58 protein-coding genes and 1 pseudogene (2 of these 59 running past the window's edge) are annotated in these 57671 nt (G+C 44.0%); 30 read left to right on the top strand and 29 right to left on the bottom strand.

Translation table 11 applies throughout. The annotated features are described in order from the left end of the window. A protein-coding gene (locus tag CWO13_RS15235) for a sigma-54 interaction domain-containing protein (protein WP_107898725.1) crosses the window boundary here: on the bottom strand, positions 1-1094 show its 5' portion. The gene continues 250 nt to the left of window position 1, outside the view; 1094 of the gene's 1344 nt are visible here — the first part of the coding sequence; its start codon is at positions 1092-1094; its stop codon lies beyond the left edge, outside the window. A 286-nt stretch (positions 1095-1380) separates the two neighbouring features. Here CWO13_RS15235 and CWO13_RS15230 point away from each other — a divergent pair, with 286 nt between their 5' ends. The 6 genes from CWO13_RS15230 to CWO13_RS15205 all read left to right on the top strand — a co-directional run bounded on the left by CWO13_RS15230 (position 1381) and on the right by CWO13_RS15205 (position 6204). Then, the gene (locus CWO13_RS15230; RefSeq protein WP_108083157.1) at positions 1381-1938 is read left to right on the top strand and encodes a DUF1439 domain-containing protein; all 558 of its coding nucleotides are present in this window, start codon (positions 1381-1383) and stop codon (positions 1936-1938) included. A 226-nt stretch (positions 1939-2164) separates the two neighbouring features. Beyond that, on the top strand, positions 2165-3727 hold the full coding sequence (locus CWO13_RS15225) for a glutamate synthase-related protein (RefSeq protein WP_107898726.1): 1563 nt from the start codon (positions 2165-2167) through the stop codon (positions 3725-3727). A 242-nt stretch (positions 3728-3969) separates the two neighbouring features. Continuing rightward, positions 3970-4491 (top strand): NADPH-dependent FMN reductase, encoded by a 522-nt coding sequence (locus CWO13_RS15220; protein WP_108083148.1) that lies wholly within the window; start codon positions 3970-3972, stop codon positions 4489-4491. Positions 4492-4678: 187 nt separating this feature from the next. Continuing rightward, the gene (gene soxR, locus CWO13_RS15215; protein ID WP_055320106.1) at positions 4679-5119 is read left to right on the top strand and encodes a redox-sensitive transcriptional activator SoxR; all 441 of its coding nucleotides are present in this window, start codon (positions 4679-4681) and stop codon (positions 5117-5119) included. Between the two features lie 148 nt (positions 5120-5267). Beyond that, a complete protein-coding gene (locus CWO13_RS15210) occupies positions 5268-5648 on the top strand; it encodes a VOC family protein (protein WP_048658227.1) in 381 nt (126 codons plus the stop codon). 136 nt (positions 5649-5784) lie between these two features. Continuing rightward, positions 5785-6204, top strand: a complete 420-nt coding sequence (locus CWO13_RS15205) for a globin (RefSeq protein WP_048658228.1) — start codon at positions 5785-5787, stop codon at positions 6202-6204. 95 nt (positions 6205-6299) lie between these two features. On the opposite strand, the gene CWO13_RS15200 is transcribed toward CWO13_RS15205, so the two are convergent. Beyond that, the gene (locus tag CWO13_RS15200) at positions 6300-7070 is read right to left on the bottom strand and encodes a DUF481 domain-containing protein (protein WP_108083147.1); all 771 of its coding nucleotides are present in this window, start codon (positions 7068-7070) and stop codon (positions 6300-6302) included. A gap of 139 nt (positions 7071-7209) precedes the next feature. On the opposite strand from CWO13_RS15200, the gene CWO13_RS15195 reads away from it, so the two are divergent. Both CWO13_RS15195 and CWO13_RS15190 read left to right on the top strand, forming a co-directional pair. Continuing rightward, positions 7210-7599: a DUF4345 domain-containing protein gene (locus CWO13_RS15195; RefSeq protein ID WP_102432868.1), complete on the top strand. Its 390-nt coding sequence runs from the start codon at positions 7210-7212 to the stop codon at positions 7597-7599. Positions 7600-7608: 9 nt separating this feature from the next. Next, positions 7609-9111, top strand: a complete 1503-nt coding sequence (locus CWO13_RS15190) for an arylsulfatase (protein ID WP_108083146.1) — start codon at positions 7609-7611, stop codon at positions 9109-9111. Between the two features lie 113 nt (positions 9112-9224). On the opposite strand, the gene CWO13_RS15185 is transcribed toward CWO13_RS15190, so the two are convergent. Continuing rightward, positions 9225-9710, bottom strand: coding sequence for an Lrp/AsnC family transcriptional regulator (locus tag CWO13_RS15185; RefSeq protein ID WP_102320540.1), 486 nt, complete (start codon positions 9708-9710; stop codon positions 9225-9227). A gap of 122 nt (positions 9711-9832) precedes the next feature. On the opposite strand from CWO13_RS15185, the gene CWO13_RS15180 reads away from it, so the two are divergent. Then, on the top strand, positions 9833-10432 hold the full coding sequence (locus CWO13_RS15180) for a LysE family translocator (protein WP_102277316.1): 600 nt from the start codon (positions 9833-9835) through the stop codon (positions 10430-10432). A 145-nt stretch (positions 10433-10577) separates the two neighbouring features. Here CWO13_RS15180 and ahpF read toward each other — a convergent pair whose 3' ends face one another. Both ahpF and ahpC read right to left on the bottom strand, forming a co-directional pair. Then, positions 10578-12170 (bottom strand): alkyl hydroperoxide reductase subunit F, encoded by a 1593-nt coding sequence (gene ahpF / locus CWO13_RS15175; RefSeq protein ID WP_108083145.1) that lies wholly within the window; start codon positions 12168-12170, stop codon positions 10578-10580. Between the two features lie 212 nt (positions 12171-12382). Next, positions 12383-12940, bottom strand: coding sequence for an alkyl hydroperoxide reductase subunit C (gene ahpC, locus CWO13_RS15170; protein ID WP_017629768.1), 558 nt, complete (start codon positions 12938-12940; stop codon positions 12383-12385). A gap of 470 nt (positions 12941-13410) precedes the next feature. Between ahpC and CWO13_RS15165 the strand changes: the two genes are divergently transcribed. Together CWO13_RS15165 and CWO13_RS15160 are read left to right on the top strand one after the other, a co-directional pair. Continuing rightward, complete coding sequence (locus CWO13_RS15165) at positions 13411-13902, top strand: VOC family protein (protein ID WP_108083144.1); 492 nt, start codon at positions 13411-13413, stop codon at positions 13900-13902. Positions 13903-14213: 311 nt separating this feature from the next. Further along, the gene (locus CWO13_RS15160) at positions 14214-14666 is read left to right on the top strand and encodes a septal ring lytic transglycosylase RlpA family protein (RefSeq protein ID WP_108083143.1); all 453 of its coding nucleotides are present in this window, start codon (positions 14214-14216) and stop codon (positions 14664-14666) included. A 212-nt stretch (positions 14667-14878) separates the two neighbouring features. On the opposite strand, the gene CWO13_RS15155 is transcribed toward CWO13_RS15160, so the two are convergent. The 10 genes from CWO13_RS15155 to CWO13_RS15110 all read right to left on the bottom strand — a co-directional run bounded on the left by CWO13_RS15155 (position 14879) and on the right by CWO13_RS15110 (position 25271). Continuing rightward, a complete protein-coding gene (locus tag CWO13_RS15155) occupies positions 14879-15955 on the bottom strand; it encodes an HlyD family secretion protein (protein ID WP_107898730.1) in 1077 nt (358 codons plus the stop codon). Beyond that, complete coding sequence (locus tag CWO13_RS15150; RefSeq protein WP_136975654.1) at positions 15952-16401, bottom strand: magnesium transporter; 450 nt, start codon at positions 16399-16401, stop codon at positions 15952-15954. Before CWO13_RS15150 ends, CWO13_RS15155 begins: the two co-directional genes overlap by 4 nt. A gap of 49 nt (positions 16402-16450) precedes the next feature. Next, entirely contained in the window at positions 16451-17092 is a 642-nt protein-coding gene (locus tag CWO13_RS15145) for a hypothetical protein (RefSeq protein WP_108083142.1), read from the bottom strand. Positions 17093-17100: 8 nt separating this feature from the next. Then, positions 17101-18651: an amidase gene (locus tag CWO13_RS15140; protein ID WP_108083141.1), complete on the bottom strand. Its 1551-nt coding sequence runs from the start codon at positions 18649-18651 to the stop codon at positions 17101-17103. A 143-nt stretch (positions 18652-18794) separates the two neighbouring features. Then, positions 18795-19799, bottom strand: coding sequence for a helix-turn-helix domain-containing protein (locus CWO13_RS15135; RefSeq protein ID WP_181359921.1), 1005 nt, complete (start codon positions 19797-19799; stop codon positions 18795-18797). Positions 19800-19920: 121 nt separating this feature from the next. Beyond that, positions 19921-20940, bottom strand: a complete 1020-nt coding sequence (locus tag CWO13_RS15130) for a helix-turn-helix domain-containing protein (RefSeq protein ID WP_108083139.1) — start codon at positions 20938-20940, stop codon at positions 19921-19923. Positions 20941-21044: 104 nt separating this feature from the next. After that, the gene (locus CWO13_RS15125) at positions 21045-22043 is read right to left on the bottom strand and encodes a DUF2860 family protein (protein WP_108083138.1); all 999 of its coding nucleotides are present in this window, start codon (positions 22041-22043) and stop codon (positions 21045-21047) included. Positions 22044-22137: 94 nt separating this feature from the next. Then, positions 22138-22428, bottom strand: a complete 291-nt coding sequence (locus tag CWO13_RS15120; RefSeq protein WP_258186385.1) for a hypothetical protein — start codon at positions 22426-22428, stop codon at positions 22138-22140. 188 nt (positions 22429-22616) lie between these two features. Further along, complete coding sequence (locus tag CWO13_RS15115; protein WP_108083137.1) at positions 22617-23849, bottom strand: lipase family alpha/beta hydrolase; 1233 nt, start codon at positions 23847-23849, stop codon at positions 22617-22619. 159 nt (positions 23850-24008) lie between these two features. Further along, the gene (locus CWO13_RS15110) at positions 24009-25271 is read right to left on the bottom strand and encodes a metal-dependent hydrolase family protein (RefSeq protein WP_108083136.1); all 1263 of its coding nucleotides are present in this window, start codon (positions 25269-25271) and stop codon (positions 24009-24011) included. Positions 25272-25573: 302 nt separating this feature from the next. On the opposite strand from CWO13_RS15110, the gene CWO13_RS15105 reads away from it, so the two are divergent. From CWO13_RS15105 to CWO13_RS15095, 3 genes are all read left to right on the top strand, one after another. Continuing rightward, entirely contained in the window at positions 25574-26053 is a 480-nt protein-coding gene (locus CWO13_RS15105; RefSeq protein ID WP_108020329.1) for a hypothetical protein, read from the top strand. 441 nt (positions 26054-26494) lie between these two features. After that, a complete protein-coding gene (locus CWO13_RS15100; RefSeq protein WP_108083135.1) occupies positions 26495-27976 on the top strand; it encodes a serine protease in 1482 nt (493 codons plus the stop codon). A 368-nt stretch (positions 27977-28344) separates the two neighbouring features. After that, the gene (locus CWO13_RS15095) at positions 28345-29001 is read left to right on the top strand and encodes a hypothetical protein (protein WP_108083134.1); all 657 of its coding nucleotides are present in this window, start codon (positions 28345-28347) and stop codon (positions 28999-29001) included. A 235-nt stretch (positions 29002-29236) separates the two neighbouring features. On the opposite strand, the gene CWO13_RS15090 is transcribed toward CWO13_RS15095, so the two are convergent. Further along, positions 29237-29932 (bottom strand): outer membrane beta-barrel protein, encoded by a 696-nt coding sequence (locus CWO13_RS15090; RefSeq protein WP_108083133.1) that lies wholly within the window; start codon positions 29930-29932, stop codon positions 29237-29239. Between the two features lie 143 nt (positions 29933-30075). After that, positions 30076-31719, bottom strand: coding sequence for an amidohydrolase (locus tag CWO13_RS15085; protein ID WP_258186386.1), 1644 nt, complete (start codon positions 31717-31719; stop codon positions 30076-30078). Positions 31720-31981: 262 nt separating this feature from the next. Here CWO13_RS15085 and CWO13_RS15080 point away from each other — a divergent pair, with 262 nt between their 5' ends. Continuing rightward, a complete protein-coding gene (locus tag CWO13_RS15080) occupies positions 31982-32500 on the top strand; it encodes a lipocalin family protein (RefSeq protein ID WP_048669028.1) in 519 nt (172 codons plus the stop codon). 90 nt (positions 32501-32590) lie between these two features. Here CWO13_RS15080 and CWO13_RS15075 read toward each other — a convergent pair whose 3' ends face one another. Both CWO13_RS15075 and CWO13_RS15070 read right to left on the bottom strand, forming a co-directional pair. After that, positions 32591-32965, bottom strand: coding sequence for a hypothetical protein (locus CWO13_RS15075; RefSeq protein WP_102432627.1), 375 nt, complete (start codon positions 32963-32965; stop codon positions 32591-32593). Between the two features lie 48 nt (positions 32966-33013). Beyond that, positions 33014-33319, bottom strand: coding sequence for a monooxygenase (locus CWO13_RS15070; protein WP_055320113.1), 306 nt, complete (start codon positions 33317-33319; stop codon positions 33014-33016). A 180-nt stretch (positions 33320-33499) separates the two neighbouring features. Between CWO13_RS15070 and CWO13_RS15065 the strand changes: the two genes are divergently transcribed. After that, the gene (locus CWO13_RS15065; RefSeq protein WP_108020333.1) at positions 33500-34396 is read left to right on the top strand and encodes a LysR family transcriptional regulator; all 897 of its coding nucleotides are present in this window, start codon (positions 33500-33502) and stop codon (positions 34394-34396) included. A 49-nt stretch (positions 34397-34445) separates the two neighbouring features. Here the strand turns inward: CWO13_RS15065 and CWO13_RS15060 are convergent, their stop codons facing one another. After that, positions 34446-35060: a TetR/AcrR family transcriptional regulator gene (locus CWO13_RS15060; RefSeq protein WP_102432624.1), complete on the bottom strand. Its 615-nt coding sequence runs from the start codon at positions 35058-35060 to the stop codon at positions 34446-34448. Positions 35061-35260: 200 nt separating this feature from the next. Here CWO13_RS15060 and CWO13_RS15055 point away from each other — a divergent pair, with 200 nt between their 5' ends. From CWO13_RS15055 to cyoE, 7 genes are all read left to right on the top strand, one after another. Next, on the top strand, positions 35261-36376 hold the full coding sequence (locus tag CWO13_RS15055; protein WP_107898745.1) for an efflux RND transporter periplasmic adaptor subunit: 1116 nt from the start codon (positions 35261-35263) through the stop codon (positions 36374-36376). Positions 36377-36384: 8 nt separating this feature from the next. Further along, entirely contained in the window at positions 36385-39483 is a 3099-nt protein-coding gene (locus CWO13_RS15050) for an efflux RND transporter permease subunit (RefSeq protein ID WP_108020334.1), read from the top strand. A 729-nt stretch (positions 39484-40212) separates the two neighbouring features. Beyond that, complete coding sequence (cyoA, locus tag CWO13_RS15040; RefSeq protein WP_080585195.1) at positions 40213-41109, top strand: ubiquinol oxidase subunit II; 897 nt, start codon at positions 40213-40215, stop codon at positions 41107-41109. A gap of 5 nt (positions 41110-41114) precedes the next feature. Beyond that, positions 41115-43193 carry a cytochrome o ubiquinol oxidase subunit I gene (gene cyoB, locus CWO13_RS15035; RefSeq protein ID WP_048669033.1) on the top strand — a complete coding sequence of 693 codons (2079 nt, stop codon included), beginning with the start codon at positions 41115-41117 and terminating at the stop codon, positions 43191-43193. After that, the gene (gene cyoC / locus CWO13_RS15030) at positions 43183-43800 is read left to right on the top strand and encodes a cytochrome o ubiquinol oxidase subunit III (RefSeq protein WP_010439790.1); all 618 of its coding nucleotides are present in this window, start codon (positions 43183-43185) and stop codon (positions 43798-43800) included. The genes cyoB and cyoC overlap by 11 nt, the downstream gene beginning before the upstream one ends. Further along, the gene (gene cyoD, locus CWO13_RS15025; protein ID WP_010439794.1) at positions 43800-44111 is read left to right on the top strand and encodes a cytochrome o ubiquinol oxidase subunit IV; all 312 of its coding nucleotides are present in this window, start codon (positions 43800-43802) and stop codon (positions 44109-44111) included. The genes cyoC and cyoD overlap by 1 nt, the downstream gene beginning before the upstream one ends. 8 nt (positions 44112-44119) lie before the next feature. After that, a complete protein-coding gene (gene cyoE / locus CWO13_RS15020; protein ID WP_102432621.1) occupies positions 44120-44989 on the top strand; it encodes a heme o synthase in 870 nt (289 codons plus the stop codon). 107 nt (positions 44990-45096) lie between these two features. On the opposite strand, the gene CWO13_RS15015 is transcribed toward cyoE, so the two are convergent. Together CWO13_RS15015 and CWO13_RS15010 are read right to left on the bottom strand one after the other, a co-directional pair. Continuing rightward, positions 45097-46086: an efflux RND transporter periplasmic adaptor subunit gene (locus CWO13_RS15015; protein ID WP_012604427.1), complete on the bottom strand. Its 990-nt coding sequence runs from the start codon at positions 46084-46086 to the stop codon at positions 45097-45099. Further along, complete coding sequence (locus CWO13_RS15010) at positions 46086-46697, bottom strand: magnesium transporter (protein WP_102480741.1); 612 nt, start codon at positions 46695-46697, stop codon at positions 46086-46088. Before CWO13_RS15010 ends, CWO13_RS15015 begins: the two co-directional genes overlap by 1 nt. A 1016-nt stretch (positions 46698-47713) precedes the next feature. Here CWO13_RS15010 and CWO13_RS15005 point away from each other — a divergent pair. The 4 genes from CWO13_RS15005 to CWO13_RS14990 all read left to right on the top strand — a co-directional run bounded on the left by CWO13_RS15005 (position 47714) and on the right by CWO13_RS14990 (position 51332). After that, positions 47714-48649, top strand: coding sequence for a LysR family transcriptional regulator (locus CWO13_RS15005; RefSeq protein ID WP_102432619.1), 936 nt, complete (start codon positions 47714-47716; stop codon positions 48647-48649). Between the two features lie 216 nt (positions 48650-48865). Next, positions 48866-49243, top strand: coding sequence for a lactoylglutathione lyase (gene gloA, locus CWO13_RS15000; protein WP_107898747.1), 378 nt, complete (start codon positions 48866-48868; stop codon positions 49241-49243). 14 nt (positions 49244-49257) lie between these two features. Next, entirely contained in the window at positions 49258-50355 is a 1098-nt protein-coding gene (locus tag CWO13_RS14995) for an alkene reductase (protein WP_107898748.1), read from the top strand. Positions 50356-50465: 110 nt separating this feature from the next. Then, positions 50466-51332, top strand: a complete 867-nt coding sequence (locus CWO13_RS14990; protein ID WP_057621756.1) for a DMT family transporter — start codon at positions 50466-50468, stop codon at positions 51330-51332. Positions 51333-51396: 64 nt separating this feature from the next. Here CWO13_RS14990 and CWO13_RS14985 read toward each other — a convergent pair whose 3' ends face one another. Further along, positions 51397-51825, bottom strand: a complete 429-nt coding sequence (locus tag CWO13_RS14985) for a MarR family winged helix-turn-helix transcriptional regulator (RefSeq protein ID WP_048658261.1) — start codon at positions 51823-51825, stop codon at positions 51397-51399. 17 nt (positions 51826-51842) lie between these two features. Beyond that, positions 51843-52484, bottom strand: coding sequence for a cytochrome b/b6 domain-containing protein (locus CWO13_RS14980; protein WP_107898749.1), 642 nt, complete (start codon positions 52482-52484; stop codon positions 51843-51845). A 152-nt stretch (positions 52485-52636) separates the two neighbouring features. Here CWO13_RS14980 and CWO13_RS14975 point away from each other — a divergent pair, with 152 nt between their 5' ends. Next, entirely contained in the window at positions 52637-53059 is a 423-nt protein-coding gene (locus CWO13_RS14975; protein ID WP_107898750.1) for a c-type cytochrome, read from the top strand. Positions 53060-53189: 130 nt separating this feature from the next. Here CWO13_RS14975 and CWO13_RS14970 read toward each other — a convergent pair whose 3' ends face one another. The 3 genes and pseudogenes from CWO13_RS14970 to CWO13_RS14960 form a co-directional block, all read right to left on the bottom strand. Next, positions 53190-53684, bottom strand: a complete 495-nt coding sequence (locus tag CWO13_RS14970; RefSeq protein WP_048658268.1) for a peptidylprolyl isomerase — start codon at positions 53682-53684, stop codon at positions 53190-53192. A gap of 202 nt (positions 53685-53886) precedes the next feature. Continuing rightward, positions 53887-54483: pseudogene (locus CWO13_RS14965) on the bottom strand (thiol:disulfide interchange protein DsbA/DsbL); the annotation flags it as partial. A gap of 93 nt (positions 54484-54576) precedes the next feature. After that, positions 54577-54951 carry a hypothetical protein gene (locus tag CWO13_RS14960; RefSeq protein WP_102432614.1) on the bottom strand — a complete coding sequence of 125 codons (375 nt, stop codon included), beginning with the start codon at positions 54949-54951 and terminating at the stop codon, positions 54577-54579. A 287-nt stretch (positions 54952-55238) separates the two neighbouring features. On the opposite strand from CWO13_RS14960, the gene CWO13_RS14955 reads away from it, so the two are divergent. Then, complete coding sequence (locus CWO13_RS14955; RefSeq protein ID WP_258185093.1) at positions 55239-56225, top strand: glycosyl transferase family protein; 987 nt, start codon at positions 55239-55241, stop codon at positions 56223-56225. A 99-nt stretch (positions 56226-56324) separates the two neighbouring features. Here CWO13_RS14955 and CWO13_RS14950 read toward each other — a convergent pair whose 3' ends face one another. Both CWO13_RS14950 and CWO13_RS14945 read right to left on the bottom strand, forming a co-directional pair. Further along, positions 56325-56609, bottom strand: coding sequence for a hypothetical protein (locus tag CWO13_RS14950; RefSeq protein ID WP_107898752.1), 285 nt, complete (start codon positions 56607-56609; stop codon positions 56325-56327). A gap of 190 nt (positions 56610-56799) precedes the next feature. Continuing rightward, positions 56800-57033 (bottom strand): hypothetical protein, encoded by a 234-nt coding sequence (locus CWO13_RS14945; RefSeq protein WP_107898753.1) that lies wholly within the window; start codon positions 57031-57033, stop codon positions 56800-56802. 304 nt (positions 57034-57337) lie between these two features. On the opposite strand from CWO13_RS14945, the gene CWO13_RS14940 reads away from it, so the two are divergent. Next, positions 57338-57671: the 5' portion of a CBS domain-containing protein gene (locus CWO13_RS14940; protein ID WP_048658272.1), read on the top strand. It continues 83 nt past the right edge of the window; 334 of the gene's 417 nt are visible here — the first part of the coding sequence; the start codon lies at positions 57338-57340; the stop codon falls past the right edge of the window.

The raw sequence follows: 57671 nt of genomic DNA, 5'->3' as shown, positions 1-57671 counted from the left end.
ACATTGCCCGGCCAATGGTACTGTTTCATTTGCTCAAGGGTGTCACTAGGCAGTTTGATTTTGGATGCGTAATTGTGTTTTAGTTCAAATCGAATCAAATCTTCAATGTCTTCCTTGTGATCATTGAGTGGCACTAGATCCAATGGAAGTACATTGATCCGATGAAAGAGATCCTTTCGAAATTTACCCGCCGCGACGGCTTGTTCGATATTGACGTTGGTGGCGAAAATTACACGGCAATCTACAGTTAGTTGGTTGTTACTGCCTAATCGCTCTATCAAGTTATTTTCTAGAAAGTGGAGCAGGTAAGTTTGCAGCGACAGCTCAAGATCGCCGATCTCATCGAGAAATAGTGTGCCACCATTCGCTCTTTCTACATGTCCGACGTAGCGCTTGTTTGCTCCCGTGAACGAGCCCTTTTCAAAGCCAAACAACTCGGAGTGAACCAGTGACTGTGGTATTGCGCCACAATTTACAGCGATAAACGGTTTCTGACAGCGGGCTGAGGCCTCATGTATTAAACGTGCACAGAGGCTTTTTCCTGTACCTGTTTCCCCTTGAATCAGTACTGGGAAATCGTTGTTAGCGATCTTAGTTATTTTCTTTTTAAGTTGTTGGATGGTGCTGGATTTCCCCACCAATTGATATTCATGGCATGAAGCAGGCTTAGGTTTGTTCTGTTTGGTGTCTACCATGCCATACGCATGCCCTAAATTTCGACAAAGCCACTCTGTATCAATTGGTAGGTGGTAATAATCCCAATAGGTTTGCTTAATGAGCGATAAGTTTCGGCTTGGTGGTTGTTTGAAGATAGCGATTGCTTTTAAACTTGGAAAGCGTGCCTTCAACGTTGATATTTGCTCACATTGCTTATCGACCGAGGATGATGTTAGACAAGAAACCACAATTGGTGCGCAGCAGTGGCTGTGGGAATTGAGCAAGTGAATGGCTTGTTCGGTCGTTTCTGCAATTTGAGCTTCCCAGTTATGGAGGCGCAATTCATCTACCCACTGATTATGGTGCAGGCATGTGGTGTTACATAGCAGAATCACAGAACGAGTTTTAGGCTCAGGTGATACTCTTTTTGATGGCATTGTGCTCACTCTTCATGTTTCGACTCCATGATGAAACCTACAGTAAGCCCCCTAAATATCCCATAAGCTTAGGAGCAAAACTCAATTAATTCGAGTACACAAATCTGATGGCGTTTGGCTGACAAGTGTCATTATCTAAAGCGGGAAAGCTAATCTGGTGCTTTACTTATTGATATTTATGCTTATTAATAAAGGTATTCACGAATATCGTGTTTTTACTGTTTTGTTTATTGATGATGACACAGTAAACTCCGCGCTAATCACTAACGATAAAGAGCTGATATTGATGATAATTAACGTAGCAAAAAAGTTCATTTTGGCAGCTTCTGCGCTGGTGCTAGGCGGTTGTGTTAGCTATAGCGTTACTGAACAAGAAATGACGAACTACCTGCAAGATTCGGTGATGTTAGAGCAAGAAGTCGGTGTGCAAAACGTTATGTATGCACAAGTCGCGGTTGATGACTTAGCGGTACAAATTGGCCGAGCTGATGCCGAGCGCGTGTCTGTTCTGGCGAATACTAATGCACAAGTTCAGGTGTTTAATGTGCCGAACATGATGTTGGATCTTGATATCGAGTTCAGTGCGATTCCTGAATATGACAAAGAGAGTGGCGAGATTTATTTGAAATCACTGCGTTTAGAGCGCTTTGAAGAAAAAGACAAACAACTTTCTCCTGAGATCGCCAAACTACTTAAGCCTGCCGTTTCTATGATTGGTTTTGCCTTATCTCAGTCGCCAGTTTACAAACTCGACAGCAATAAGGTTCAAGAGTCATTGATTAAGTCTTCGGAACCTAATCTTGTGATTAAAGACAACAAGCTGGTCATCGAGTTATTCGATTAACCTTTCACGTTTAGCTTAGACTAAGATTTAAAACACAATGGCTGCCAGTTTGGTGGCCATTTTTGTTTGTGTTGAACAGTCAATGCTTCTGTTTTTTGGCTGTATATTAAGCTTGTTTTCTCAGGCCCATTTATTGAATTCGCTGCGTATCTCATCTTTACTTTACTCTTGTGAGCAAGTCATCGCTTCAGTCATCAAATCATAAGAAAGAAAAGGTGAACGAACTATGAAGAATCCAGTGATAGCGGATAACAAACCCGTTAAGGTCGAGCTAACCGAAGGGGAGGAGTATTACTTCTGTACCTGTGGGAAATCGAAAAACCAACCGTTTTGTGACGGTTCCCATGCCGGTTCGGGGTTCAAACCGAAAAGCTTTGTTGCCGAAGAGAGCGGAGATGCCTACCTGTGTCGCTGTAAGTATTCTAGCAACCTTCCTTTTTGTGATGGTGCCCATAAACAGTTTACGGCTGAGCAAGTGGGTCAAGAAGGCCCTGATGTGCATATCCAAGCGGCAACGCCCGATCTCTCACCTGCACCTTCTGCAACTAAAGAAGAGCCCACGGTTGAGTTCATTCATCAATTGGCACGAGATGGCTTATCCAAAGTAGGTCACCATGGGCCAATGACCTCAATGGGCGTCCCAAGATATCTATTACCTCACTGGGATGATATTCAAGTGATGGTCGCGCAAATGGCCACCAAGCCTTTGCTAGAAAATGTGCCAGTTGGTACTGAACTGATTATTGGTCCCAAAGCGAAGAAGCCGCTTAAATTGGACATCTCTTTGTTTGTGTCTGATATGAGTTTTGGCTCGCTATCTGAAGAAGCAAAAGTCTCCTTAGCGAAAGGTGCTGAACTTGCAGGAACAGGCATCTGCTCTGGAGAAGGCGGTATGCTACCCGAAGAGCAAGCGGCGAACTCTCGCTACTTTTATGAGTTAGCCAGTGCTCAGTTTGGTTACGATGAAGCTAAGCTCAAAAACGTTCAAGCCTTCCACTTTAAAGGCGGGCAGGGGGCGAAAACCGGAACGGGCGGGCACTTACCGGGCGCGAAGAACATAGGTAAGATTGCAGAAGTACGTGGCATTGAAGCGGGTACGGCAGCGATTTCTCCGCCCACCTTTGTTGACCTTAAAACAGTCGAGGATTTCAAAAAGTTCGCTGACCGAGTTAGAGAGGTGACAGGCGGTATCCCAATAGGCTTTAAGCTAAGTGCTAACCATATCGAGGAAGACATTCAGTTCTCATTAGATGCCAGTGCCGATTACATCATCTTGGATGGGCGTGGCGGCGGTACAGGGGCGGCGCCAGAAATGTTCCGAGACCATATCAGTGTGCCAACTATTCCAGCGCTTGCTCGTGCCAGAGCCTATCTAGACAAGCAAGGTGTCAGTGACAGAGTCACATTGATCATCACGGGCGGTTTGCGCGTACCGATGGACTTTGTGAAAGCAATGGCGCTTGGGGCTGATGGTGTCGCCATCTCGAACAGTGCCATGCAGTCGATAGGTTGTGTAGCGGCGAGAATGTGTAACACCAATAATTGCCCAGCGGGTATTGCGACTCAAAAAGCCGATTTACGCCAGCGTTTAAATGTGGAGAAGGCATCGAATCAGCTTAAAAACTTCTTCGAGGCGTCGACAGAATTAATGCAAGTGATGGCGAGAGCGTGTGGGCATGATCACTTGAATCAATTTAACCCTCACGATTTAGCAACATGGAATCGCGAAATGGCAGAGCTATCGGGAGTTGCCTATTCTGGTGTCAGTCCACTAAACCAACTTAAGTAAACAGCACTTCGATAAGGCACACCTACTGCTCTTTTGGGTGTGCTTATTTCCTCAACCCCAAAGTTGCCCTTTTGTAATGCATTGCTTTATAAGCGTTTTTAAAATATTTCCTATTTTTTAAAAATATCGCTTTACCTCAAGTTAACTTGAGGTTTTATTATCATTCCCAATCTAAATACACAGACAATCGCCTCTGAAACCATGAATGTGGAAAGGTGATACAAATGAATTAGGAACCAACAATGAAAGTATTAGCGATTGGCGCGACTAACAGTACAACATCAATTAACCAACAACTTGCAGCTTACACAGCAGGTTTAGTCGAAGGCGCGCAAGTCGAGGTGCTCGACCTCAATGATTTCGAGATGCCAATTTACAGTGAAGACAGAGAAAAAGAGTCCGGCGTTCATCAACATGCGCAGCGCTTTTTTACCAAGATTGGTGAAGCTGATGCTGTGGTCATCTCTTTTGCTGAATACAACGGTTCATACACCGCAGCCTTTAAGAATGTGTTTGATTGGACATCACGCATCGACATGAAAGTTTATCAAGGCAAACCTGTTGTTATGCTCTCCACATCACCAGGCCCTGGTGGTGCAAGTTCTGTGTTGTCGTCAGCGGTAAATTCTGCACCTTACTTTGATGCTGATGTGAAAGGCTCTATGTCGGTGCCAAGCTTCTACGATAACTTCGATATGGAAGCGGGAGAGATGACTAACGTAGAGATGATCGATAACCTTAAGATGATAATGAAAAAGATCTAGGTGCATATTGGTCATAAGACTCAAACACCCTTCCTTGATGGCTGTTTTTGCGTTTTAAGCCCTGCTGTTGTTATATGAAAACTCAAAGCTAACTCAAGAACCTCAACTTAAACTTAAGATTAACTTTAGCTATACTGCTCTGTGGGCTTGAATAGCTAAATAACATGAACAGGGAAAGTGATAGAGCATGAAAAACATCGTGTATTTAACGATTGGTCAACTCTCGGAGCGCAGTGGTGTTGCTCCTTCTGCACTGCGTTTCTATGAGACTAAAGGGTTAATTGCCTCTATTCGAACGAATGGAAACCAACGCCGTTATCAGTCAGCGATGTTGCGTCGAATTGCTCTTATTCAAGTTGCGCAGTCGATAGGCTTTACTCTTGAAGAGATCACGGAAGAGTTATCGACGCTGCCGATGAACCACACAGCAACCAAGCGAGATTGGGAGCGAGTAGCGAAGAAGTGGCAAGGGCAACTCGATAGCAAGATGGCACAAATACGTTCGCTACAAGAGAATCTAACAGGTTGTATTGGCTGTGGTTGTTTGAGTATGCAAAAGTGCCATTTATTAAACCCAGAAGATATTCTTCATGACCAAGGGCAGGGTGCTCAGCGTATTGTTGATTAGCCTCCATTTCGTCTGAACATCGAACTCAATTCTATATGTGTTATCACTTGATAGAGCAGTGGTGGCAGGGGTAGGGGTATCTCGTCTAGACAAAGCGGAATTAAGGGTCTAGTTTAGGTGGTTCTTTCAATAAAAGAAGAGGTTAGTTATGTTCAGCCATGTTTTTCTCGGTACCGAAGATATTGAACGCGCGAAGTGTTTTTATGACCCCATCATGAAAGTACTTGGTTATAACGAAGGCTCAGTTGATCCCAAAGGGCGCTGTGTTTACGTTAGCCAAACGGGCGTGTTGGGCTTAACGAAGCCGATTGATGGCCTGCCTGCAACGCACGGTAATGGTATGACGATAGGCTTTCTAGCTTCTTCTCCAGAGGTGGTAGATGAGTGGCATCGGGTTGGCGTCGAAAATGGCGGTACCAGTATTGAAAACGGCCCCGGAGCGAGAGGTTCTGACGAGCGTCGCTTGTACATGGCTTATTTGCGAGATCCTGATGGAAACAAGATCTGTGCAACTCACTTTATGCCATAGTTTACCTTATGTCATCGTTCATTTTATGCCACAGTGGCGTATACTTAGATCATGTTGATGGTTCGGAGTTGGCGAAGTCGCGGCTCTGAACTTGTTAGCTTTCTGAATACTCAAAATTTTGCAAAGGTTCAGCTAAATGACATCGAACGAACTGTTTTATGAAAGCTTTGAGCGCTGCCGGATCGACCAAGAATTTCTCGAAACGTTTTTGGCGGATTTTTGCGAGCATAATCCAAGGTTTTCAGAGCGTTTCGAAAAGATAGGGTTAGAGCAACAAACCAAGATGCTTAAAGCCTCGATCATTCTTATCTACAACTCTGCTGGTCTGCCGAGCGTGCGTAACTCAGTAAAGAAATTGGGTAAAAGGCATAAAGACTTAGGGCTGGATATTTCCGAAACTGAGCTCAACGAGTGGTTCAATTCGTTACTCAATACGGTTAAAAAATACGACCCTCACTATGATGAAAGCGTCGAACAAGCTTGGACAGAAACTCTCGAAGCAGGCTTAACTATCATGAAGAAAGAGTGTGTTGTGCCAGGTTCTGTGAATCAATAGTTAAGTCACCAGCAGCTTTTCTTGAAAGGTAGATTTCGTTTGAGAGGTAAGTCATGAATCAGGCTTACCTCAATTCTCAATTTTTTGACTCATCATTAAAAATGAGCAGCCCAACCAATCAGGAATCCTTGCGATGCGGTATCGTATTCAAAGGTTCCTTTGTTTTCGTAATCAACCCAGGTCGATTTATAGGCAATATTTAAGTCAGACCAACTGTTTATCTGGTATCGTACGCCAGTTAATAGGGAAGAGGTAAAGTCGGTGTCGCTACCAAGCCCTGCATCCATGGTTGCGTGAAACTTCCAATCCTTATTGATCTGCGTAATCCATCTCACACCTACTTGGTAGTCAACCCATTCTTCATCAAGTGATCGGTCGACACTTAACCTACCACCTGAACCGTAAAGCTTGGTATCAATGTCGTTATCCCACCAACGAAGCCCAAACAGATAATCAATCGTGCCAAAATCGTATTGGTAGCGCTTAAAACCCTTCACATCTAAAACACCTTGTCGGATATCAAGGTTGCCTCTTAATAACTCTGCGTTGGATCCTAATACCGAGTTTGTTTTTCCGCTTAGTTTCATGAAGCTGTAGTCAATGTAATAGCCCCATTGATTGTCATAGACACCCTCTAAACGCACCATTACGGTCATATCAAGATGATCCATGATGAATGAAGGATCAACATCAACATCTGCTGACAAATTACCAATGGTGCTATCTCCACGAATATTGAGTGCGAGCGCGTAGATTTCGAAGCTATGTTGCCACTTTTTTGTATTCATCGGTGTACTTGCTTCTTGCGCATTTACAGTTGAACTAACAGCCAGTGCTGATGCGATTAGATAGCGCCATTTAGTCATATTGATATCCTTATCCTCAATGTGAAATCGCACTGTTATGAATGTATGTTTTGACCATTCATTTACCATATATGCAACTTGTATATCGCTGATTGTAGACTATGTTTTTTGAAAAGAGCTAAGTTAAGAGAGTTAGGGGATGAAGCCACAGAGTATTTTCTTGTTCGTCGCGGTTTTAGGTTTAACACCGATTGCACTGTCTTATGGTTATGCACCAGTTGTCTCTCTTGATTACCTTTTTGGGATCGACGCGAGCCCCATCAATGTGACTCATATCTTTCGTGCAGTGATGGGGCTTTATTTGGCTCTGGCGTTGTTTTGGGTGTTTGGCGCACTGTTCAAAAAGTATCGACTGCCAGCGCTCTATAGTTTGGTGGTTTTCATGTTGGGTTTAGCTGCCGGACGAGTCATCAGTTTGGTGGTGGATGGCATGCCGCATTGGCTACTTTTTGTCTATCTGATCTTGGAACTGGGCTTTGGCTTAGTCGGTTTAAAAATGATTCATAACGAGCAATCTGAAACAGCATAAGGACATTCTATGAAAAGGATTTTCCATCTTCTTATTCTGAGTGTGTTGAGTAGCTTTTCGCTATCAGCATGGTCAGCTCAAGAGCAGCCAAATATCTTTGTTATCTTCACTGATGATGTGGGGATCTCAAACCTAAGTGCCTATCACAACGGCGTGATGAGCAGTGAAACACCGAATATCGACAGCATTGCCGAGAAGGGCATGTTACTCACCGATTACTACGCTCAACCATCGTGTACCGCGGGTCGTTCTGCCTTCTTAACTGGGCAACTACCAGTGAGAACGGGCATGCACTCTGTTGGATTGCCGGGTGGGCCTGTGGGTTTGAGTGCGGATACCCCAACGCTTCCAGAAATGCTCAAGAGCATGGGCTATGTGACGGGGCAGTTTGGTAAAAACCATTTAGGCGACCGAGATGAATTCCTTCCGACAATGCACGGTTTTGATGAGTATTGGGGCTGGTTGTATCACTTGAATGCGATGGAATACACCGAAGACCCTGATTGGCCAAAAGACGGTTCGTTAGACGCATTTGCACCTCGTAACGTGATCTATTCAAGAGCGGATGGTAAGGGCGGACAAACCATCGAGGATGATGGCGCGCTGTCGATTGAGCGCATGCGCACACTGGATGACGAAGTCAATAAACACGCGATCAACTTCATCGAAAGGGCGGTTGAAGCGGATAAACCGTTCTTCACTTGGTACTGTCCATCACGTGGTCACGTTTGGACGCACCTTTCTGAAGAATATGAGGCCATGCTTGGCCAGAACGGGTGGGGACTGCAAGAAGTGGTCATGAAAGATCTCGATGATCACGTTGGTGAGATGCTTGCCAAAATGGAAGAGCTCGGCATTGCAGATAACACCATCATCATTTTCACGGCCGATAATGGCCCAGAAATCATGACATGGCCAGATGGTGGTATGACACCATTCCATGGCGAAAAAGGCACAACATGGGAAGGTGGTGTTCGTGCTCCTGCATTGGTGAGTTGGCCGGGAAAAATCCCAGCTGGCAGTGTCGGTAATGGCATCTTTTATGGTATGGATTGGTTGCCAACATTGATTACAGCGGCGGGTGGTCCAACAGACCTGAAAGAGAAAATGCTGAAAGGTCACGATGGCTTTAAAGCGCATCTCGATGGTTACAACCAAGTCGATATGTTGACGGAAAAAGGCGAGTCGAACCGTAAAGAGATTTACTATTACGAGCGAGATAAGCTACAAGCCGTTCGAGTAGGAGATTGGAAGGCACACTTCGTGGTTCAGAATCACGGTTGGAGTGGCCCGAAAGAAGAACTTAACGCACCACTATTGTTCAACCTGCGTCGTGATCCTTACGAGCGAGCAGCTGAAGAGTCTGGAATGTACTTGAAATGGATGGGACAGAAAATGTGGGCATTTGGCCCTGCTCAAGCCGCTATTCAGCAACACTTAGCAACCTTCGAAGAGTGGCCGCCAGTCACACCAGAATCTCCGGCTGAGAAAACCGGTGGTGTGGGGAATTAACGTATGCTCATTTCCTAGAACCTAAATAAACAAAGCCCAGCCCCTAAGTTTTAGAAATCTAGGGAGCTGGGCTTTTGTTTTGCTGAAAGAACAGGGCAGTCAGGAGAAGTGAACTAGTCCTCAAGAGGAAGCTGATAGCTGTTTTTTAGTTCTTTCACTGAGATGTTGGATTGAATCGCACTCACGCCTTTTACTCGTCTTATTGAGCTAATACGCTCAAAGTACTCTTCCAAATCTTTTGCTAACACTTGCACCATATAGTCGGCACCGCCAGCAATGCAGTGACACATCGGAATCCAATCGGTAACGGCGACAAACTCTTCGAACGGTTCTGTGTTTTCAACTTCGTGGTTACCCAAGGTCACAAGAGTAAAGCCTGCTACATGAAAACCCAGCTTTTTGCGGTTTAGCTTCGCTGCGTAACCATCGATATAACCCGTCTCTTCCATGCGTTTCCAACGGCGCCAGCATGGGGTTTCGCTGAGGTTGACCTTCTCTGCGAGCTTGCTGTTGCTCATGCGTCCGTCTTGTTGGATATGTTCTAAGATGGCGATATCTGTGTCATCTAACACTTCTTTGGTGGATTCTTTCTGTTTCATGGCTTTTTTGGAAAAGTCTTGCTCAAATTTGGATTAATATTAGCCTATATAGCAATTTAATTCCTAGTCGAATCTGTAAACTCTCTCCCTATAAATACTTTACTTATTAGGAGTGAGAGGAAATGAGCTCTCAATTAATGCTGGCGTTCTTGCTATTTTCAACATCAATTGCAATTACACCTGGGGCTGGCAATATCGCATTACTTGGGATTTCAAGTCGTTATGGGTTTGCTGCAACTTTACCTTTTATCTCTGGAAACGCTGTTGGCATCATCATCGTACTGGCGGGTTCCAGTGTCGGTTTGGTGAGCCTATTTACCCTTTACCCAGAGCTATACAACATTTTGAAATACGTGGGTGCGGCCTATTTGCTGTTCATGGCGTGGTCGATTGCGAATATGCAAATCGAAGAAAGCACCACCGACAATCGCTCGGGCTTTATGTCAGGCGTGCTGGTGCAGGTGCTAAACCCTAAAGGTTGGATTGCTTCATTAACTGTGTTTTCACAGTTCATCACCCCGAACGCGGACTACCTGATTCAAGTGGTGACCATTATCGCGGGTATGGTGATCACGGGTGTACCGTGCATGTTGGTGTGGGCGTATTGCGGCACCATGCTTAAAAAATTGCTTCAATCACCAAAACAGATGATGTTTGTGAACCGTTGCTTGGGTGGAAGTCTCGCGCTTGTTGTTGCTTTCATGCTTTATCAACCGGCATAGTTCAGAAAGAAAAAAACCACTCCTAAATCCATAGGAGTGGTGTCTAAATGTCGACTAAGTCGTTAACAGTAAAGAATTAAGTTAACAAATATTTAAGGAACTTGAGTTAAAAGCTTTTATGCCTAGAAGCTTTTAAGTTTTAAGATTAAGCGGTTTCAGCCTCTTTAACTGGAGCTGAGTTACGGATTAGGTGGTCAAATGCACCTAAACTTGCTTTGGCACCTTCACCCATCGCGATGATGATCTGTTTGTAAGGTACGGTTGTTACGTCACCCGCTGCAAATACACCTTTCATTGATGTTGCACCATGAGCGTTAATCTCAATCTCACCGCGTGGTGATAGTTCTACCTTCGTTCCCTTCAACCATTCGCTGTTTGGCATTAGGCCGATTTGAACAAAGATACCCGCGAGTTCAATCTGTTTCAGCTCATCGGTGTTGCGGTCTTTGTATTCCAGACCGGTTACGCGGTTGCCATCACCCAACACTTGTGTCGTTTGAGCCATCTTAATGATTTCGATGTTTGGCGTTGCGTTCGCTTTGTCGATAAGTACTTGGTCAGCGCGTAGCGTGTCTGCAAATTCAAGTACGGTTACGTGTTCCACGATACCTGCTAGGTCAATAGCGGCTTCAATACCTGAGTTACCGCCACCGATAACCGCTGTTTTCTTACCTTTGAACAATGGGCCGTCACAGTGTGGGCAGTAAGCAACGCCTTTGTTGCGGTACTCTTGCTCGCCTGGAACGTTCATTTCACGCCAGCGTGCACCCGTACTTGTGATGACAGTGCGAGCTCGCAGTGTTGCGCCGCTCTCTAGCTCAACGTGGATGTAGCCATCTTCCGTGTCTTCTGCAGCAATGATGTTGGCAGCGCGCTGCTCAGTCATTACTTCAACACCGTACTCTTTTACGTGCTCTTCCAGGCTAGCCACTAGCTTAGGACCCGTTGTCGCTTTCACTGAGATAAAGTTCTCAATCGCCATTGTATCCATTACTTGACCACCGAATCGGTCAGCAACCACACCTGTGCGAATGCCTTTACGTGCCGCATAAATTGCTGCTGAAGAACCTGCAGGGCCGCCGCCTACAACCAATACATCAAAGGGTGCTTGTTGGTTTAGATTAGCCGCTTTCTTTTCCGCTGCACCTGAATCAACCTTGTTCAGGATCTCTGCCAGTGACATACGGCCTTGACCAAATAGCTCACCGTTAATAAACACACTTGGTACTGCCATGATGTCGCGAGACTTCACTTCCTCTTGGAATGCTGCGCCATCAATCATTGTTGTCTTAACCAGAGGGTTAATCGCCGACATCATGTTGAATGCCTGAACCACTTCTGGACAGTTTTGGCACGATAGTGAGATGAAGATTTCTACATTCAGCTCTTGGTCTAGTTCTTTTATTTGCTCGATTACGTCAGCTTCAAGCTTGATTGGATGACCACCACTGTGAAGCAGTGCTAGAACCAATGATGTGAACTCGTGACCCATTGGTAAACCCGCGAAACCGATCGCGGTGCCTTTCTCTTGGTTCACGACCTGCATGATAGGGCGGCGAGTGCTTGCGCTATCATCTCGAGTCACCTCAATTTTATCTGTGAGAGAGGCGATATCATTCGCTAGGTCTTGAAGTTTGTTTGCGGTATCGCTGTCATCAAGGCTCAGCACTAACTGAACATTGGTTTTTAGGTTTTCTAGGTATGCTTTTAGCTGCTGCTTCATTGCTTGATCTAACATAATCGTGCCTGCTCTTAAATTCTGTGTCTTGGTATTGACCAATACCTTCTTGCTGAAAAAGGAAAATAAAAAAGGGGCGCAAGTCGGCAAATATTGTGGTGTTGATGCTTTGAAAGGGTGGCGCGCAACTGCCCTTTAGGAGGGAGGCCGAAGCGCGCCTGTAGAACCGTTTTATTTGTTCTTTTTAGCTATTCTTGTTAGCTAGGCTTAGATTAAATCTTACCTACTAGGTCTAGAGATGGTGCTAGTGTCTCTTCGCCTTCTTTCCATTTTGCTGGGCAAACTTCACCTGGGTTAGCGGCTACGTATTGTGCTGCTTTAACTTTGCGTAGTAGGTCTTCAGCGTCACGGCCGATACCTTCAGCAGTAATTTCCATTGCTTGGATAACGCCTTCTGGGTCGATTAGGAACGTAGCACGGTCTGCTAGGCCTTGACCTTCACGCATAACGTTGAAGTTGTTTGTGATGTTGCCAGTTTGGTCACCTACCATGAAGTATTCGATAGTGCCGATTTTGTCAGAAGTATCGTGCCATGCTTTGTGAGAGAAGTGCGTGTCAGTTGATACTGAGTAAACTTCTACGCCGCGAGATTGAAGCTCTGCGTATTTTTCTTGTAGGTCAACTAGCTCAGTTGGACATACAAACGTGAAGTCTGCTGGGTAGAAGAAGAATACAGCCCACTTGCCTTTAACGTCTTGCTCAGTGATTTCTACGAATTCGCCGTTTTTGAATGCTGTTGCGTTGAATGGTTTGATTTCTGTGTTGATCATGTTGGACTCTCTTTCTAATTTGTAGTGTTTAACGCTATCCCGCGTCGATGGAGATATATTGCATTGGCACCGAAAATTAGTGAAATCGGACATTTCTATAGATTCAATAGGCAAATCCTATCTTTGATAGAAGAAAGCTATCGATAAAAGCTATCAACAAAAATCATTAACAAAAGCTATCAAACATCAGCATCACCCATTTGAGGAGCTATGCTCTTTAGGCTGTCCTCTACATTTGGCTTATCTCTATTAGCGTGAACGGCTATTTATAGCGTGAACATCGAGGTAGACAGTGTTTCTTTAAGTGAGCTGAGATCTCCTGTTAATTTTTGTATAACAAAAAATTATTATTAATATAATTTATGATAATTTCAGTTAATCACAGTCTCTCCCTATACTCTCTTCATCGAAACGAAATACCGAAGCTAGTCTTCGAAAAGCACAGAATAAAAAACGAATTGGAGAAAGTTATGAAAATGAATCACGTAGGCATCATGGTAGGCGACATGGACCAAGCAGTAGAGTTTTACACTAAAGCTCTAGGTCTAAGAATTGTAATGAACAACACTAAGGTTATGGAAGAGCGCGAATCAGCAATCGGCCGCATGTGTATCGCAGTATTTGGCGAAGGCTTCAAAGGCTTCAACATTGCACATTTAGTAACTTCAGACGGTATCGGTGTTGAGCTATTCGAAATGGTTGACCGTGAAGAACGTCACGAAGTGGATTTCTCTCGCCTGGGCATTTTCCACTTCTGTCTGCAGCTTCCAAAAGAGCAGTTTCATTCAGCTATTAAGCGCGTAGAGGAGTTTGGCGGTAAGGTACGTATGGATATTCACCGTTACCACCCAGAAGACGAATTAAAACAAGCACAAATGGTTTACTTAGAAGACCCGTTTGGCAACCTATTCGAATTCTACTCGCACACATACGAAGATACATACGCGACTGATTACGAGTAATCGCGCTATCTACCTACCATAAGGTAGAAAAACCGAAGCACACCCCTAAAGAGGATTGGTAGAGATACCAATCCTTTTTTTCGTATTTGGATGTTTGGTTGAGTGATTTATCTACATGAAATGATTAAGAAAGATACAGATTAAAGTCGTTGTTAAAGTTGACGCTTTGAAGATAAAACCTTTCATGAATATGACGGAATAAAGCGTTGTTCATGAAAACATTGTGCCATCATACCGAATGGTAGCCTTGGCTGAGCCGTGACTATACTCAGCATTATATTGCTAACCAATAACAACGAAAATAGAGAAAAATGCACAGATTAGCTCACCCAAATTACATGAAAAAATCACATATTATCTTTACTGCTCTTATTCTTATGATATTAGCTGGATGCACCTCAACGTCGGCTGTCGGCAGTTCCAAAACAAAGGAATATGCCAAGTCCCATGCTCTTGCTGGTAAAGCTTCTTGGTATGGCGATAAATTCCATGGAAGGCTCACAGCAAGTGGTGAGACGTATAATATGAATGCGAATACTGCGGCTCATAAAACCTTGCCCTTCGGCACTATCGTGAGAGTGACCAATACAGACAATAACAAGTCTGTTGATGTGAAAATTAACGATCGAGGCCCTTATGTAAAAGGCCGAGTGATCGACCTGTCGCACAAGGCATTTGCAAAAATCGGCAACGTTAAACAAGGCACCGTGCCTGTTAAAATCGAGATTGTTGATGACAGCAATACCTTTAGGTACAAACACTAACCTTCTTCTAGCCTCCCCCTTAACCAATATCATCGACTTCTTATTGATTGCCAAAAGGGGAGGTGCTGAATACCGAAGTCTAAAGTGTAACTGGACATTGAGAGGTCAATACGGTTAGGTCTGATAGCAGTACTCGTTTGCTATATGGTGGAGATAGGTGTGGAAAAAGAGTAGCTGTTGCTACTCTTTTATTTTTATGTATTACGAGGCTTTTATAAAGCCATCAAATATGACTTCATTGCGGTAAGGCGCATGGTTGCACCACCAATCATATCGATAAATCCTACGGAAGCAGGTTTCTTGGCACTAATCCAAGCCTGACCGGATGAACCAATCGGGATGTCGTAACCACCGTTCATGTTTTCATCAAACTCAATCAACACGGTACGTCCATGAGCACTCATGTTATTCCCAATGTGCTGACGTACATGCTGGTCACCTGGCATCAAACTTACTTGAGCTTCACCCGTACCAGTACGAATGCTGTGTACACGGCCTCGGAAGGTTTTTCCTGGGAACGCATCCACATAGAATTCGGAAAACTGACCGGGTTCAATATAGTTGTAGGTTTGATCGGCAATACGCATCTCAACAAATTTACGAGAGGTATCGTACAAGTGAATACCACCAAAAATGGTACCTGCCGAAATGTTTACAACACTGACTTGGCCGTCGAATGGAGCGCGCACCTCTTTACGTTCATCTTGCCACTGTGCTGTTTTTAACCTTGCTTCAACGCCAACGATTTGAGATCGAACAGCATGAATAGCCGCATCAACAGCTGCAGATGCTGCTCTTGCCGTGTTGAGTTGAGCTTTTACATCATCAAGGTTTTGTTCCGCTGCAAAGTTTCCCATTTTACTTAGACGTCTATAGTTTGACTCGATGTTTTTGATAGTGTGCACATCCGCCGTTTTTTGCGCTTTATGAGCCGTGATTTGAGCCAGCAATGCCTGTTTTTCAGCATTGAGAGCTTCAATGGAGCTTTGTGTATCCACGTTCACTTGCGTATAAAGCAGTTGTCCTTTTGTGACTTTCTGGTTGTGGTCAACAAACACCTCGTTAACTTGCATCCCCATAAACGGAGCTAATGTAGCGTGGGGAGCTTTTACTGTCGTTGAATTAGTCATATCAACAGGTGACCAGATGCGGTGGCCGAAAAATAACACCATGAGAATACCAAATCCGATCCCGACCATCTTTACGGCGTTACGAAGATTCCATGTGACAATGCCCATCTTGACCAAAATCCAACAGATCAAAATATACGGTATTAGCATCTCTTTCATGATTGAGTTTCCTCTTTAACCTTCTTAGATAATCGAATGATTGATTCGCCTAATGCAGACCAATTTGTAAACGCGATAATGATGGCTAAAATCCACCATGTATTATCAATAAACAGACCCAGCATGGTGAGGGCTGAAACGAGGGTTACATGCGCCGCCATGGTCTTTTCCGCTTTGTGGACAGCAATCTCATGAAGTTCCCACGCCAATTTAAGCAGATAAACCACCATTAATAATGTCAGTACAGAAGCAAAACCAATAAACCACTCCGCGTCCATTAGCGCGATAGGGACAGGGTAACCACCGCTGTAAAAGTACTCTTCAGGAATGTCTTTACCATTAATTTCTGCGCCGAGCTGGAAAAACCAACCCAGACCAACACAAGCAGAAACGAACAAGAGTTTTTTGAATAAAGCTGTTAAAAAGGATCGAATTTTCTTAAACATACCAATCTCGAATGTTGAGATTAGGCAACACATAATGGCTGCCTAACCGTTAAATACTGAGGTTTACACCAACAACCCACGCGTAGTAATCACGATCCTGTTGAGTTCTGATCTCAACGAATGGTGAAAACGTTTCCGCTTGTTTGGTCACTCTCCATTGAAAATCGTTGCGATTTTCGTTAGAAAAGTAGATGTGTTGTAGGTAGGTATCAAATCCATTGAAGGCATAGCCAATGATATTATCTAAACGCGTCGTGCTACTTAGTGCATCAAAGTCCGCGTGGTGATAACGAGTTCGGTGGCTAAGGTAAAGTCCGTTTTCAAAGCCATATTGCAAAGCGATAGACGGACGATTCTCAAGAGATTCACCTAGTCCAAATAAGTTCTGGTAACCAAAACTTATTGCCGCCTGCTGCCCTATTGCAATACGCTGGATAGCTCCAAACTGAGTCACTTGAAAGGGAGGTGTGTTTTGATCTACCTCGCCAACATTAGCGCTGTCGATCTCACCCATTAGCGTCAAACGACCAAGCGTATTTTGACGGTAATGGTAGCCTTCAAGAGAAGTGGTGACATTTGATCCATTGGCTTTGATATCGCCAAATTTAGCGTAGCCGCTAAATAACCAGCTGTTGGCAACCGCAGCATGACTCATTAGACACAGAGTGACTGAAAGAACGTACTTTCTCATTTTATTTCCTAAACAAAGTGTGGTGCTGTTTTGTATGCCCATGGACTCGCATTTTCGAGTTCATAAGCGAGACCAAATAGCGTTCGGTCGTTGCCACGAGCTGTGCTGAACATGCTACCAATCGGGAGGCCTGTACGAGTCCAATAAAGAGGAACTGATATCGATGGGTTGTCAGCCATGTTAGCGATCGGTGTATACGATAGAGCACGGTTGCTTTGTTCTTTGAAAATACCGAAATCGCTGTTCAGGTTTGGATTCGTTAGTGTGTGGTCATGGGATTTGTCCGGTGTTACTGGCGTTAGCCATACATCGATAGACTTATAGAATTGATCGTTCATTTGCGCATCCAGTGCCTGTTGGTAAGCAAAACCTTGCTCAACGAACTTGCTGTTTTTGCTCGCATGATGTTCAAATTCACGGATCCAACCAACCGTTTGCCAACCAAGAATTTTAGAATCTTCGAGTTTTTGTTTCGTTTGTGCTTCAACCATTTTACCCAGTTGCCCCAAACGACTACCAAATACAGCTGTGAAGTTGTGCATGAACTCAGGACCACGTACAGGGTTGGTTACTTCAATCACTTCATGACCAAGATTAAGCAGTATCTTGATGGTGTTTGTCATCGCGTTTTGAGTTTCTGTGTCTGGCATATCGCCAAACATGTTTTTCATTGAAACGCCGATGCGGAGCTTTTTCTCGATAGGTTGAGTTACATAGCCGAGCGGCACACGGCGGTGCTTGTTATTACTACGAACATGGTTCTCGGTTAAGCTTGCTGCTAAAGCCGTATCGCGAACTGAACGCGACATAAATGAGGAGTGAGTGAGTACGAAATCATCGGTACCAACAGCACCCGAAATAAGTAAGTTGCGACTTGGTTTGTAGCCGAAAATGCCACACATTGACGCAGGAATACGACAAGAACCGCCACCATCGGTACCATGAACAATGGGCGTATAACCCGCCGCTACAGCTGCGCCAGAACCACCAGATGATCCGCCAGAGCTACGTTCGAGATTCCAAGGGTTACGAGTAGTGCCAAAGAGGATGCTTTCTGTTGATGCAGAACTGGTAAATTCAGGTGAGTGAGTCATGCCCAGAACGTTAAATCCCGCCGTTTCACACGCAACGACAAAATCAGATGATTGCTGAGGGATGTTATTCTGGAGCAATAGCGAACCATTGGTCGATGGCATTCCAGCAACGTCGACACAATCTTTAACTAGTAACGGAACACCCGCAAAAGGAGCATTTTTATTGATGTTATTTGCGTTTTTCAACGCGGCATCAAAACGCTCATTGACTACAGCGTTAATTGTACCGTTAGTTAGCTTAATTTTTTCGATGGCTTCTTGGGCTAGCTCTTTGGGGGTCGCTTGCCCAGTTCGGACGAGGTTCGCCATAGCTATACCATCGAGTGGGGAGCGTTTTGGTGAAGCACTTGTCCGCTTAGTTGTACTGGTTGAAATGGAAGCGGCCATTGCAGTGGGAATTGTTGTACTAATCGCTACAGCTGAACCGGCCATGCCGATGTTCTTTATAAAATCACGTCTTTTCATAAAATATTCCTCAAAAATCTAGTGAGGATTATATGAATTTACATGTTGTCAGCTTTGCTCTCTGAAGCCATAAAGTTGTTATTATCCGCCAACTATCTCTAGTGTGAATATGCTCGAATGGCATTCATCATTCATGACTATTTCTAATTGTGATGTTGCTTGAGGGCCTGTTTGGGAGAGATTCCTGTCCAACGTTTGAATGCGTGTGAAAATGCACTGAGATCTGAAAATCCAAGTTGGTAGGCGATTTCTGTTAAATTGTCTTTGTTGCTATCAAACTCTTTTAGAACAAATTCGAGGCGAACTTGTTTGAGTACTTCAGAAAAAGAGGTATCGAGCTGCTTCAATTTACGACTGTATGAACGAGACGACATATTAAGATATTGGGCCACAGCCTCTTGGTTTGAATCCGTTAATCCTATTCCGTACAGTGCCTTGTGTGTGAGTGCGATAATGTTGGTACTTACGTTTAATTGAAGCTCTTCATAGGCTCGTTTTTTTGTTGCTTCATGAAGGGAAGCGTTGGCGAACTTTAATGGTTTATATAGGTTTTCTTTCTTAATAGATAGGCGACGCATGCTGTGGCCATAATCCATTTCGCAACCGGTGATCTGTTTGAATTGCTCTAAGTATTCCTCTCCAATATGCCAGGCTAACATCTTGAAATGGACAGAGAGTGTTGGGTCACCACTGCATACTCGTATGAATTTTAGGAGAGCTGCGCCATAAACGATTACAAGTTCCAGATGTAAATCTTGCTCTGACTGCTCTATTAGCCACATTTCGCCTTCACCAAAGGCAGTCTCACGATAAACGGTACTAATAGTCCCACCAAATAGAACCTGAAATTCAGACATGAGTTTCATTAACGTACGTAAGTCAGGTGCTGAAGCTAGCATGACCCCCACCGTGCCAAAACTTAAGGGGTTGAGGCTCTCCACTGCTAGGAACAAAGAAGCGTAATCTTTACGGTATTCAACAATCCGTCTTAGAGACTGTTTAAACTCACTATAATCGACAGAAGAGGAGCATTTCCACTGTTGGTATTGTTGTGGGTCGGGGAAAATACGATCTAAGGGGATGTCATTAGCTTTTACAAAATCATCGATCATTTCAAACCAGGCTGAGTTGATCTCCATACCTTTCATTGTTGGGCCTACCATATATTGAATGCCTTGACCTTATGTTCCTTGTTGGACTGTACCTTAGTATTGGTTGCTACTATAGGTATCTTCGTCGTCAATAAGACAGTGTATGAGTGAGTTCTTTTCATCCTCTAAGCTCTGTTGGAGAGTGACCAGTCCAATTCTTGAATGCTCGGCTGAATGCGCTTGAGTCTGAGAAGCCAAGCTCGTGAGCCACATAGGTAATATTACTGTTGTTTTGATTTAGCAACGTCATGCTCAGCTCAAGTCGATATTTATCGAACAAACGACGAAAACTCACCCCTTGTTGTTTAAGTTTACGATTCAGGGTTCGAGGGCTGATGTGAAGGTTACTCGCCACGCTATCTAGGTTGGTGTCTTTTACCGCGAGCACTTTGAACGTTTCATTCACTTTGTATATTAAGTTGGTTTTTAACGCTTTCTCCATCTGTTGGTCGGCGATTCGTACTAACTCTGCATGAAAGTCGGCTTGGAATTGACGAGGTTTTGCCTGAACAAGATCGTTAGGGAGCAGTATATATCGGGCGGGGAAGCCTTCCTTCATTTCTACATTAAATACGCGCTCATATATGCTTAAAAACTCATCACCGATGGTGTTCTTGTGGATGTGAATGGCAACTTTCTGTTTTGGTATATTCAGGTACTTTCGAACGAGCTTGAGGATGATACTGAAATAGAGCCCTAAGCTGATGTGTGTCATTAGGGTGGTTTCGTCGATGTACTCTGGGGTTACTGTCCAAAGTTCTATGTCACCACACTCTGTTTCGCGACTGAATATTTTCAGTAGTGGATGTATGTGAGTAGAGTATCGACTCAGAAGCTGGCAAAAGCTGGCAAGGTTTGGTGCAGTGAGCATAGCCATTACCGGAGCGCCCATCTCAAGCTCATCGAAGTAGCGAGCGGAATCATCAAATAATTCGATCAGTTCATGATCAAAGCGTTGGTAGATATTTGTGATGGCGGTTTGAAGCTGATACGCCGAGATCGATTCGGCGGAGCAAAGTTGTTTATAGACCTCTGCCCCCGACCAGATATCTCTGCTGTCTCCAATTCTTGCTTTAATAGCAGAATCTAAAGTTTTAAACCAAAATATGGGCAATTGTGTGCTAAAACTTTCCACCATAACTCCCTGTTATTTCGTGTGATTGAAGAGTGCTCTTCTCGGTAATATATCCAAATTAAAGGATTTGTTTATGGGTTACAAGTAATGAAAATCTCTGTTCAGCCTTAGAATTTATAATCAACACCTACGGAAACCACGTATTGTGATGATTGGTAATACTCAATATTCGAATTCGTTGTTTTAGCACCGAGTAGTGATACTAGAGACCAGTTTTTTGTATCAAAGATATTGGCATACTCATAAGCGATGAATGCTCCAAAGTCTTTATCTTCGCGAGTTTTATTAAAAATTGGATTCTCTTTATCATAGCTACGCTTTGCTGCATTAAGTGTTAAAGCTAGACCATGATTTCCATACATTTTCGCTAGGTTAATTTCCGCGCCAAGGCTCAAGAACGATAGTGCGTCTCCCTCTGAGTCTGATGAGACAACATTCATCGAGGGTGTGAAAAGGCCAGAACCATCTTTTAAGAAGTACTGGTAACCCGATTTTAGGTAAAAGTATTTTCGCTCTCGAATCATCAGTGCGCGTTCTTCTTCGGTTAAACCAAGCCCCTTTAGACCGGTGTTTTCTTTTTTAACGTCTGACTCACCAGAAGCGACATCGAGATTAAAATTCGAGCCCATTATTCTTGAAAGTTGCATTCGAACGACAGTACCAGTGACATCGGTCTCTTCTCTTTTCGAGTCTACAGCATAAGGGTCATCCCATACTTCGCCAGATATTAGAGTCGGCAAGATAGAAAAGTCGACTACCATGCCATTTTCCACTTGCTGTCTATATCCAATTTCAAATGCCAGCGTACCTGTAATGATGTCGTCTCTTGAGGTACCTAAGAAAAACTGTTTATGATTCAAAGCGCCAAAGGTGTATTGCACTGAACCCAAAACAGCGACCATTCCCTCAGCTTCCGTATTACCCGAGGACATTAAATCGGCTTGAGATTGATGATTGCTTTGACCAACATCGAGGTTGCTTGAGTTGGCGTTGAAGCCTGTTAGGAAGGTCATATTGCCACTGAAGCCTTCACTTGGTGCTAGAGCTGCGAATGAGTTTGGCGCAAGCGTCAGACTTGCTAGAAATAGGAAAATAATATGTTTCATCAATAGACTCGTACTTAAATAATTTTCTAAACCGAATTGCTTTCGAACATGAATGGCTTTCTAAAACGAAAAGCTCTTTAAAGTTAATCGCTTGTTAAAGCGCAATCGGGGCTTTTCTGTTTGCCCAAGACTTTCGAGCAAAGAGACAGTAGAACGAATGGTTTCTTGTGCGAATTCTTTTTGGTGAGGCTTTTTTGTCTCTTATCAGGTTCGCCATCTCGGTCGCATCCAGTGGCGAATCAACGGTTTGGTGATCTGAAGGCAAATTGGTTGGTGAAGTTGGTGTTGCATTCGCTAAGGTAGGCAGAGAGATAGCCGCAGCTGAAACTGCATCTTTCCCCATAACTTTGAAAAAATATCTTTGTTTTAATTCATTGATAGTCATCGTTTCTATCCCAAGTTAGAAAGTCACTATCCTTGTTTCGAAACCTAGCTCGCTAGGCTTAGCGTCACTCCGTGTGCTGATTTATGGGATTAGAATAAAGGTTGGGGTTTTGGTGCGCAGTGCAAATACCGCCAATGTTAATACTATTCACGCCAACTCGTTTGTCGGGTTATGTATAGGCTGTGGGTTTATTGCTCTGCTGTTAGCCAAAAGCTAGACAGGTCTTCAAACAGATCATCATTATCTAAAATACTCAGATGGCTTTTGTTGTAACCACGAATTTGGTCCGCATTCAATTGGGCTGGTCGTGATAACTGGCTTGATAAATTGATCACACCATCGTTGCTGTTGGTATTAAATAGATCGCCCGAGTTATAACCAAAGGCTAAAAAGTGGGGAATGTGAATCTTACTGCTGTCAATGAATAAGTCAGCGATAAATTTCCCGTCTGGATTTAAATCAACCCATGCAGGCATTACTACGGGAGAGTACTCGACCCCTTGTTTAGCAGAATCGACACCACCAAACGGTGAAGAGATGGTGGTTACGCTGCTTACAAAATCGCATAGCTGCCCAATACGACACTGGCGAATACTGTTAGTCACGACCAAGCCACCCATACTGTGGGCAACAACATGTAGTTGCTGGTTCTTATATTCACTCACAATTGTATGTAACAGATTGTTCAAGCCTTTTGAGTTCAAAGCCAAAGCCAAAGCCAAACCAGAAGGGTAGTTGAAAACCCATATTTGATATTTAGATTGGTCGATTTTTTCAATGAGAGGGGCGAAATCTAAAGCGGTGCCATTGATCCCATGCACAAATAGAATTGGGATTTTATTTGGGTCATATTCAGATAGAAAATAGAGCCCGGCATTATCTTCGAGTAAGAATGTTAGTGGTTGCCACATACCGAGTTTTGCATTCCCTTTCTCAAAAGGAGGATCCGATAAATCCACCACGGTGCCTATATCGACGAGGTCTAACTCAATTTTCAGTAGTGAGGATAATGAGCGATCAACAAAGGCGCTTGGGACTTCATTTTCATTAACTTCTAGGGATACTTCTATTGTGGATTTGTCTTGATGGTTACGAAGGTTAATGACACTGAATGCTTCGTCTGCTTGTAGGGTTAAGTCTTGATTTTTATCTTCAAAGACAAGTAGGTAATGGATGTTGTTCGATAGCTGTAAGTCGATACGGTCACTAGCGATTATTCCGTCGTAACCATCCACTTCGCTTTTATTGATGTCTTTGATTTGCTCAATTACCACGGCAGAGCCGGAGGCAGGTTGACTCAAGGTAACCATGTATTGATTGGTAATGGAGTCGATAGCTTCTATCTCATTAGATAGGTTTCTAAAGTTACCGCACCCGAACAGTGCTGAACTGATTAGCAGCACAGTAAGTAATCGCTTCATTACATTTTCATCCTTAGATCAACTCGTTCCATCATTGAATCAATAGCCTGTGTTTAATAGTAGCAATAAAACAACGCTTAACAAAAAGGCAAGCAAGCGACTAAAAAGTTCGCTTGCTTGCCTTTGAGTTTTAGTTACTCAGTGAGTGAATATTGAACGCTAAAGCGTGTTTTTGTACACCTTACCGTCTTTCATGATCAGTTTCTGTGTATCGGTGTTTGCCACACATGCTACGCCTTCCAGTGGGTTACCGTCGATGATCAATAGGTCTGCATATGCCCCTTCAACGATTTGGCCTAGTTTGCCTTCTTGATAAGGGTGTTGGTAAGTTGACATCTCGAATAAACGTCCACAGTTTGATGTCGCCATGCGAAGTGCTGTGATGGTATCGAATACTTGCTCAATCGCACCTAGTTCGTTCAGTTGGGTCGCGTGAACATTGGTTTCGCCCACACAATCAGTACCAAAAGCGATGTTTTTGATGTCGTATTTCTTAATCAGTTCTGCTGACTTGAACATGGCTTTGCCTACGCGTTCTGTCTTGCGGTATGTCTCTTCATTTGGCAGCGGAATTTTACGCTCTGCAATCAATGAAGAGGTAAAGTAAGACGGAATCACCCAAATACCTTTCTCTTTAATGATCTCCGCAATGTCGTCATCCATGATAGTTGCATGTTCGAATGACATCACACCTGCTTCTGCTGCTCGGCGCATCGCATCTGAAGTGTGGATGTGCGCAGCGACATAAGTGCCGTAATCGGAAGCGGCATCAACTGCAGCTTTCATTTCTTCAGATGTGAATTGCAATGTGTCTAGCGGGTCGAACGTTGAAGATGCGCCACCGCCTGCCATGATCTTGATTTGTGATGCACCCATAAACAGTTGTTCACGTACTGCTTTCAATACTTCTGAACGACCATCGGCCACTTTCATAGCACCAAGCTTCATCATTGGGGAATCTTCGTGGCCGTTAGCTAAACGTTCTTGCGCTTGGTTTTGACGGTAATCAGAGTGACCACAGGTTTGCGAGATAGCCGCCATTGAAGGAAGAATGCGTGGGCCAGTGGCGTAACCGTTATCGATACTTTTCTTAAGGCCAAGCGTGTTACCTGCTACATCACGAATTGTGGTAAAGCCGCGCATCAGCATCTCTTCTGATATTTTCGCTGAGCGAATCGCTACTTCTTCACGTGTCATGGTATCAATCACATTGAAAGGTGCAGATAGCGTGATATGAACGTGCGCATCAATCAAACCTGGCATTACCGTGCCACCCTGAGCATCGATAATTTCATCCGCTAACGTTGTATCAACCTCGCCAATTTGTGTAATCAAGTTGTCTTCAATAAGAATTGATACGTTCTTGATTAGGTTGTTATCAACACCGTTAAATACGTTCGCGTTAGTGATTAGCTTTTTCATAGTCTGCACCTTTTGGAAATGAGAGTGTGTCGCTGATGGAGTTATCTTATGGCGGGCAGTATTTGAAAAATGGCCATTTGGTGACAAGCAATGATGAGGCTTATCTTTTGGTGCATTTCTATATTTTTGAAAATTGCTTTATAGAGGGAAGCGAATTATTGGTGTGAGAAATGATGAATCGATAAAAACTAATAATTTCGAATGGAATGGTTGTGGTGTCATCAAATGGTAAGTTTTGCTTCGATTCGAACGCTAAGATGTATTTCAAATCGAGACTACTTATCCAATTAGAGAGAAACAGAATGACTAAATCAGACAAAGTTTACGGATTCAATACACCACAACGTCTATTCGTTGGTTACACGTTAGCTGTGCTGGTGGACTTAGTGGTTCTTAACTTCTTTGATGAGTACTGGGACTTTGTAAACATTGAATCTTTCACTATCTCTTTGATTGCGGCGTTGTTGTTGCAGTTGTTGTTGAAGCTCTCTATTGGTTTAGAGCACAAGATTGCTGAGCACTTCAAAAGCAAGCCGGGCACCGCACCTAAGGTTTACCGAGCAATCACCACTTACATCATTTTAGTGGGTTCAAAATTCGTGATGCTAGAAGCGATTAACTTGTTGTTCGGTGAGAAGGTGAGCTTTACTGGTCCTTGGAATGGTGTGGTTGCGTTCTTTGCTGTGGTATTTACGATTCTGATTGCCGAAGTGATTGTATCGAAGATCTACTTTGCTCTTGATGATAAGCAAGACGCAAACTTGAATGAAAAGACAGCGTAAGCGAAAGTTGAATAGAAATCGGGAGTTTGAAACGAACTCTAAACTGAGAAGGGTTAGCAGTTTTGCTAGCCCTTTTTGGTTTCTGTTTACCTGCATTCCATTTATCGATTTCTTACTTATTTAATAATCCACGCAGTTTTAAGTGTGGCAGTTCAAGGCTTTCTCTATTGACTATATGAAGAGTATAGCTCTGCCGAAACTATCTTCAGAATAGCAAAATACGCTGCTTACCCATGATTCTTTTTGTGTTCAAGTCGCACACCAATTTGTACAGTCAGAGTGGTGTGAATCAATACTAATTATTTCTATCTTGTTGAATATTAGAGTGTACTTTAGGTGTTGAGATTTCTTTACTGAAAATCCAATATGCATTTTGTGTCATATTGTTTATTAGCGCATATGTTTGTGGAGGGAACACTACAAATCGATATAGGAAATCTAATGAAAGTAATCTTATCTAACCTTGGGTTAGCGACAACATGTCTATTTTCTTCGTTCGTAAATGCGCAACCACAGCTCCTAGTTCAGCCACAGCTTTCGATTCAACCACACCTACCTGTTATTGCTGATGAAGTGATGTATCAACTGTCACATCAAACGTTGACTGAAACATCGGGCGATCGATACACGCAGCAAATTGAACACGCGAGCGCGTCATTCATTAAGCTTCATTTCAATTCGCTTGTTATACCCAAAGGTAGCCTGTTGCGCTTGAGTTCGAGCACCAGTGATGAGGGTGTTGAATATCATGAGAGTCAGACAGATTGGTTTGCTCAGTCTATTTCAGGTGACACCATGTTGATTGAGGCGATGCCAAACGCAAACGGCCAATACCCTGAATTCGAGATAGACTACTACATGGCGGGTAAGAGTGCAGATGAGGAGGCATTGGCAACACTATCGACATGTGGCGTTAACGAGCGCAGAGATGTTGCCTGTTGGGAAGAGTCTCATCCAGGTAAGGTGGCTTGGACAACACCCGTTGCAAGGCTATTAATCAATGGACGTAGTTTGTGTACCGCTTGGCGAGTTGGGCCAAATAACCATATGTTCACCAATAACCACTGTGTCGCATCAGAATCAGAACTGAGAAATACAGAGGTATGGTTTAACTATCAGCGCCGTACTTGTGACGGCTCTATGGCCACCACGGTTAAAGTCATGGGAAGTAAGATACTCAGCACCGATTATGATCTGGATTACACACTGTTTACCGTCGATGATTTTTCAAAGATAGCGTCGTTTGGTTATCTAGGGTTAGACGCTGAAGAGCCGATGTTTGGTGACGGGATTTATATTCCTCAACACGGGGCGGGTAAGCCGAAAGAGCTCGCTATTGAGAGTGATCAAAATGGTTCAGGATTGTGTCAGATCGATGTGGCTTCAGCGAATGGGCGAGGAGTAAATACGGATACTGGCTATTTCTGTGACACGATTGGAGGCTCGTCTGGGTCACCTGTTCTGCGAACCGATAACAACAAAGCCATTGCTTTGCATCATTTCGGAGGCTGCGAAAACCAAGGCGTAAAAATCAGTAAAATTTGGCCATTAGTGGCTTCGTATTTCAATGACGAGCTACCTAACGGCTCAGTTGGTGAGCCTAAGAATGAGATCCCAGAAGTGACTTTAGGAAGCCTAATAACCGATCTCGCCGCGACGTCCGGCCAACAAAAACTGTTTTTGCTCAAAGCCGCAAACCGTACCAGTGATGTAACTGCAACTATCAAGCAAGGAGTGGGTGACGCCGATCTCTATATTCGTTCTGGCGCGCAACCAACGAAAAGTACTTACGATTGCCGACCTTATCGCTCTGGCAACTTTGAAAGCTGCGAGGTGCCTATGGCGGATGAAGATCTCTATATCATGATTAATGCGTTCCGAAGTTTTTCCGGATTATCCCTGTTGTTGTCAGAGTCTCAATAATCAACGAGAAGTCAGTTTACGAAATTCATAATAAAGGCGAGTCGGTTAGGCTCGCTTTTGATTATTATAATTAAACAGAATGATTAATAAAAATGGAGATGGTGGTGATATTTGATAGTTTTAAATATCTAATATGTTAATAGTAAATACCATTTCCTTAATTGTTATAAGGTAATTCTATTAATATAAATCCATAATTTTTTTGAGGCGTTTAATCCTGTTTATATAAAAACATACCCGACACCAAACTTTAATATTCATAAAAGTAATCATTGCTTTAACCAAGATCACAAATATCAATGAGCACTGTGTTGCATATTTTGTTTTTGAGTTATTTTCCTGCCGCCAATCATAAAGGAAAAATAATAATGAAAAAAACAATAGCGTTAGTGTCTGTAACCGCCTGCCTAAGTCCGTTTACTTATGCTGATAATAGTAACGTTATCACCGGTGAATCGCCTGAAGGTGTCTACGTTCAATACCAATCGATGAATCAAGTGACTGAATCGATGAAGCAAGATGGCTTTACTTTGCATCGTTGTGGGATCAACACGCTTCGCAATAACATCCAAGCAAATCAAGGCTTGGAAGTCCCTCATAGTCAGATCCAATGTGTGTATTCAAAACCGGGTCAATCAACGAGTGATGAGTCTGAGCTAATCTATTGGCATTTGAACATTCTTTATAGCATGGAGAATGAAAACTTCGTTGCTGAGAGTGAATTTTCTGAGCGTTATACCAGCGAGATCTATACCCATAGCCCTGAATATCTTCTAGACATTGGTCCGCATTATTACCGTCAACGCTCGGAAGTTGAAGCGTTGGGAATGAAGGTAGGTGAATGTAACCTACAAAAAATCTATTACTTTAGTGCACCTACGGAAGAGTCATACTTGTCAGATATAGCATCTTGCCCTGTATATAAGGCCGACGGTGAGCTTTCTGGTAATATTACAGTGGAAATTAATCATACCCCGGCTAATTTGGGTTACAGTGAGCGTCTTGTCAAATTTTACGCTATTTAATCGTGTGAAAGTTTGAGCGGATTTTTATATTAATAATCTGACCCATATTCATTTGAACATTCTAATTTAGTATTAAATGAAAAAGGGTTGGTAATAAATACCAACCCTTTTAGGTCTATCGAAGTTTATGTACATATAGAGATGCCACAGAAAACTCAGAATCGTGTTTTTATTAAAAAGGTTAAAAATCTGAGCTATATAGCATTCAGTTTATAAGCCTCTATTAAATAGAGATTTAAAAATCGTATTTTAGACCAACTTGTGGCATGAATTCGCCTAAGTCGGCACCTTGAGCTTTAAGCTTTCGATAGCCGAGAGCTGCTTCAAAAGCCCAATTGCTGCCGAATTTCGTATCGGAAATGGCATACGTTTCGTATAAGTCAATGTCCTGACCGCTCTCTTCAAGCTTACTAATGCTACCCAAAACTGTCAGTGTCCAATTCTCACTCATATGAATGAAAGAGCCTAGCTCTAAACCATAACCATCCGCGGTGTAGCTCGCATCAGATATATCAGGTGGTGTTATACCATTTTTGCCAGGAGTAGAGCTTCCGGTTGTACCTTTGTAGCTTTGTTTAAATGACGTCTTGTTTACTTTTATATAAGGTGAATAAGAGCCTAACTCGAAGTAGTAGCCGATGCCGAAATCTTGCTTTGTTGTTGAAGCATAGGTTGTTGTTGAAAAATGTTGGCTTTGAAAGCTAGGGCCATCAAATGAGCTATAACTGATGTTGTAGTCAGCAAAGATATGGTCGTAGAAATTCCAAGATAAACGACCGTACCCACCAAGGCTACTTTCTGCATGCCCAATTACTGAGTCAGATAGGCCATCATCAATGCCATATTGAGCACCAAATGAGATAGAAGAGAAGTCATTCGCAGCAGCAGGTAAAGACGTTAACGCAGCAAGTAAAATTAAATGTTTCTTCATGTGTAACTTCATTATTTGTAAAAAGTTGCGGCATTGTAATTACTTTATTTAACCTGTCTGTTGCGGAAACTAACATTCTGAAAATGATATGTAATGATTGTTTTCTTGTGGTGAATAATGTTGCTTATTGTTGGTTGTAAAATCTATTCACCATTTTGATACACCACATCGCCACGCAGTACAGTCATCAATACTTGAGTCTTGGCGATGCCTCTTGCTGACAAGGTGGTGATGTCTTTATCTAGAATGGCGAAATCTGCAGACTTCCCAACTTCAATAGAACCTGTTACGTCTTCAATTCCTAGGCTCTTGGCTGCGTTGAGAGTGTAAGCGTCGATGGCTGTGTAGATATCGGTTAGGCCTGTTTTGCCCATGATTAAGCTGTTTGCGATTCCGACCAAAGGGTTGATGTCGTGAACATTCCAGTCACTGCTTAGAGTGATATTGGCGTCGGTTTTGAGTATTGCATCGAGGTTCATCATGGCTTTAGCACGGCGGGCGCCAAGGAAAGCTTCCGCCCATTGGTGTTGATGCCTTGCAACGTAATCAGAGCCGACTTGAAAATCTGCGGTCACGTCTAATTGGCGAAAGCGTGGCACATCTTCATCATTGATTAATTCGACATGGGTTAGGGTGTAGGGTTTGATTGAACCTTGTTTGCGAATACTTTCTATCGCATCAAGAGATTCACGAACCGCTCCATCACCAATGGCATGAATGTGGGCACTAAAGCCGATTTTTTCGAGCGCAGTTAACCATTCTTTCATTTGTTCTGGTGGAATGTAGTTCAAGCCATTAGGAGAGCTTGGTAAATAGGTATCTAAGTAAGGGGCAAGCGTTTTTGCCGTGCCATTGATAAAAATACCATCGCTGTACATTTTCACCTGTTCGACCAGCAGTAGGCGGCTTTTGTCATCGGAATACATTTTCTCAAACACTTCCAATTGAGAAGGCAATGCCATGGAAGGGTAAACCCAAGGACGCAATGAGACGCGCGCTGTGAGATCTTGGTTTTGCTCGGCTTCTAGCCAAACGTCATACCAACCGCGCTTCCAATACATTCTACCGTCACCTATGGTGGTGATGCCGTGGGCAGCCGCTTCTTCAAGACCGTATATTAAGCCTTGGTAGCTCTGCTCAAAGAGCTCACTTTGACTGTTCCACGCCATTTCCATGACTTGATCACCGGCGTTGTCCAGTAAGATGCCATTGAGCTTACCGCTTGCAGGATCTTTTAAATATGCTCCGCCTTGTGGGTCTGGTGATTGCGGACTAATTCGGGCGATTTTTAGCGCTTTGGAGTTAACCCACATTGAATGTGAAGTCTGCTCCATGATCACGACTGGTCGATCGGGGAAGACACTGTCGATGATCTCAAGTGGTGTGTATTCAGAATCGCTATCGAGAGTCGATTCCAAAGAAAAGCCATAACCCATTAGCCAACCTCTGCCAACGGTATCAGCATTGATCTTACAGGCTTCTAAGTAGAGGATTTGCTCTTCGAGTGTTGCTTCAGAATCGAGTTCACAGGTGCCACCCAGCTCTGAGGCCGCTTCGAAAACATGGTTGTGGTTGTCTATGAATCCTGGAAGGACGAAGTTTTGTTTTAGGTCGATAAATTCAGCGTCAGAGCTAGCAAATTGTCGCGCTTGTTGTTCACTCCCTATGAAAGAAATCTTGCCGTTCTGCGTGACGATACTGTTGGATTCATAGTGACCATAAATGATCGCGTCAGTAAAAACGCGACTATCGGAGGCTGTGACTGTTAATGATGTAGCCAAACCCATTGTACAAACGAGTTGTTTTAATAGTCGTACTTTTAGTTTTGAGTGCATTTTCATAGTGATTCACATTAATAACTTCCCCGTCTATTGTAAGGTTAGAATAATTGATTGGCTGAATCTAAGTTTTATTTCTAAAGAGTTAAACTTACGTTTGTCGAATAAATGTTAGGTAAGTCACTGATTAACAGAGTAAGAACTGAACTTTCCTTTAAAGTTAACGTATAGGGTTATCTATAACGAATAAATTTATCGAGTCGAGGTTAGGATGAAGAAAATATTATTGCTGCTGAGTGTCATTCTGTTGGGTGGATGCGTGGGGATGCCAGAAACCGTAAAGCCAGTTCAGCAGTTTGAATTGGATAGATACTTAGGGAAATGGTACGAAGTGGCTCGCTTAGACCATTCTTTTGAGCGCGGCTTAAGTAATGTGAGCGCTGAATACAGCCTACGCGATGATGGCGGCGTGAAAGTGATTAACCGCGGTTATTCGGCTGAAGAGGGCGAATGGAATGAGGCAGAAGGCAAAGCGTACTTTGTTGAAGGTAGCGACCAAGGTTACTTAAAAGTGTCGTTCTTCGGTCCGTTTTATGGTGCCTATGTGGTATTTGAATTGGAAGAGGAAGGGTACCAATACGCCTTCGTTTCTGGGCCCGACACTGATTACTTATGGCTACTAGCAAGAACGCCTGAAGTCGCACCTGAAGTGATGGAAAAGTTTAAAGCGATGTCGAAAGAGCGTGGGTTCAATACCGATGAGCTGATCGTTGTGGAACATACCCAATAAACCGATCGCTGTTATTGGTTAGAGTGATTGAGTGATGATTGATAAGGCACAGAGGATGAACTTCTCTGTGCCTTTTTAATTATCTGAGAGTTAGTCTTGCTTACGCACTTGCAACACGCTCAGTACTGATAGCGAAAGGAAGAACGCTGGGTCGCTCCAACCAAAGCCAACAAAGATGCCCGTGAAAGCGGCATACAGAGTGATGATCGCACCGAGCATATTGGTGACAACCAAGCCTTGGATGAGTTTCTTGGCACTGACTCCCGTTTCAATATCTCGCAGTAACCATGTTATCGCTGCAATACCACCAAGGAAGATACTGGTATGTTGAGAGAGAAAATAAGCGTACTTATCATTAATTTCCACGCCGTACATAGGCCACATGACCGTTGGTAGAAAAAACAACGCGAAGGCAAAACCTGCGTAAATGATGCCGTGTAGGCTTAAAAACGTTTTATTGTTCATTTGTTATCTCTCTATCTCGTGCCTTTCGCTAATTCTTTATTCATTCCATTAGCCGTTGATTGGGCCTTTGTTAATGGTAGTTAATGGCTGGTTCACGTCAAAAATCACGCCGCGAACTTCATCTACGCCCATCTCTTTCAAGCGAGCGGCATGCATGGCTAAGTAAGCCTCAGCACTGAGTTGATCTTCAAAAAGGTAGACACCACCGCCCAGTTTTTCGGTTTGGTTTTCTGTCCAGATTTTCCAGATCATGCCCGGCTCGTTGTTGATGGACTTAGCTAGGTCGACGAGTGCGTTCGACATCTCTTCACCGAAAGGGCCGTTAAATTCAAAATCAACTTGCAGTAGTTTCATGGTGTTTCTCCGTTTAACAAATTTCGTTTAACAAAATCCGCTGAAAAATAGGTGTTTAAGACAAACAAGCCATTCTCGTTTGTTGTTGAGATTTATATTGCCTGTTGAAATAGATATTACCTGTAAAAAACAGACAGGAAAGTTCATAATATTGCCATTAACTGTCAGGATTTTAGACAGATGAGATTAAAGACCACCCTCGACCAATGGCAAACACTCTATGAGATAGACCGTGCTGGCAGCATTCAGGCGGCGGCACTGCAATTGAATAAGAGCCACACCACGCTGATTTATGCGTTGAGAAAACTGGAAGATCAATTGGGCGTGTCTTTGGTTCAGGTTGAAGGTCGAAGGGCAGTGTTATCGGAAGATGGCAAAGCCTTATTGCGTAGGGCGAGCAGCATGCTGGAACAAGCGCGAGAGCTTGAGCTGATCAGTGAGCAGTTAGCAAAGGGTGTGGAATCTGAAATTGTGGTCGCAGTTGATCACCTATGCTGCCTTGAGCGTCTTTATAAGCCGATGGCTGCGTTTATGGCAGAGAACAACACCACTTCAATCCAAGTGGTTGAAACATCCTTGTCGAAGACCACTGAAATGGTCACTCAAGAACGAGCCGATGTTGCCATCATCAACCTGCCAATTACCAATTACTCGGCCGAAGCCTTTGGGTTTACCAATATGGAGCCCGTTGTAGCCAGTTCGCACCCGTTGGCTAACGTGTCATCCATATCGCTCAACCAGTTGTCGTCGCTACCACAAATAGTGGTGAGAGATTTAGGCTCGGTTGAAAAACTGGGCGAGAAAAAGGATGTGGGTTGGTTGAAGTCGAGCCAGCGTATTACGGTCGATAATTTTGACCACGCCTTTGGAGCGGTAGAGCAGGGTGTAGGGTATTGCAGGCTACCTAAACATATTGTCGATAGCCGAGGAAGTGACAAGCTCACTGTGTTGAACGTGGAAAATGGCAGTGGCTATCAAGTGCCGCTGCATCTGACTCTGCCGAAAGGTGCGAAGACAGGCCCAGCCGCAAAACGTTTCTACGAACTGCTTCTTGAATCAGCCCAGAATGCGAACTAAGTGCTATGAGAAACTTAACTATGAACTATGAGTTATGAGCTATGAGCTATTAACGAGGCTGGTTGCCGTTCAAGAATAGCGCGACACATTCACGAGTGTAGTGAAGCCTTTCTTCTTCTGACTCGCCGCTATCGTGGCCGAAGAACGACCAATACGCCGACTTACCATGAAACATCAGCAACAGTTGACGTGCCGCTATGATTGGCGAGCTTGTAGAAGAGAGCGTTAAGTCGCCAGACTCTATCTTTGTCTGCAAGTAATCAGCGAGTAACTTAGTGGTCTTCTGTGGCCCTGTTTCTAAATAAATAGAGGCAATTTCTGGGTGCGTGTTGGATTGACTCACCGCGTTCTGAAAGGTTTGTCGAGACTGTTCATCAAGTAACAAATCCTGAAACTTCACACCAAATTTCACCAACTCATCACCCACCGCCGCATTCATATCAAAGGCAGCAGGGCTAAGTTCGCGCTCTGCACACTTGGTTTGCATGCAGGTTTCGAAAAGTTCGTCTTTATTTTTAAAGTGAGAGTAGACCGTTTGCTTGGAAACGTTCGCCGCTTTGGCTATCTGATCCATATTGATCTTGAAGCCATGCTCAGAGAAAAGCTGGCTTGCTGCGGTTAAGATCTGCGATCTCTTCTGTTCACTCTTGATGATTTTAGTCACGTGCTGTTTCTCATTGCTTGGTACTTGGTGTTGCTCAGTTCAATGCATTTCGTTCTGCGTTAAGCATTATGCTTTTTGTGATGGTTTTATCAATCATTAACGATGAAACTTACTTTTAACACAATCAAACTAGACAGTCTAGTTTGGTTTGGTTAGTCTAAAAAAAGAATAGGATTGAGTACCGCATAGGAACAGGAAGTATGTATAAATTGATGAAAGGAAGTGCGGTGGCGTTGTCTCTATCGGCTTTTCTTGTTGGATGTGGCGAAAAGGAACAAGCCCAAGATTCGGTTGATTCAACCAATCAAACGGCTTCGAGCGTCCAAACCATTTTAACTGTAGAAACGATGGCCTTAGCGCTGTCTTCCTCTTATGCAGTGCAGCGTGAATATGTTGGTGTGGTTAAGGCAGGTCAGCAAGCTAATTTAGGTTTCGAGCTGGCAGGTAAAGTGAATGAGATTCTGGTTGATGTCGGTGACATAGTAACCGAAGGTCAACCCCTTATTCGATTAGACACTCAACTGTTACAGACTGAATCGAGCCAGCTAAAAGCGCAAGCAGAAGAAGTGAAAGCTCAACTGAGCCTTGTTGCGGCGAACCTAAAACGTCAACGTTCATTGAAAGCGAAAGGCTTCAGTGCCGAAGCGGAGATTGATTCACTAACCAGTGAGCAACGTGTGTTACAGGCTAACTTACTGCGCATTGACGCCTCGGTAAAAGGTAACGACCTAAAATTGGTTAAATCGACGATTCTTGCGCCGTATTCGGGCACCATCGCAACGCGTTTTGTATCGCTCGGCGATGTGGTCAATGTCGGCAATCCAACTCTTACATTGCTGGCATCGGAAGGCAAAGAAGCCTTCATCGGTATTCCTGCTCACCAAATGCAAAAAGTCACCTCACTTTCTTCCCCTAACATTCGAGTTGGACGTACAGATTATGCCGTGGAGCTGTTGAATCCGGGAGCCATGGTCGACACGCAATCCCGGAGTGTCGGCTTACGTTATCTTTTCCCCGAACAAGCGTCTGTTTTAGAAGGTCAACTTGCGTACCTTAAATTTGATGAACAGATTGATGAGCAAGGTTACTGGGTGCCATTAACGGGTTTGATTGATGGCTTGCGCGGTGTGTGGAATATCTTTGTGATTGGCGATGGCAACAAGGTTGAACGTAGAAGTGTTCAAGTGTTGTTTGCTAACAATCAACAAGCGTACGTGAGTGGTGCGATTGAAGATGGTGAGCAGGTTATTGCGAGTGGTTTACATCGCTTGGTTCCGGGCCAAACCGTGAAGCCAGTAAGCACTGCTGCTGAATAGGGAATAGTATGAAAATCATAGAGACTATTTCCAATACTCGACTGCTCATCTTGATGACGGCGCTACTGATGGTGAGTGGTATTTCTGCGTTCATGACACTGCCTCGTGCAGAAGACCCAGTAATCATCAACCGTTATGCAAACATCACAACCAGCTTTCCCGGTGCCAGTGCCGAACGTGTAGAAACCTTGGTCACTGAGGTGATTGAGAACAAACTGCGTGAGCTGAGTGAAGTTAAACTGGTGAGCTCAACCTCAAGGCCGAGCGTGTCGATTGTCACGCTAGAGCTTAATGACACCATCACTGAGCCCGAACCCGTCTGGTCGCAAGCGCGTGACAAGCTATCTGATATCGAATCCATTTTACCTGCGGGTGCGCATTCTCCCGATCTCGATAGCGACCATACCTATGCTTTCACGACCATCGCATCTCTGACTTGGTCTGGCGCAGGTGAGCCTGACCGTTTAACTCTCGGGCGTTATGCCAAAGAGCTCGCCAAGTGGTTACGAACGTTGTCGGGTACCGAATTCGTTGATGAATACGGTATGCCGCAAGAAGAGATTCAAATCAGTTTACGTACGGCCGATGCCGCTGCTTTAGGGCGTTCAAGTGCCAATATCGCCGAATCGTTGGAAGGGGCAGATGCTAAGAACTCGGCGGGTGAACTGGTCAGTGCGTATTCACGTTTTGGTTTAGAGATTGAATCAGAACTTGATTCCATTGAACGCATCAAGCAAGTCCCAATTGCCACCGACAGCAATGGCCACATCATCCGTATGGAAGATATTGCTTCTGTGAAACGTGGTGAAAAAAAACCACAAGACCAAATTGCCATTATTGATGGTGAGCCGGGAGTCATTGTCGCGGCAAGAATGCACCCTGATCTGCGTGTTGATAACTGGACGTCTCGAGCCAACGCGCTGATTAGCAAGTTTGAGCAAGAGTTACCAAGTAACGTTAAGGTGACTGTACTATTTAATCAGCAAGGTTATACCGAGACTCGCTTAGACGATTTAGGCAAGAGCTTGATGATCGGTTTCGGTCTGATTTTGATTGTTCTATTTGTCACTTTAGGCGTGCGTGCCGCGATCTTAGTGGCAATTTCTCTGCCGTTAACCTCATTGTTGACCCTGTCGATCATGAAAATGACCGGTGTACCGATTAACCAAATGTCGGTGACAGGCCTAATTGTAGCGCTGGGGATCATGGTCGATAACGCGGTGGTGATGGTCGATACTATTCAGGCATATCGCTTGAAAGGGCAACACAGAGCGGAAGCGACCATGAATGCGTTGAAGCACTTGTGGGTGCCGTTATTAGGCTCAACCTTAACTACCGTGTTGGCGTTTGCCCCGATTATTTTGATGCCGGGTGCATCGGGTGAGTTTGTCGGTGGTATTGCGATTACCGTTTCGTTCTCGTTGATAGGTTCTTATGTGATTTCGCATACCTTAATTGCTGGCTTAGCGACCAAGTTACTGCCGAAGCAACTCAGCGACGTTGATAAGAAAGGGCAACATCATTGGTATATGACAGGCTTAAGAATTCCTGCATTAACACGTTGGTTCTCATCTTCTGTTCGCTTTGGTGTCACGCATCCAATCATTACTATTGCTTTGGTGTTGTTGGTTCCGTTTACTGGCTACTGGAGTATGTCTCAACTGACTGAGCAGTTCTTCCCGCCATCAGACCGAGACATGTTTGAGATTCAGGTATACATGCCACCTCAAGCCAGCATTTATGCGACGAAAAATACCTCGGAAAAAATAGACGACATCATTCATCGCTATCCAGAAGTGGAGCGCATTGATTGGCTAGTGGGTGCTAACTTCCCATCTTTCTATTACAACTTGCAAGCAAGGCAAAACAACGCGCCTTACTTCTCACAAGCGATGGTTAAAACAGAGAACTTTGACCAAGCCAACGCACTAATCCCTGAGTTGCAAAAAGTGCTAGATAACGAGGTGCCGGAAGCACAAATCTTGGTACGAAAGCTTAATCAAGGGCCTCCATTTACTGCGCCCGTTGAGCTGCGTGTTTATGGTGAAAACCTCGATACATTAAAAGCGATTGGTGAAGATGTTCGACTGATTCTGGCAGGTGTGCCTCATGTGACTCACACACGAGAAACACTGCAGCCGGGTACGCCGAAGGTGTGGTTGAAGGTTGATGAGGACACTGCGAAACTTAACGGGATTTCACTCAACCAATTTGCAGGTATGCTGCAAACTACGCTAACAGGCCGTGAAAGTGGCTCTGTGATAGAGGGCAGTGAATCGGTACCAATCCGTGTTCGTGTTGCAGATGATGCGCGTGAAAACTTAGCGCATCTGAGTAACATTCGTTTGCCGATTAGTTCTGATGTTTACTCAACGGGGATTAACGTTTCAACTTTAGCAGAGCTTGAACTGACGACCAGTCGCGGCGCGATTACTCGTCGTAACGGACAACGAGTGAATACCATTGAAGGCTACATTGAAGCGGGCGTCTTACCACAAACCGTCCTTAACGAGTTCCAAAAACGCTTAGAAAGCTATGAGATGCCATCGGGTTATACGATTGGTTTTGGTGGTGAATCAGCTGAGCGTGACAATTCAGTCAACAGCCTTATTTCGAATGTCGCCGTTGTGGTGGTATTGATGGTGTTAGTGGTGGTGATGTCGTTCAACTCGTTCCGAATGAGTAGCATCATCTTCATGGTGGCAGGATTAGCTGGTGGCCTAGGGTTGCTGTCGGTGTGGATCTTCGGGTATCCATTTGGCTTTACGGTGATCATCGCTATGCTCGGGATTGCGGGCTTAGCGATTAACGCTGCTATCGTGATTCTGACGGAATTGAAACTCGATGAACAAGCTTCATCCGGTAATGTGGATGCGGTAGTTGAGGCGGTGATGTCGTGTACGCGTCATATCAGCTCAACCACGATAACAACCGTTGGCGGTTTTATGCCATTGATCATCGCTGGTGGTGGCTTCTGGCCTCCGTTCGCGGTCGCGATTGTTGGCGGAACGGTATTAACCACGCTTATTTCTTTCTACTTTGTGCCTGTGGTTTATCATTTAATGACTAAAAACCAGCGTAAGAAAGTCGTCATAGCAACAGCATAATCCCTCTCTTAAGGACGATTACTCCTCTCCTTTGAGGGGAGCAATACTCACTGAAATACATCAAAATACTCATCAAATCGGCTTTTTAGATCGATCTTTTCCATTGTTTTTCGGTACCTCACTGGCATTATTATCAATGAAAAGTAGTGTGTTATTCGAATATCTAATGGGTTGCTGTCTGAAGTGATGTCTTTTCTAAATACCTTTAAAATCGTATGTGAATTCATAAATTTGACATGTGTCACACTTTACTTAATTCGCTCTTTCTAATGTAATCAATCATTGTTGCTTCTACTGCGTGTTTACTTTTCTCTCTCCCGTTTCGCTTTAATCCTTTTCCGCACATGGCTCAACTCGTGTGGCACGTATATGGTGTGCGTCTGAATTGCATCAATTTCCCACATCTTACTTTCATAACTGGAAGGTTAGTTTCCAAGTTTGTTTGGTGAGCTTTCAATTTCAACTCCTCATAATGCGCCAAATGTAACAATGTATTTCAAAGTGTAACAATTAAGTCATATTTTTTGTGTGGTTTTAACTGTGCGGCAATGTTTCGGCTACGCTGTGCTGTCGTTTTAATTCGGCAGTTTTAACTGTACTGAGAAGGGTTTAATTCAGTTTCGCTTTGAGATGCGTCGTTTCACATGCTCAACACATAAATATTCTAATGACCATGACAACCAGTACTCGGGCGTTCGTTCTGAGGCTGGATAACCATCGAGAAAGTTAATGGAAGCTTCAAGATATAAACGCATTTTATCGAGAGCAAATCTGTCGAGGATTGGTTTGGTGGGAACCGTCCTGATGCTCGAAGGATGCAATTCAGCATTGCTCGACCCAAAAGGTAGCGTTGGCGTTCAGGAAAAGGAGCTAATTATTACTGCTCTGTTGCTGATGCTGATTGTAGTCATCCCCGTGATTCTGATGACCATCTACTTTGCTTATAGATACCGTGAAAGCAACACCACAGAAGAGTATGCACCTGACTGGGCGCACTCAACCAAGATTGAAATAGTGGTATGGACGATTCCAATCATCATTATTGCGATTCTGGCCACCATCACTTGGCGAACAACACACGAACTGGAGCCTTCCAAGCCTCTGGAGAGTGACGTTAAGCCTATGGTGATCGAAGTTGTCTCTCTGGACTGGAAATGGCTGTTCATCTATCCGGAGCAAAACATTGCGACGGTTAACTATGTTGCGTTCCCGAAAGATGTACCGGTGACGTTTAAGCTGACTTCAGACAACATCATGAACGCGTTCTTTATCCCGCGTCTTGGTTCGCAGATTTATGCGATGCCGGGAATGGTGACCAAGCTGAACTTGATTGCTAACCATGAAGGCGACTTCAAAGGTTTTGCATCGAACTACAGTGGTAAAGGGTTCTCTCAAATGAAATTCACCGCATCAGCAATGCCTGACCAAGTGGCGTTTCTAAACTGGGTGGAAAAAGTGAAGGCTAGCCCAGACCGTATTGAAGATTGGGAGCAGTTCCGTTCATTGGCTGCGCCAAGTGTTGCTGAACCTGTGACTTTTTTCTCCAGTATCCCACCATTTTTATTCACTGATGTCGTGACCCAGCACCCTGGTTCAATGAACTGTTTGCCGGAAACCCAAGGATAATCGTCATGTTTGGAAGATTAACTCTAGACTCAATTCCCTACCACGAACCCATTATTGTAGTCACTTTAACCATGATTGCTTTGGTGGGTGCTTTAGTGGTGTTCGCGGTAACTAAAGCAGGTAAGTGGCAATACCTTTGGAATGAATGGTTTACGTCTGTAGACCACAAAAAACTGGGCTTCATGTACATTGCGGTTGCGATGGTGATGTTAGTTCGTGGCTTTGCTGATGCGGTAATGATGCGTAGTCAGCAATTGCTTTCTGCAGCCGGTGAGACGGGCTATTTACCGCCACATCACTACGATCAGATCTTCACGGCTCACGGCGTGATCATGATTTTCTTCGTAGCGATGCCATTGGTTATCGGTTTGATGAACATTATCGTGCCGCTGCAAATTGGTGCTCGTGATGTTGCATTCCCTTACTTGAATAACTTAAGCTTCTGGCTGTTTGTGGTGGGTATCATTCTAACCAACATGTCACTGGGCTTAGGTGAGTTTGGCCGTACGGGTTGGTTAGCGTATCCACCGCTTTCCGGCATTGAGGCAAGCCCGGGAGTAGGTGTCGATTATTGGATATGGGCACTGCAAATATCCGGTGTGGGTACCACACTAACGGGTGTGAACTTCTTTGCGACCATTTTGCGCATGCGTACTCCGTCTATGCCAATGATGAAGATGCCAGTGTTCACATGGGCATCTCTGTGTGCCAACATCCTGATCATCATCTCTTTCCCGATCCTAACTGTGACCATTGCGTTACTGACTTTGGATAGATACATCGGCACGCACTTCTTCACCAATGACCTTGGTGGCAACGTGATGATGTATGTGAACCTGATTTGGGCATGGGGACACCCTGAGGTGTACATCCTAATCTTGCCTATTTTCGGAGTGTTCTCTGAAGTTACTGCGACTTTCTCACGTAAAAAACTGTTTGGTTATACCTCACTGGTATGGGCGACGGTGGCTATCACTATTTTAGCGTTTGTGGTTTGGCTGCATCACTTCTTCACCATGGGTTCTGGCGCCAATGTGAATGCCTTCTTCGGCATTGCAACTATGATTATCTCTATCCCGACCGGGGTTAAGATCTTCAACTGGTTGTTCACCATGTACAAAGGTCGTATCCGCTTTACCACACCTATGTTATGGACGGTCGGTTTCCTTATCACCTTTACGGTGGGTGGTATGACAGGCGTATTGATGGCAGTTCCGGGCGCAGACTTTATTCTGCATAACTCGGTATTCCTGATTGCTCACTTCCACAACGTAATCATCGGTGGCGTAGTGTTCGGTTGTTTCGCTGCTATTGGTTACTGGTTCCCGAAAGCGACGGGTTTCACTCTGAACGAACTTTGGGGAAAACGCGCATTCTACTGCTGGATAATCGGTTTCTTGATGGCGTTCTTGCCGCTTTATGCTCTGGGCTTTATGGGCATGACGCGTCGTTTGAGCCAAGACATCAATCCTGAATTCTTCCCTCTACTGGCGGTTGCGGCTGCAGGTACGGGCGTGATTGCGATGGGTGTTGTTTGTCAGTTCGTTCAGATTTACGTGAGTGTTCGTGACCGCGACCAAAACCGAGATCTAACCGGTGACCCGTGGGGCGGACGCACATTCGAATGGGCAACGTCTTCACCACCGCCGTTCTACAACTTTGCAAAATTGCCTAAGGGCGATGAGATCGATTCGTTCTGGTATCAAAAGCAAAGTGGTGAGTTTGATCCAACTCAGGAAGAAGAATACGAACGTATTCACATGCCTAAGAATACACCGACAGGCATTTATGTGTCTGCATGGGCGTTGGCATTTGGCTTCGCAATGATTTGGTACATCTGGTGGCTAGCGGCGGCAAGCTTAGTGGGCATCGTGGTGACGTGTATTCAACACAGCTACAACGACGATGTGGACTACTACGTGGAAGTTGAAGAGATCAAAGCGATTGAAGCGGCTCGACGTGCACAGCTTGAAGAAGCTAAGAGACAGTCAGTGAAGGGCGACAACTCTGGTCGTGGTAACAGCGCTGACGGTGACAGTGATAACAACAATAAAGATGATTTGGAGACGACGTATGCAAGCTAATACTCCGTCACACACTTATGATCTTGCACACTCGCATGATCATCACCACGAAGCTGCGGGTAACAAGTTGTTTGGCTTCTGGGTTTACTTGATGAGTGACTGTGTCCTGTTTGCCACACTTTTCGCGACTTATGCCGTGCTTGAGAGTGGTTCAATCGCAGGGCCTACAGGCAAAGACATCTTTGAACTGCCGTTCGTGTTTGTCGAAACCATGATGCTGCTGTTCAGTAGTATCACCTTTGGCTTTGGCATGATTGCAATGAAGCGCAAAGACGTTACGGGACTGAAGCGATGGATCAAAGTTACTTTCGTATTGGGCTTAGCCTTTATCTGTATGGAAGTGTATGAGTTCCATCACTTGATTGCAGAAGGTTATGGTCCTCAAGAGAGTGCGTTCCTTTCTGCGTTCTTTACCTTGGTTGGCACACACGGGTTGCACGTAACGTTTGGTCTGATTTGGATGGCAGTGGCGTATCACCAGCTTTCAACCAAAGGCTTGAACGACAACATGTCGATGCGTTTCCAGTGTTTAAGCTTGTTCTGGCATTTCCTTGATATCGTTTGGATTTGTGTATTTACCATTGTGTACTTAATGGGGGTGATGTAATGGAACAGCATCTAGACAGCGGTGCAACGGATTATGTGAAAGGCTTTATTGCGTCACTAATTCTGACCATTATTCCGTTCTACATCGTGTGGTCACATGCGCTACCAAGCACGGAAACTTACGTGATCTTGTTCGGTTGTGCGCTGGTGCAAATCTTTGTGCACTTTAAGTACTTCTTGCATATGGAAGCGAAATCTTCCGATGGGCGTTGGAACTTGGTGTCACTGATGTTTACCGCCATCGTTGTATTGATTCTTATCGCTGGCTCGGTATGGATCATCTACAACATGAACGTCAACATGAAGTTGTAGGCTAGGGTATGCTGAAAAGATATCTGTCTATTACCAAACCGGGCATCATTTTCGGCAACCTGATTTCTGTTGCGGCGGGGTTCTTCCTCGCCGCAAAAACAGAACCAGCCAGTGCGATGTTGTTACTGACAACATTAGCGGGTGTGGGACTTGTGATTGCATCAGGTTGTGTGGTCAACAACATCTTTGACCGAGATATCGACCAGAAAATGAAACGAACCCAGAACCGTGAATTGGTTCAGGGCAACATCAACACAGACGTCGCATTTATCTATGCGTTAGTCATGTTGTTGGCAGGCACGGCGTTGCTGTTTCAATTCGTTAATCCGATGTCTGCGGTGGTGGTGTTGCTTGGTTATGTGTTCTACGTTTTTTTCTACACCATGTGGTACAAGCGTAATTCAGTTTACGGCACCTTAGTGGGCAGTATTTCTGGCGCGGTTCCACCATTGGTTGGCTACCTTGGCGTGACGAACTACCTGAGCTTAGAATCCGTTCTGCTGTTCATCATGTTCTGCTTATGGCAAATGCCACACTCGTATGCGATTGCGATGTTCCGCATTCAAGACTACCGAGATGCAGGCATTCCCGTGTTACCGGTTAAAGAGGGTGTGGATAAGGCCCACAAACATATGAAAGCGTATGTGGTCGCTTTTGGCGCGGTTGCTCTGGGGTTATTTTTACTCGGAGAGGCGGGTTATGAATACCTAGCCGTGTCGGCAGCCGTTTGCTTTATGTGGACCAAAGTGACGTTCCGTAAGGTCGACTGCCTCAACTACATTCAGTGGTCAAAGACTGTGTTTAAGGTGTCCCTGCTGGTGGTAATGAGCATCAGTGGTGTGCTGGGACTGGAGTTGATTCCACTGCCTTTTTCGTAAGGTTGGAACAAGATTAACCTATCAAGCAGTTCGCACCAATAATATAAATACCCCGACGAGCGGGGTATTTTTGTTTATCTTCTATCCAACTCTTACGCGTAACTTGTTTACCAAGCCCCTAAGTATGACTTGTAAGATTGTAGGCGAACGGTTGCTGCGCCAATCACATCAATGAAGCCCCAGAATGGGTGTGGCTTCTCAGCCGAGATCCAAGCCGCGCCAGTTGAACCAATCGGGATGTTGTAACCTTCTGGTTCGATGATCTCAAGTACGATAGTACGACCTAAACCATTGCCGTTTCTTACTACGTGTTGACCGACACTTTGTGGCCCCTGAAGTGGAGAAATACTCGACTCACCGGTACCTGCATTAAAGCTGTGTACTTTTGCCCGGAACACGTGACCTGGATAAGCGTCTACGAAGAACTCAGCAAAGTCACCCACTTGAACATAGCCGTAAGTTTGGTCAGAGATGCGCATCTCTAAGAACTTTTTGCTGGTGTTGTAAAGGTGCATATTCCCCATTACCGAGCCTTCCGCAATGTTCACGATAGAGACTTGGCCATCAAATTCAGCTCGAATGGTTTTCTTCTCTTGTGCCCAGTTAACTTTCTGCAAGTCGGCTTTTAATGACACAAGTTCAGCGTGCAGCACTCGAAGATCGGAGTCGTATTTTTCCACGTCACGCATATTGAAGATTTCAGGTGACGTTTCAGCGCGCTCTAAGTCGCGATTCATTTGCTTGATCTCTTCTTCTTTCTGAACAATTGAAGATTCGATCTTTGCTTTGTCTGCGGCAGAATCAATGTCGACGAGTGTGTAAATTACGTCGCCTTCTTTAACCATTTGGTTGTGTTCAACAAGCACTTGGTCGATCTGCTGACCAAAGATAGGTGACATCACCGCGTGTGGTGCTTTAACTGTGGTTGAGTTGGTTAAATCAACGGGTGCCCACAAGCGAGAGATAACTGCTAATACCGCAAGAATCGTTACACCGCCAATGGCAGCCCATGTGTAGTTTTTGAAATTCTTCTTAAGTGCGCCTGTCGCAAACAGTGACCATACAATTAGGATGTATGGAATCATCATCTCTTTCATTATGCGACCTCTTTATTTGTTGGAGTCTTTTCTTTTGAAGGCTGAGCTTCTGAAGACTGTTCTACTGGAGATTGTTTCGTTTGAGACGGCTCTGTTACCGATTCTTCAGGTGATACGTGGACTACGGCGGCCTCTGTACTTGTCGCATCTTGTTTAGGCTGTACACCACGGCGAATTACATCACTCAGTGATTGGCCAATATGTTTCCAGTTCGCCAATGCGATAACCAAGGCGATCACCCAGAATGTTTTGCTGATGAAGAGTCCGCAAAGTGATAGTGCAAACACGATCTGAACGTGAGCGCTCTTATGCTCTTTTGCTTTATGCACACCTAGTTCATGCAACTGCCACATGCCGTAAACACCGGCTAATACCACAGCAATGGTCACTGAGAACAAGTAGCCAGAGAAGTACTCCATCTGGAAGAAGTTCATCATCATTTCATTGGGATGATTGTTGAATTGAGACATGTCGATGTCTTTAGAATGGATTGTGCCTAACGGTGCAAGAGCCCATGCACCAGCAAACATCACCGCCATAAACAGGCAGAATTTAATCAAGACCATTACAATGGCCCAGATTTTCTGGAAAACGAGTTTTATAAAGTTCATATCTCAACCTACATCAATAAGAAGAGAGAATTTGCAGCCTAGAAGTGACCTTTAATGACATCTTAAAAAGTAGATGTCTATTATGTGGGTAGATTGGTACGCATAATAAACAAAAGTAATAGATGCTATTTAAAGTGATACTACTCAGTCCAGACAACCGATTCTCGGTATCAAGAAGCGAATATGCTCCCTTACAAATCAATCTTATTATTTGTCAGTAGACGCAAACAGAATGGTAATTAGACTATCGACTTAACCTTCGTAGCGACTGTCTTTATTATGGGCTGCGCCTCGACCATAGAGGGCTGTTTCATGATAATTGACATGCCACAGTAAACATTTGTCATTTTTCTGTTTGGGCTAATAATTGATTTGCTGGCAGGATAATAGGAAGAGTTTTGAGCAGTATCTACCCAGTATACCGATTTAATAATATCGTAATTACGATGAATTGGCATGGCGCAAAATCGGCAAGTTGAATTATTTGCTAGTGCTCAAATTCGGCTTTAAAACATTGTTAATTAAATTGGCTTGGATCAATGAAATGACTAATAAAAGCATCAATAAGAGAGTTGATAGAATTTGTCTTTTTACACGCTTTTTACAATAAAAAGAGTAATACGAATGAATGATGAATTATATACGTACGACAATAAAATTCATTTGTCAGAAACTATTCATGAAACCTTAAGAAAAACATTAATGATACGCTCAGTATATGATTGTGGCTATTAACAAGAACATCTTCTTTGAGCGCTGAATTAAAAATATTGTAGCTATAATTATTTAGATGTATACCTCATTCACTCTGAACACAGTGTCATGACAAGCGACACAATAGTCCGTTTTATCATTGTCATTAGAGCGTCACTAATTGGCGAGGTTTCTCATCTAAAAGAGTAGTGTATCACGGGATATTAGTGTCTCAATTTATAACTTTAAATTTGAGATTCTTATTTTATGCTATCGTTTTTACGATAGCATAGTGCTTATGGCAGCCTTGAGAGTAATGATATATGAGTAACGACATTCCAAATTTCAATTTACTTGCTGTCTTTTCTGCGGTGATGGAGCAGGGGAGTTTAAGTAAAGCTGCTGATCAACTTAGTACCAATCAATCGACTATTAGTACTGCCTTAGCACGTTTAAAGAGTGATATTGGGCAGGAGCTTTTTGTCCGAAAAGGACGGGGGGTGGTGCCTACTGCATATTCTCAAAGCTTGTATGAGCAAATTAAAGCACCGATCAATGAGTTAAATGGTGTCTTTCAATCGATGACAAATTTTGATGAGCAAGTTTCTGAGCGTAAGTTTGTTATTTCTTCACCTGAACACCTTCAGTGGGTATTGCTCAATAGTTTTGCGGCTCTTCCAAATCAAAACCTCTCGCTTGAAGTCTATGATCAACCAGATAATGATGATCGTATCTATGAAAATCTTCTGACTCAAGAGTTTGATGCGATGATCGATATTTTGGTTCCTGAACATCCTAGCATCGCTAGCGAAACCTTGTATCAGGGAGATTTTGCCATTGTGTGTCGTGAGGGGCATCCACGAATTCAAGGTGAAATCAATGAAGCTCAGTTTATGACCGAAAAACATGCTGTTTTAGATCGAACTCGCCGTAAAGTTCGCAGTTTGAATCACTACACATCTTTAGATCTGTCCCAGCGTAAAATCGTATTTCATGGGCGTTCGCTGTTCAGTAATATCTTGCTGTGTAGCCAATCCGATTACATCACTGTAGTGCCTTTATCCATGGCCGTGCAGTTTCAAGAAAAGTTAAGTTTACAGCTGTTCAAGCCACCTTTTGAATATCAGCCGATGTCTCATTACCTGATTTGGTTGAAGAAGCAGAACAGCGACCCCGCTCATAAATGGTTTCGAGAGCAAGTGATTAATACATCTGATGCGATGTCGAAAACGCTTAAAGATAGGCGTTTGCGGTTTTAATTGAGAGTCGAAATCTAAGGGGAGCATTGGCTTCCCTTTTTTGTGTCTCTTAGTTTGTATTAGTCAATATGTTAATAACAAAAAATTATCACAATGAGAATTTATGATAATTTCATTTATTTGCTGTCAGCTCGTATATTCACCCTAACAAAGAAGTGGATAACCTCCACTCACGATTATATCGGCTCAGGTTACTGGGCTTAAAAAGGGTGAAATATGAAATTCCTACACACAATGATTCGAGTTGCTGATCTAGACAAGTCTATTGAGTTCTACACCAAGGTATTGGGTATGAAAGAACTTGAGCGCCATGACAATAACGATTACCGCTACACATTGGTTTTTGTTGGTTATGAGCAAGGCGGCACCACCATCGAACTGACTTACAACTGGGATACCAACGAGTACGAAATGGGCAATGCATTTGGCCATTTGGCATTGGGTGTGGAAGATATTTACGCGGCATGTGACAAGATTAAATCGCTGGGTGGCAATGTGACTCGTGAAGCGGGCCCTGTAAAAGGTGGTTCAACACACATCGCTTTTATCACTGACCCAGACGGCTACCAAATCGAACTGGTTCAACTAGGTTAATCGAGGAAATAACAATGACAAACGCACTATTTCAACCAATTCAACTTGGTAATATCGAACTAAAAAACCGTATTGTTATGCCTCCGATGACTCGCTCTCGTGCAACGCAACCTGGTAATTCAGCAAACGACATGATGGCGGCTTACTACGCTCAGCGCGCTTCTGCAGGTTTGATCATCGCTGAAGGCACACAAATTTCACCTATGGGCCAAGGTTATGCTTGGACACCAGGTATCTACTCTCAAGAACAAATTGCTGGTTGGAAAAAAGTAACCGATGCCGTACATGAAAAAGGCGGCGTTATTTTCGCTCAGCTTTGGCATGTAGGTCGTGTAACACACCCAGACAACATCGGTGGTGAACAACCAATTTCATCTTCAGCTATCAAAGCGGAAAACGTAAAAGTCTTCATCGATAACGGCACTGATGAGCCGGGTTTTGTTGACGTGGTTGAACCTCGTGAAATGACGAAAGAAGACATCAAAGAAGTGGTTGAGCAATATCGTCAAGCAGCCCTTAACGCAATCGAAGCAGGCTTTGATGGCATTGAGCTTCACGCAGCAAATGGCTACTTGATTAACCAATTCATTGATTCTGAAGCAAACAACCGTACCGATGAATACGGTGGTTCAACTGAAAACCGCCTGCGCTTCTTAGGTGAAGTGGTTGAAGCGATGGTTGAAGCGATTGGTGCTGACCGTGTTGGTGTTCGTCTTGCTCCGTTTACTTCGTTAAATGGCACGGTTGATGCGACGCCAGTTGAAACTTACACAGCGGCAGCCGCGTACCTAAACCTATACAAGATCGTTTACCTCCACATCGCAGAAGTAGACTGGGACGATGCGCCTGAAACGCCAAAAGCGTTCAAAGCTGCGGTTCGTGAAGCATTCAAAGGTGTGCTGATTTACGCAGGTAAATACGACAGTGGACGTGGCGAGCGAGCAGTCGCAGAAGGCGTGACAGATATGGTTGGCTTTGGTCGTCCATTTGTAGCAAATCCAGATTTGCCAGCTCGTATTCAAAATGGTTTTCCTCTAGCTCCGCACGATCCAAATACTCTGTTTGGCGGTGCTGAAAAAGGCTTAACGGATTACCCAGAATACGCAGGCTAAAAACTGCTGCCTGAAACAGAGTATTAAGATAGTATCTTGATCCTGTTGAGAGTTTATAAAAAGCAACCTTGCAGAGCCTGGTTGCTTTTTTGTTATTGGAACGAATAAAAATGATGAACGTGAAAGCAATGCGTGGCGAGCTTTACCTCTTGTGTGCCACTTTACTGGCAGGGGTAGGATGGATTGCATCTAAGCTTGTGGTCATGGAAATGCCGGGACCTGTGTTCATTGGTGTGCGTTTTGTTGTCGCGAGCCTGATTCTACTGCCATTCTGTATTCATCATATTCGCAATCTCTCATTTAAGCAGATCCTGTCATTGTGCGGTGTCGGCTTACTCTTGTCTGCCTCACTTCAGGTGTGGGTGTTTGCGGTTTCGGTAACGGAGAGTTTATCGGAAGGGGCATTTATCATGAGCCTCGCGATGATCATTGCGCCATTCGTCTCTTGGGTTCTGTTTCGAGTAAAGCCTAATCGCGCATTTTGGATGTCATTCCCTATCGCGATCCTTGGTATGTTACTGCTTACCCTCACCAATGGTTGGCATGTTGAACAAAGTCAGATCTACTTCTTGTTGGCTTCTATGTTGCTATCCATTCACTTTGTGATGAACAAGCGTGTGATCACCAATATTAAGCCTATCGCATCAATCTGTGTGCAATTGTTTGTTGTGGGTGTGAGTGGTTTAGCCTTTGCTTCTATGACAGCTCAGCCGGAGTTCGAAATCACCAAAACCTTAGTGTTCTGGTTTATCGTATCTGCGGTGATCGCAACGTCTATTCGTTACTTGTTGCAAACGGTCGGTCAGCACTCCGTGAACATGGAAGTGGCGGCATTGATCATGATTCTTGAGCCAGTGTGGACATTGTTACTGAGTGTCAGCATGTTGGGTGAAACAGTTGAGGTACAAAAGCTGGTCGGTGGAGCGGTGATCATTGCTTCGCTGTTTTGCTATATCAAATGGTCGCGGAAAAAATAAACCCTCGTTCAGGGCGAGGGTCTTATTCAGTTTCTAAGTGGTTACTTTAGCGTGAGCTATTGATCTAGACAGCTGCGACCATTTTTTTAAGTAAACCGATCATCTGTTGCTGCTCTTTTGCATCAAGCGAGGCCATTAGCTCTTCATTCAACTTCACAGGGATGGGTATTAACACTTCTTCAAGTGCTTTACCTTTCTCTGTTAGGTAGATTCTAAAAGAGCGGCGACTGTGTGGATCTACTCTACGCTCTACCAGTTCAAGCTTTTCCAACTTATCTAATGTTCGTGTTGTCGTTGAGTTTTCTACTTTCGACTTAGCGGCAATATCACGCTGGGTAACGCCTTCTTCTTCCCATAAACACATCAAGGTTGGCCACAATGCGATGCTTAAGCCGTGTTTCTTTAGCTCAAGGTCGAAATCTTTGGTCGCTTTGTTGGCGATAACATTGATCATCCATCCAAAACTATTCTGTCTATCAAACTCTTCTGGCATTGGTTAGCCCCTAATTCTTATGACATAACAACTATTGTCATCGTAACTAATACCGATGCAATTAGCACCAACAATGCTTTTCTATTTGATGAGAAAGCCAATTGAGTGCCATTTCCGGAATGAGCGGTAGATAACGATTGATTTTGTTTGCCTGTGATCATAGCGAGCACTAAAGGCTTTGAACGCAGTTTGTAGGTCAAGATAGCCAATAAATGCAGTGCTACAAAAGCGATTAACATACGTGCGGCAATAGTATGAGCTGTGCCGAGTAGGTCAAAAACATCGTCTGTGATGATGATTTCTGAATATGGCAATGTGTCGAAGAACCCAGCTATCGCTAGGCCAGTTATGCATTGGGCGAATAAGGTTGTAATCATCCCCACAACCATCCAAGCACCTAGAGGATTATGCCCCGGCTTAGGTTGAACTCGGTCTCGTAAGTACAGCCAAGCAGATCGAGGTGAGCTCATAAACTGCGAAAAACGGCTGGTATCGCTACCAATCATTCCCCAGACCAAGCGCCAAAGAATCAAACTAAACAGTGCTAGCCCTAGATAAATGTGTGGGCCATTGCCACTAAAGCCTGATGCCGCTAGACCAATGAATAGTGTGGCTTGTAGCCAGTGGTACAGTCGAGTCGGTAGATCCCAAATTTTCATTGTTCAATTTCCTGCTTGTCATTTTTCAAAGTGAGGTTAATTTACACAACAATAGTTGCGCGCGCAACTGTTGTTGTGTAAATTAAATGCATCTCATCGATTCCCGATTGAAAGATCAACAAATCAACCGACCAATGAACAGGAGTGACACTATGAAAAAACTGACTATCGCTTTACTTATCGCCGCGCCAGTAATGGCTATTGCTGCAACTGAAGTTGTGAATAATCGCCAACAGGCTTTCAGCTCAATTGAAAAACTCAATAAACAAGTGTCTTCAGAATTAGGAAACCGAAATACAGATTGGAAAAAGGTTGAGGAGTTAAGTGAAATGTTGGTGGAACATGGTGATGTCTTGAACGCGAGTTTTGCTGAAGCTGATACAGGAGGTAAGGCCAAGAAGGAGGTTTGGAGCAAGCCTGAGAAATTTAACCAACTGATGTTGCAGATGAATCAAGGCTTTGCAGAGGTTTACCAAGCGAGTGTTGAACAAGACTTGTTGAGTGCAGAGCGAGGGTTAACTTCTGCGAATAAGACGTGCAAAGGATGTCACCGTACTTATCGTTCTCGTTGGTAACGATTCTAACAACGAGCTTTGAATATAGGTGGTAAAGTCGACCCCTTACCACCATAGTCCTATCGCGCAGCCTTCTTTTCTTTGTGCAATCAATTCGAATGCACTAGGGGCGGGAAAGTACGTGAGTGAATTAGTCGCGAACAGTGACTTTAGTAATCACAATATCTTCGCAAGGTACATCTTCATGTCCCCAACGAATGGTCGTTGGCGCGGCTGCGATCTTGTTTACCACATCCATACCTGCCGATACTTTACCAAATACAGCGTAACCCCAGCCTGCGTTGGTTGTTGAGGTGTGATCGAGGAAATCGTTGTCATCAAGGTTGATGAAGAACTGTGCCGTTGCAGAATGTGGTGCATCAGTACGAGCCATCGCTACAGAGCCAATCACGTTCTTTAAGCCACGGTTTGCTTCGTTGACGATGGGTGCGCGAGTTGGTTTTTCTGTCATGTCGATAGTGTGCCCACCACCTTGAATCATGAAACCTTCAATAACACGGTGAAATGTCGTGCCTTCGTAGAAGCCATCTTGGCAGTATTTAAGGAAGTTTTTCGATGTTACTGGCGCTTTTTCAAGGTTCAGTTCAATTTCAATGTCGCCAAAGTTTGTGGTCAGAATGATCATAAAGGTCCCAATATTTGAGTGTTAATACTTTGAAGGCTACAGCACAGTGGTTAGCTTATTTGAGTGCAGTATATGAAAAATTGTGGAGGATGCCAGTTAACAATGCTTCCCAAGCGGATTTATGGGAATGGTGAGTGGCTAGGGAGACTTCATATATAAGAAAGCCAGCGATGAATCACTGGCTTTGAGATGAAAAACGGACTTAGAGCGTTAGTAGGTAATTCACTAGTTGGTTGTACTCTTCGTAGCTCTTGATTTGATCCGGTTTCACGATGTATTTGTTGTTAACCAGAACTCCAGGAACACCTGTTAGTGTGCTTTGCTCAAACTCTTTATCGAAACGTTTTTGCATCGAGTTCACTGCAAAGCTGTTGTATGCTGCATCAAACTTCTTCGCATTGATACCGTTATCAATGAAAACGTCACGCAGTTCTGCTTCATTTTTTGGTGTTTGTTGCTTCTCATGGATCTGAGCAAACATGGCAGGAACCATGCTTTCTTCAGCGTCTAGCGCAACCATGGTCGCGTAAGCCTTCGCCATTGGCACTGCCATGTTGTTACCCATAAAAGCGACGTGCACTTTTTGGAAGCTTGCTGACTTTGGCAAGTCTGCTTTTAGGTACTTAATGACCCCTTCAAACTTGTAACAATGTGGGCAGTAGAAAGAGAAAAATTCGGTAACGACAGGCTTGTCGGCCTTTGCTACATCAAGGATTTTGTAGTGCGTGCCTTCTTCAAATTGTGCGGCGTTTACTGAAGCGCTTAAGAGTAGAGCAGCAAAGAGGCTAAATAGTTTTTTTCATGTGTTAATTTCCTAAATTCGGATGTCATTTGATACAGCAAAAATGCTGTTATAACTTGGTGGCAGAGATTGCCAAACAGGGACAAACGATTAGGAAATAGGGGGGCGGTATGGCGCTTGTGGTGCAAAAATCGCTTTGTGCGAAGATTCTTTTTCTATCAGTGCCAGTGATTCAATCTGCGGTTCGAAAGATTCAGAAACGATAAGTGGTGGCATTTTCAGTAGACAGACCGATCCACAGCAGTGGTGCTCAACGTTGGATTGTACGCTGGAAAAAGGTGTTGGGGCGCTCTCTACAGAACTGATGTTAGAAGCAGAGAAAGATAAGCTATTGGCAGAAGTTGATTGAGCTTGGGGGGCTTGCAGAGCATTGCTGCTCGCGATGCTGTCCACACTAATGGTGGCCATTAGCATAGCGAAGAGCATGAAAGCGTGTACCCAAATTTTGTTAATCAACTTTGGCATCAATTCTTAGTCTTGGTATATGAACGTGTGTTGGTGCGAATAAAATTGTGCAACCGCTAACCGTAAAATAGGTAAAGTGCAAACGTTCCGATAATACACGACTTGTTTCAGCATCTCTAATCAAACCCGATGAAACTTGCCAGGGTTCTATTTTTGTTTGACCTATCAAGGTGCGCTGCATTCGTTAATTTTACCTCAATCCGTGTATTGATAATTAGGGAGCAGCTGTTGAATCGCTTTGCAATGGACTGCGGGTATCATAGAATCGAAAACGTATGCGAATTTTATTGATATCAACGGAAGAGAATAAACAATCAATGAGTAGTATTTTAGAGTGTATTCGTACAGTTGGACGAGGAGAAAGAGGGCGTAAGCCTTTATTGTTCGAACAAGCCTACCGCATCATGGATGAGTATTTAAGCGGAGAAGTCGGCGACGACCAAATGGCTATGCTACTGATGCTGATTCGTGTGCAGAATGAAACCAATGAAGAGATCGCTGGCTTTGTAAAAGCGTTTCAATCTCGAGTGCCAGATTTAGGTGCTGATATTGATTGGCCGTGTTATGCAGGTAAGCGTAACGATAACGCCAGTGGTAAACCTTGGAACTTGCTGGCAGCAAAAATCCTCGCTGACAGTGGTTATAAAGTCTTAATGCATGGCTACATGGACAAACCGAGCGGTAGGACACACGTTGAAAGCCATTTGCAAGATGTTGGTGTGCAAAGTGCAGAGAACCCTGAACATGCTAAGTCGATTCTTGAACAAGACGGCATTGCTTATTTACCGCTAGCTAACTTTGCTCCCGAAGCGCAAACCATGATCGGTTGGAAACACCGTTACGGATTAAGAACACCAATTAACACGGTAGTTCGAGCATTGAATCCCGGTGGTGGTCGTTTAGGTCTGCGTGGTAGTTTCCATCCTGGCTTCCCACAACTTCATGCGGAAGTTGAGCATGTCATTGGCAATAAATCCCACTCGGTGATTTCATTCAAAGGGATGAACGGTGAGTCGGAATATAATCCTAAAGTTAGCCAAACGGTGTGGATGAGCTCTCCTGATAAAGTCGAGTCGTTCTACTGGGAAGAGATGATGAACTTAGAACTGCCACTTCCTCGTCAATGTGTACTTGGTACGTCGACTGAAGAGATGGCGCTAATGGCGAATACCGTTGTCGACAGCATGACAGCTATTCTCTTTGCAGAAACGCACGATAAAACTGAGGCATATCAGAAAGCGGTGCGCTTGTGGCATGAGTATTGTGCGCGTTAGATGATGGTTTTTAACCAATCAGAGAAGGTCAGCGAGCGCTGGCCTTTTTTATGTTTGGGCATTAGCAAAGGGCTTTTTGCTAATGCCCAAACAATAGAGCTACTTCACTCGCATCAATCGATGCATTTTGTCTTCGAACTGAATCTCAATGACTTGTGAAATTTTCATTTTCTCAACTCGTTCAAGCATTACTGCTTGATAGGCTCGCTTCTTCATCCACTCTAACGGTTCTTTAAAGCCATCTTCATTAATCACAAATGACTGATCGGTAATAGAGTCTTCAAAGATATGAACCACCCAAATGCGTGATTGGAAATCCAATAACTCGCTAAAGTAGCTTTTTAACTTAGATAAGGAGTTAGAGAGATACGTTCGAGAAGACATAGTAAACCGTATTTAGACAATGAAAATCGGCAAGGGCACCGTCTGATCATTATAGCCTTTACCCGTTAGGCTTGTCAGGGCGAATTCGGCAGCCATTATGGCTAATGCTAATGCTAATGCTAATGCTAATGCTAATGCTAATGCTGCTGTGGCTGCCAGTTCGTGATTAACCAAACCAGTGTCGGACTCACTATTTTACGAATAGGCCGAAGTCGATCTCTTGCTCTCTTTGATACTTCACCAGCTTCACTTTTAGGTCGTGTTTTGCTGCTAAGTCAATGGCTAAGCACGACATGCGTTTTATCTCATCAACGCAGCTTGAAATAAGCGGTTTTTCTTGATTATCTATAGTGGCGATGAGTGTGTTTTCTGTGCCGTCGTTATCTGCATAAACATACGCGTACATGTTGTTGTCGTGTTGCATAAACTTCCTAAATCCGGATTTCTAATTATTAGTGCGGAGAAGATTACAGGGTTTATCTACTCAGGCTAGTTCGGCTAAGTAAGGTTAAGCAAGGGAAAGTAAGGCTTTGTAAGGGCTCTTTTTTTTCCTTTTTTCTGGTGGTCTAAAACGTGCTCAAGCCTTTGTTTGTCTCGCTTTGTTGTCTTGTTAGGTTTTGCCTATCAATAAAATTGTTGAAATCCATTTAGTAAAATCAAGATTTTAGACAACAATTAACTTAACAAGATAGAAAAATATATAACGCAAAGTATTTAGGGAGAACGCAATGCATTCTATTAAAGTGAAAGATTACATGACGCAGCAGGTTGTGACATTTACTCCTGATATGCCGTTAAGTCTAGCGTTAGACAAAGTGATGCGTAGCCACCACATGGGTGGACCCGTAATCGATGATAACGAACAAGTGATAGGCTTCCTTTCTGAGCAGGATTTACTCGAGAAACTTGTGAAGGTCAGTTACTTCTGCCAAGACACACACCTTGTGGGTGATTGCATGCACCAAGAAGTACTGTCGGTGTCACCTGACTTATCCATTATTGAATTGGCGGACATGATGCAGGTGGGCAAACCTAAAGCATACCCTGTAATCGATAATCGAA

The organism is Vibrio sp. ZF 223, from assembly GCF_003050585.1.
Classification (GTDB): domain Bacteria; phylum Pseudomonadota; class Gammaproteobacteria; order Enterobacterales; family Vibrionaceae; genus Vibrio; species Vibrio crassostreae.
Note: the sequence above shows the minus strand (reverse complement) of the source record. Positions and strands in the feature narration are given on the sequence as shown.

Coding starts and splice junctions, on each gene's coding strand:
- CWO13_RS15070 (WP_055320113.1), bottom strand. CDS start 33,319: ATGAAACTACTGCAAGTTGATTTTGAATTTAACGGCCCTTTCGGTGAA.
- CWO13_RS15065 (WP_108020333.1), top strand. CDS start 33,500: ATGAGATTAAAGACCACCCTCGACCAATGGCAAACACTCTATGAGATA.
- CWO13_RS15080 (WP_048669028.1), top strand. CDS start 31,982: ATGAAGAAAATATTATTGCTGCTGAGTGTCATTCTGTTGGGTGGATGC.
- CWO13_RS14945 (WP_107898753.1), bottom strand. CDS start 57,033: ATGCAACACGACAACAACATGTACGCGTATGTTTATGCAGATAACGAC.
- cyoC (WP_010439790.1), top strand. CDS start 43,183: ATGCAAGCTAATACTCCGTCACACACTTATGATCTTGCACACTCGCAT.
- CWO13_RS15125 (WP_108083138.1), bottom strand. CDS start 22,043: ATGAAACATATTATTTTCCTATTTCTAGCAAGTCTGACGCTTGCGCCA.
- CWO13_RS15090 (WP_108083133.1), bottom strand. CDS start 29,932: ATGAAGAAACATTTAATTTTACTTGCTGCGTTAACGTCTTTACCTGCT.
- CWO13_RS15200 (WP_108083147.1), bottom strand. CDS start 7,070: ATGACTAAATGGCGCTATCTAATCGCATCAGCACTGGCTGTTAGTTCA.
- CWO13_RS15110 (WP_108083136.1), bottom strand. CDS start 25,271: ATGAAAAAGCTAATCACTAACGCGAACGTATTTAACGGTGTTGATAAC.
- ahpC (WP_017629768.1), bottom strand. CDS start 12,940: ATGATCAACACAGAAATCAAACCATTCAACGCAACAGCATTCAAAAAC.
- CWO13_RS14960 (WP_102432614.1), bottom strand. CDS start 54,951: ATGCCAAAGTTGATTAACAAAATTTGGGTACACGCTTTCATGCTCTTC.
- CWO13_RS15015 (WP_012604427.1), bottom strand. CDS start 46,086: ATGAAAGAGATGATGATTCCATACATCCTAATTGTATGGTCACTGTTT.
- soxR (WP_055320106.1), top strand. CDS start 4,679: ATGAAAAACATCGTGTATTTAACGATTGGTCAACTCTCGGAGCGCAGT.
- CWO13_RS15150 (WP_136975654.1), bottom strand. CDS start 16,401: ATGTTTAAGAAAATTCGATCCTTTTTAACAGCTTTATTCAAAAAACTC.
- CWO13_RS15005 (WP_102432619.1), top strand. CDS start 47,714: ATGAGTAACGACATTCCAAATTTCAATTTACTTGCTGTCTTTTCTGCG.
- cyoB (WP_048669033.1), top strand. CDS start 41,115: ATGTTTGGAAGATTAACTCTAGACTCAATTCCCTACCACGAACCCATT.
- cyoD (WP_010439794.1), top strand. CDS start 43,800: ATGGAACAGCATCTAGACAGCGGTGCAACGGATTATGTGAAAGGCTTT.
- CWO13_RS15120 (WP_258186385.1), bottom strand. CDS start 22,428: ATGACTATCAATGAATTAAAACAAAGATATTTTTTCAAAGTTATGGGG.
- CWO13_RS15105 (WP_108020329.1), top strand. CDS start 25,574: ATGACTAAATCAGACAAAGTTTACGGATTCAATACACCACAACGTCTA.
- gloA (WP_107898747.1), top strand. CDS start 48,866: ATGAAATTCCTACACACAATGATTCGAGTTGCTGATCTAGACAAGTCT.
- CWO13_RS15010 (WP_102480741.1), bottom strand. CDS start 46,697: ATGAACTTTATAAAACTCGTTTTCCAGAAAATCTGGGCCATTGTAATG.
- CWO13_RS14990 (WP_057621756.1), top strand. CDS start 50,466: ATGATGAACGTGAAAGCAATGCGTGGCGAGCTTTACCTCTTGTGTGCC.
- CWO13_RS15230 (WP_108083157.1), top strand. CDS start 1,381: ATGATAATTAACGTAGCAAAAAAGTTCATTTTGGCAGCTTCTGCGCTG.
- CWO13_RS14970 (WP_048658268.1), bottom strand. CDS start 53,684: ATGATCATTCTGACCACAAACTTTGGCGACATTGAAATTGAACTGAAC.
- CWO13_RS15155 (WP_107898730.1), bottom strand. CDS start 15,955: ATGAAAGAGATGCTAATACCGTATATTTTGATCTGTTGGATTTTGGTC.
- CWO13_RS15085 (WP_258186386.1), bottom strand. CDS start 31,719: ATGGGTTTGGCTACATCATTAACAGTCACAGCCTCCGATAGTCGCGTT.
- CWO13_RS14985 (WP_048658261.1), bottom strand. CDS start 51,825: ATGCCAGAAGAGTTTGATAGACAGAATAGTTTTGGATGGATGATCAAT.
- CWO13_RS14950 (WP_107898752.1), bottom strand. CDS start 56,609: ATGTCTTCTCGAACGTATCTCTCTAACTCCTTATCTAAGTTAAAAAGC.
- CWO13_RS15115 (WP_108083137.1), bottom strand. CDS start 23,849: ATGAAGCGATTACTTACTGTGCTGCTAATCAGTTCAGCACTGTTCGGG.
- cyoA (WP_080585195.1), top strand. CDS start 40,213: ATGGAAGCTTCAAGATATAAACGCATTTTATCGAGAGCAAATCTGTCG.
- CWO13_RS15055 (WP_107898745.1), top strand. CDS start 35,261: ATGTATAAATTGATGAAAGGAAGTGCGGTGGCGTTGTCTCTATCGGCT.
- CWO13_RS15165 (WP_108083144.1), top strand. CDS start 13,411: ATGAAAATGAATCACGTAGGCATCATGGTAGGCGACATGGACCAAGCA.
- CWO13_RS15185 (WP_102320540.1), bottom strand. CDS start 9,710: ATGAAACAGAAAGAATCCACCAAAGAAGTGTTAGATGACACAGATATC.
- CWO13_RS15195 (WP_102432868.1), top strand. CDS start 7,210: ATGAAGCCACAGAGTATTTTCTTGTTCGTCGCGGTTTTAGGTTTAACA.
- CWO13_RS14980 (WP_107898749.1), bottom strand. CDS start 52,484: ATGAAAATTTGGGATCTACCGACTCGACTGTACCACTGGCTACAAGCC.
- ahpF (WP_108083145.1), bottom strand. CDS start 12,170: ATGTTAGATCAAGCAATGAAGCAGCAGCTAAAAGCATACCTAGAAAAC.
- CWO13_RS15180 (WP_102277316.1), top strand. CDS start 9,833: ATGAGCTCTCAATTAATGCTGGCGTTCTTGCTATTTTCAACATCAATT.
- CWO13_RS15140 (WP_108083141.1), bottom strand. CDS start 18,651: ATGAAAAGACGTGATTTTATAAAGAACATCGGCATGGCCGGTTCAGCT.
- CWO13_RS15135 (WP_181359921.1), bottom strand. CDS start 19,799: ATGAAAGGTATGGAGATCAACTCAGCCTGGTTTGAAATGATCGATGAT.
- CWO13_RS15145 (WP_108083142.1), bottom strand. CDS start 17,092: ATGAGAAAGTACGTTCTTTCAGTCACTCTGTGTCTAATGAGTCATGCT.
- CWO13_RS15225 (WP_107898726.1), top strand. CDS start 2,165: ATGAAGAATCCAGTGATAGCGGATAACAAACCCGTTAAGGTCGAGCTA.
- CWO13_RS14975 (WP_107898750.1), top strand. CDS start 52,637: ATGAAAAAACTGACTATCGCTTTACTTATCGCCGCGCCAGTAATGGCT.
- cyoE (WP_102432621.1), top strand. CDS start 44,120: ATGCTGAAAAGATATCTGTCTATTACCAAACCGGGCATCATTTTCGGC.
- CWO13_RS15095 (WP_108083134.1), top strand. CDS start 28,345: ATGAAAAAAACAATAGCGTTAGTGTCTGTAACCGCCTGCCTAAGTCCG.
- CWO13_RS14995 (WP_107898748.1), top strand. CDS start 49,258: ATGACAAACGCACTATTTCAACCAATTCAACTTGGTAATATCGAACTA.
- CWO13_RS15075 (WP_102432627.1), bottom strand. CDS start 32,965: ATGAACAATAAAACGTTTTTAAGCCTACACGGCATCATTTACGCAGGT.
- CWO13_RS15220 (WP_108083148.1), top strand. CDS start 3,970: ATGAAAGTATTAGCGATTGGCGCGACTAACAGTACAACATCAATTAAC.
- CWO13_RS15160 (WP_108083143.1), top strand. CDS start 14,214: ATGCACAGATTAGCTCACCCAAATTACATGAAAAAATCACATATTATC.
- CWO13_RS15050 (WP_108020334.1), top strand. CDS start 36,385: ATGAAAATCATAGAGACTATTTCCAATACTCGACTGCTCATCTTGATG.
- CWO13_RS15100 (WP_108083135.1), top strand. CDS start 26,495: ATGAAAGTAATCTTATCTAACCTTGGGTTAGCGACAACATGTCTATTT.
- CWO13_RS15205 (WP_048658228.1), top strand. CDS start 5,785: ATGACATCGAACGAACTGTTTTATGAAAGCTTTGAGCGCTGCCGGATC.
- CWO13_RS15130 (WP_108083139.1), bottom strand. CDS start 20,940: ATGGTGGAAAGTTTTAGCACACAATTGCCCATATTTTGGTTTAAAACT.
- CWO13_RS15190 (WP_108083146.1), top strand. CDS start 7,609: ATGAAAAGGATTTTCCATCTTCTTATTCTGAGTGTGTTGAGTAGCTTT.
- CWO13_RS15210 (WP_048658227.1), top strand. CDS start 5,268: ATGTTCAGCCATGTTTTTCTCGGTACCGAAGATATTGAACGCGCGAAG.